The organism is Citrobacter sp. Cb028 (assembly GCF_030336705.1).
In the GTDB taxonomy this organism is placed as follows: Bacteria; Pseudomonadota; Gammaproteobacteria; order Enterobacterales; family Enterobacteriaceae; genus Citrobacter; species Citrobacter braakii.
The window spans coordinates 1-57671 of the sequence record NZ_JAOWCZ010000027.1 but is presented as its reverse complement, the minus strand read 5'-3'; the positions used below and the strand labels follow the sequence as shown (position 1 = coordinate 57671).

The 57671-nt window shown below is 53.0% G+C and carries 45 protein-coding genes, 1 rRNA gene and 1 riboswitch (1 of these 47 running past the window's edge); of the genes, 24 read left to right on the top strand and 22 right to left on the bottom strand.

What is annotated here, in order from left to right; all coding sequences use genetic code 11:
* The 3 genes from glpX to OGV75_RS04530 all read right to left on the bottom strand — a co-directional run.
* Positions 1-984, bottom strand: partial view of a class II fructose-bisphosphatase gene (glpX, locus tag OGV75_RS04540; protein ID WP_103928813.1) — the 5' portion only. The gene continues 27 nt to the left of window position 1, outside the view; 984 of the gene's 1011 nt are visible here — the first part of the coding sequence; it begins with the start codon at positions 982-984; the stop codon falls past the left edge of the window.
* A 135-nt stretch (positions 985-1119) separates the two neighbouring features.
* A complete protein-coding gene (gene glpK, locus OGV75_RS04535) occupies positions 1120-2628 on the bottom strand; it encodes a glycerol kinase GlpK (RefSeq protein WP_016155254.1) in 1509 nt (502 codons plus the stop codon).
* A gap of 22 nt (positions 2629-2650) precedes the next feature.
* Positions 2651-3496: an MIP/aquaporin family protein gene (locus OGV75_RS04530; RefSeq protein ID WP_016155255.1), complete on the bottom strand. Its 846-nt coding sequence runs from the start codon at positions 3494-3496 to the stop codon at positions 2651-2653.
* 428 nt (positions 3497-3924) lie between these two features.
* Between OGV75_RS04530 and zapB the strand changes: the two genes are divergently transcribed.
* Entirely contained in the window at positions 3925-4170 is a 246-nt protein-coding gene (gene zapB, locus OGV75_RS04525) for a septal ring assembly protein ZapB (protein WP_019077914.1), read from the top strand.
* A gap of 221 nt (positions 4171-4391) precedes the next feature.
* Here the strand turns inward: zapB and rraA are convergent, their stop codons facing one another.
* From rraA to priA, 7 genes are all read right to left on the bottom strand, one after another.
* Positions 4392-4877 carry a ribonuclease E activity regulator RraA gene (gene rraA, locus OGV75_RS04520; protein WP_008787034.1) on the bottom strand — a complete coding sequence of 162 codons (486 nt, stop codon included), beginning with the start codon at positions 4875-4877 and terminating at the stop codon, positions 4392-4394.
* A 92-nt stretch (positions 4878-4969) separates the two neighbouring features.
* Positions 4970-5899 (bottom strand): 1,4-dihydroxy-2-naphthoate polyprenyltransferase, encoded by a 930-nt coding sequence (gene menA / locus OGV75_RS04515; RefSeq protein ID WP_016157915.1) that lies wholly within the window; start codon positions 5897-5899, stop codon positions 4970-4972.
* 67 nt (positions 5900-5966) lie between these two features.
* A complete protein-coding gene (hslU, locus tag OGV75_RS04510) occupies positions 5967-7298 on the bottom strand; it encodes an ATP-dependent protease ATPase subunit HslU (protein ID WP_003028803.1) in 1332 nt (443 codons plus the stop codon).
* Positions 7299-7307: 9 nt separating this feature from the next.
* Positions 7308-7838, bottom strand: a complete 531-nt coding sequence (gene hslV, locus OGV75_RS04505; protein WP_003028805.1) for an ATP-dependent protease subunit HslV — start codon at positions 7836-7838, stop codon at positions 7308-7310.
* Positions 7839-7929: 91 nt separating this feature from the next.
* The gene (gene ftsN, locus OGV75_RS04500; protein WP_072034356.1) at positions 7930-8904 is read right to left on the bottom strand and encodes a cell division protein FtsN; all 975 of its coding nucleotides are present in this window, start codon (positions 8902-8904) and stop codon (positions 7930-7932) included.
* A 93-nt stretch (positions 8905-8997) separates the two neighbouring features.
* Entirely contained in the window at positions 8998-10023 is a 1026-nt protein-coding gene (cytR, locus tag OGV75_RS04495; protein WP_016157916.1) for a DNA-binding transcriptional regulator CytR, read from the bottom strand.
* 156 nt (positions 10024-10179) lie between these two features.
* Entirely contained in the window at positions 10180-12378 is a 2199-nt protein-coding gene (gene priA / locus OGV75_RS04490) for a primosomal protein N' (RefSeq protein WP_049269708.1), read from the bottom strand.
* 257 nt (positions 12379-12635) lie between these two features.
* Here priA and rpmE point away from each other — a divergent pair, with 257 nt between their 5' ends.
* The 3 genes from rpmE to OGV75_RS04475 all read left to right on the top strand — a co-directional run bounded on the left by rpmE (position 12636) and on the right by OGV75_RS04475 (position 15380).
* A complete protein-coding gene (gene rpmE / locus OGV75_RS04485; RefSeq protein WP_008787040.1) occupies positions 12636-12848 on the top strand; it encodes a 50S ribosomal protein L31 in 213 nt (70 codons plus the stop codon).
* A gap of 339 nt (positions 12849-13187) precedes the next feature.
* The gene (locus tag OGV75_RS04480; RefSeq protein WP_047415573.1) at positions 13188-13868 is read left to right on the top strand and encodes an oligogalacturonate-specific porin KdgM family protein; all 681 of its coding nucleotides are present in this window, start codon (positions 13188-13190) and stop codon (positions 13866-13868) included.
* 87 nt (positions 13869-13955) lie between these two features.
* On the top strand, positions 13956-15380 hold the full coding sequence (locus tag OGV75_RS04475; protein ID WP_016155266.1) for an MFS transporter: 1425 nt from the start codon (positions 13956-13958) through the stop codon (positions 15378-15380).
* 53 nt (positions 15381-15433) lie between these two features.
* Here the strand turns inward: OGV75_RS04475 and metJ are convergent, their stop codons facing one another.
* Positions 15434-15751 (bottom strand): met regulon transcriptional regulator MetJ, encoded by a 318-nt coding sequence (gene metJ, locus OGV75_RS04470; protein ID WP_003825168.1) that lies wholly within the window; start codon positions 15749-15751, stop codon positions 15434-15436.
* A 265-nt stretch (positions 15752-16016) separates the two neighbouring features.
* Between metJ and metB the strand changes: the two genes are divergently transcribed.
* Together metB and metL are read left to right on the top strand one after the other, a co-directional pair.
* A complete protein-coding gene (gene metB, locus OGV75_RS04465; protein ID WP_016155267.1) occupies positions 16017-17177 on the top strand; it encodes a cystathionine gamma-synthase in 1161 nt (386 codons plus the stop codon).
* Positions 17178-17179: 2 nt separating this feature from the next.
* Positions 17180-19612: a bifunctional aspartate kinase/homoserine dehydrogenase II gene (metL, locus tag OGV75_RS04460; protein ID WP_016155268.1), complete on the top strand. Its 2433-nt coding sequence runs from the start codon at positions 17180-17182 to the stop codon at positions 19610-19612.
* Here the strand turns inward: metL and OGV75_RS04455 are convergent.
* On the bottom strand, positions 19587-20762 hold the full coding sequence (locus OGV75_RS04455) for a cytoplasmic protein (RefSeq protein WP_286480389.1): 1176 nt from the start codon (positions 20760-20762) through the stop codon (positions 19587-19589). The two genes, metL and OGV75_RS04455, sit on opposite strands and share 26 nt — an antisense overlap.
* Positions 20763-20895: 133 nt before the next feature.
* Between OGV75_RS04455 and OGV75_RS04450 the strand changes: the two genes are divergently transcribed.
* The 4 genes from OGV75_RS04450 (at position 20896) to katG (ending at position 26284) form a co-directional block, all read left to right on the top strand.
* Entirely contained in the window at positions 20896-22452 is a 1557-nt protein-coding gene (locus tag OGV75_RS04450) for a bifunctional metallophosphatase/5'-nucleotidase (protein WP_286480388.1), read from the top strand.
* A gap of 66 nt (positions 22453-22518) precedes the next feature.
* A complete protein-coding gene (locus tag OGV75_RS04445) occupies positions 22519-22890 on the top strand; it encodes a LysR substrate-binding domain-containing protein (protein ID WP_353622577.1) in 372 nt (123 codons plus the stop codon).
* A gap of 157 nt (positions 22891-23047) precedes the next feature.
* Positions 23048-23935, top strand: a complete 888-nt coding sequence (gene metF, locus OGV75_RS04440; RefSeq protein WP_016155273.1) for a methylenetetrahydrofolate reductase — start codon at positions 23048-23050, stop codon at positions 23933-23935.
* 168 nt (positions 23936-24103) lie between these two features.
* Complete coding sequence (gene katG, locus OGV75_RS04435; protein WP_016155274.1) at positions 24104-26284, top strand: catalase/peroxidase HPI; 2181 nt, start codon at positions 24104-24106, stop codon at positions 26282-26284.
* An 84-nt stretch (positions 26285-26368) separates the two neighbouring features.
* Here the strand turns inward: katG and gldA are convergent, their stop codons facing one another.
* Genes gldA through ptsP form a run of 3 tightly spaced genes read right to left on the bottom strand, consistent with a single transcriptional unit; the run spans position 26369 to position 30664 of the window.
* Positions 26369-27472, bottom strand: a complete 1104-nt coding sequence (gene gldA / locus OGV75_RS04430) for a bifunctional L-1,2-propanediol dehydrogenase/glycerol dehydrogenase (RefSeq protein WP_016155275.1) — start codon at positions 27470-27472, stop codon at positions 26369-26371.
* 12 nt (positions 27473-27484) lie between these two features.
* Positions 27485-28147 carry a fructose-6-phosphate aldolase gene (fsa, locus tag OGV75_RS04425; protein WP_131347355.1) on the bottom strand — a complete coding sequence of 221 codons (663 nt, stop codon included), beginning with the start codon at positions 28145-28147 and terminating at the stop codon, positions 27485-27487.
* A gap of 15 nt (positions 28148-28162) precedes the next feature.
* Entirely contained in the window at positions 28163-30664 is a 2502-nt protein-coding gene (ptsP, locus tag OGV75_RS04420) for a phosphoenolpyruvate--protein phosphotransferase (RefSeq protein ID WP_286480406.1), read from the bottom strand.
* Between the two features lie 308 nt (positions 30665-30972).
* On the opposite strand from ptsP, the gene OGV75_RS04415 reads away from it, so the two are divergent.
* The 5 genes from OGV75_RS04415 (at position 30973) to OGV75_RS04395 (ending at position 35988) form a co-directional block, all read left to right on the top strand.
* Positions 30973-32052 carry a PTS fructose transporter subunit EIIC gene (locus OGV75_RS04415; protein WP_003825153.1) on the top strand — a complete coding sequence of 360 codons (1080 nt, stop codon included), beginning with the start codon at positions 30973-30975 and terminating at the stop codon, positions 32050-32052.
* Positions 32053-32066: 14 nt separating this feature from the next.
* The gene (locus tag OGV75_RS04410) at positions 32067-32387 is read left to right on the top strand and encodes a PTS fructose-like transporter subunit IIB (protein WP_016155279.1); all 321 of its coding nucleotides are present in this window, start codon (positions 32067-32069) and stop codon (positions 32385-32387) included.
* Between the two features lie 101 nt (positions 32388-32488).
* On the top strand, positions 32489-34786 hold the full coding sequence (locus OGV75_RS04405) for a formate C-acetyltransferase (RefSeq protein WP_200014336.1): 2298 nt from the start codon (positions 32489-32491) through the stop codon (positions 34784-34786).
* Positions 34752-35630, top strand: coding sequence for a [formate-C-acetyltransferase]-activating enzyme (locus tag OGV75_RS04400; RefSeq protein ID WP_046276410.1), 879 nt, complete (start codon positions 34752-34754; stop codon positions 35628-35630). The genes OGV75_RS04405 and OGV75_RS04400 overlap by 35 nt, the downstream gene beginning before the upstream one ends.
* A gap of 1 nt (position 35631) precedes the next feature.
* Complete coding sequence (locus OGV75_RS04395) at positions 35632-35988, top strand: PTS fructose-like transporter subunit IIB (RefSeq protein ID WP_016155282.1); 357 nt, start codon at positions 35632-35634, stop codon at positions 35986-35988.
* On the opposite strand, the gene OGV75_RS04390 is transcribed toward OGV75_RS04395, so the two are convergent.
* The 4 genes from OGV75_RS04390 to argE form a co-directional block, all read right to left on the bottom strand.
* Positions 35975-36835 (bottom strand): helix-turn-helix transcriptional regulator, encoded by an 861-nt coding sequence (locus OGV75_RS04390; protein ID WP_286480405.1) that lies wholly within the window; start codon positions 36833-36835, stop codon positions 35975-35977. The two genes, OGV75_RS04395 and OGV75_RS04390, sit on opposite strands and share 14 nt — an antisense overlap.
* A gap of 86 nt (positions 36836-36921) precedes the next feature.
* Positions 36922-38655, bottom strand: a complete 1734-nt coding sequence (locus OGV75_RS04385; RefSeq protein ID WP_080859914.1) for a phosphoethanolamine transferase CptA — start codon at positions 38653-38655, stop codon at positions 36922-36924.
* 219 nt (positions 38656-38874) lie between these two features.
* On the bottom strand, positions 38875-41526 hold the full coding sequence (gene ppc, locus OGV75_RS04380) for a phosphoenolpyruvate carboxylase (protein ID WP_016157932.1): 2652 nt from the start codon (positions 41524-41526) through the stop codon (positions 38875-38877).
* Positions 41527-41869: 343 nt separating this feature from the next.
* Positions 41870-43021 (bottom strand): acetylornithine deacetylase, encoded by a 1152-nt coding sequence (gene argE, locus OGV75_RS04375; RefSeq protein WP_016155286.1) that lies wholly within the window; start codon positions 43019-43021, stop codon positions 41870-41872.
* Between the two features lie 155 nt (positions 43022-43176).
* Between argE and argC the strand changes: the two genes are divergently transcribed.
* From argC to argH, 3 genes are all read left to right on the top strand, one after another.
* A complete protein-coding gene (argC, locus tag OGV75_RS04370) occupies positions 43177-44181 on the top strand; it encodes an N-acetyl-gamma-glutamyl-phosphate reductase (protein ID WP_016155287.1) in 1005 nt (334 codons plus the stop codon).
* Between the two features lie 10 nt (positions 44182-44191).
* Positions 44192-44965 (top strand): acetylglutamate kinase, encoded by a 774-nt coding sequence (gene argB, locus OGV75_RS04365; protein WP_016155288.1) that lies wholly within the window; start codon positions 44192-44194, stop codon positions 44963-44965.
* A 116-nt stretch (positions 44966-45081) separates the two neighbouring features.
* Positions 45082-46455 (top strand): argininosuccinate lyase, encoded by a 1374-nt coding sequence (argH, locus tag OGV75_RS04360; RefSeq protein ID WP_046276416.1) that lies wholly within the window; start codon positions 45082-45084, stop codon positions 46453-46455.
* Between the two features lie 64 nt (positions 46456-46519).
* On the opposite strand, the gene OGV75_RS04355 is transcribed toward argH, so the two are convergent.
* The gene (locus tag OGV75_RS04355) at positions 46520-48691 is read right to left on the bottom strand and encodes a ricin-type beta-trefoil lectin domain protein (RefSeq protein ID WP_286480386.1); all 2172 of its coding nucleotides are present in this window, start codon (positions 48689-48691) and stop codon (positions 46520-46522) included.
* Positions 48692-49173: 482 nt separating this feature from the next.
* Between OGV75_RS04355 and oxyR the strand changes: the two genes are divergently transcribed.
* On the top strand, positions 49174-50091 hold the full coding sequence (oxyR, locus tag OGV75_RS04350; protein ID WP_095715371.1) for a DNA-binding transcriptional regulator OxyR: 918 nt from the start codon (positions 49174-49176) through the stop codon (positions 50089-50091).
* Here the strand turns inward: oxyR and sthA are convergent.
* Positions 50074-51474 (bottom strand): Si-specific NAD(P)(+) transhydrogenase, encoded by a 1401-nt coding sequence (gene sthA / locus OGV75_RS04345; protein WP_016155291.1) that lies wholly within the window; start codon positions 51472-51474, stop codon positions 50074-50076. The genes oxyR and sthA overlap by 18 nt on opposite strands.
* Before the next feature lie 191 nt (positions 51475-51665).
* On the opposite strand from sthA, the gene fabR reads away from it, so the two are divergent.
* Together fabR and OGV75_RS04335 are read left to right on the top strand one after the other, a co-directional pair.
* Positions 51666-52301, top strand: a complete 636-nt coding sequence (fabR, locus tag OGV75_RS04340; RefSeq protein ID WP_003028862.1) for an HTH-type transcriptional repressor FabR — start codon at positions 51666-51668, stop codon at positions 52299-52301.
* A 15-nt stretch (positions 52302-52316) separates the two neighbouring features.
* Positions 52317-52676, top strand: coding sequence for a YijD family membrane protein (locus OGV75_RS04335; protein WP_016155292.1), 360 nt, complete (start codon positions 52317-52319; stop codon positions 52674-52676).
* 45 nt (positions 52677-52721) lie between these two features.
* On the opposite strand, the gene trmA is transcribed toward OGV75_RS04335, so the two are convergent.
* Positions 52722-53822, bottom strand: coding sequence for a tRNA (uridine(54)-C5)-methyltransferase TrmA (trmA, locus tag OGV75_RS04330; RefSeq protein ID WP_019077891.1), 1101 nt, complete (start codon positions 53820-53822; stop codon positions 52722-52724).
* Between the two features lie 115 nt (positions 53823-53937).
* Positions 53938-54124: riboswitch (cobalamin riboswitch) on the top strand.
* A 65-nt stretch (positions 54125-54189) separates the two neighbouring features.
* Here trmA and btuB point away from each other — a divergent pair.
* The 3 genes from btuB to OGV75_RS04315 form a co-directional block, all read left to right on the top strand.
* The gene (gene btuB / locus OGV75_RS04325) at positions 54190-56046 is read left to right on the top strand and encodes a TonB-dependent vitamin B12 receptor BtuB (protein WP_046276417.1); all 1857 of its coding nucleotides are present in this window, start codon (positions 54190-54192) and stop codon (positions 56044-56046) included.
* Positions 55991-56842: a glutamate racemase gene (gene murI / locus OGV75_RS04320; RefSeq protein ID WP_016157938.1), complete on the top strand. Its 852-nt coding sequence runs from the start codon at positions 55991-55993 to the stop codon at positions 56840-56842. Before btuB ends, murI begins: the two co-directional genes overlap by 56 nt.
* A gap of 375 nt (positions 56843-57217) precedes the next feature.
* A 16S ribosomal RNA gene (locus OGV75_RS04315) occupies positions 57218-57671 on the top strand; the annotation flags it as partial.

Below are 57671 nucleotides of genomic sequence, written 5' to 3'. Positions count from 1 at the left end.
ATCTTTGCGATCGAGGTAGTGAATCGACTGAATGCGGCGGATCGTGCGTGATTTGCCGCGGATCAACAGCGTTTCGGTGGTTGCGATATTGCCTTTACGGCTAATCCCTTCCAGCAGATCGCCTTTGGTGATGCCGGTAGCGGAGAAAATGACGTTGTCGCTGCGCGCCATTTCATCCAGACGCAGCGCTTTGCCCGCTTCAATGCCCATCGCGGTGCAGCGGGCCAGTTCCTGTTCGCCAATACAACGGTTCTCTTCGCTGTCGCCTTTGACGTCATGGCGCGCCAGCAGGCGGCCCTGCATGTCGCCGTCCAGCGCGCGGATGACGGCCGCGGAAACCACGCCTTCCGGAGCGCCGCCAATACCGTACAACACGTCAACTTCGCTGTCTGGCATACAGGTCAGAATCGAGGCCGCAACGTCGCCGTCAGGAATGGCGAAGACGCGCACGCCCAGTTTCGCCATCTCTGCAATAACCTCGTCATGGCGTGGTTTTGCCAGGATGGTGACGGTCAGGTCACTCAGTGGTTTGTTCAGCGCGGCTGCAATGTTTCGCAGGTTGGTTTCCAGCGACAGGTTCAGGTCGATGGACCCTTTTGCGCCAGGGCCGACAATCAGCTTTTCCATGTACATGTCTGGCGCGTTCAGGAAACAGCCTTTATCGCCTACAGCCAGCACCGCCAGCGCATTCGCCTGGCCCATTGCCGTCATACGCGTGCCTTCGATAGGATCGACGGCGATGTCGACCGCATCACCGTGGCCGGTTCCGACTTTCTCGCCGATAAACAGCATCGGCGCTTCATCAATCTCACCCTCGCCAATCACGATGGTGCCGTCGATGTTGACCTGGTTGAGCATAATACGCATGGCGTTCACCGCCGCGCCATCAGCGGTATTTTTATCGCCGCGGCCCAGCCATTTATAGCCAGCCAGCGCGGCCGCTTCGGTCACGCGTGAAAATTCAATGGCAAGTTCTCGTCTCATTGCAAACTCGTAGCTGAAAGGAATGGCGCGAAGTGTAGCACAGGGGAGGGGACTAGATTATTGATGTGTGTGCGGGGTTGCCCCCGCACGAAGATATTGCCGGACAAGGTAACGTCGCCATCCGGCAATGACGAATTACTCGTCGTGATCTTCCCACGCCATGGCGCGTTTGACCGCTTTTTTCCAGCCGCTGTAACGGAAATTACGCTCGGTGGTTTCAATGCCAGGGCGGAATTCACGCTCGATGACCGCTTTCTCCTGCAGTTCATCCAGATTCTGCCAGAAACCTACTGCCAGACCGGCAAGGTACGCCGCACCCAATGCGGTGACTTCGCGGACTTCAGGGCGCTCAACGCGCGTGCCGAGAATATCGGACTGGAACTGCATCAGGAAGTTGTTGGCGACCGCACCGCCATCGACGCGCAGGGCGTGCAGGCGAATACCGGAGTCAGCCTGCATCGCTTCCAGTACGTCACGGGTCTGGTAAGCGATAGACTCAAGCGTTGCGCGGATGATGTGGTTGGAGTTTACGCCACGGGTCAGGCCGAAGATGGCTCCGCGTGCATACGGGTCCCAGTACGGTGCGCCAAGGCCTGTAAATGCCGGAACGACGTACACGCCGTTGGTATCTTTCACTTTGGTGGCGAAATATTCAGAGTCGAATGCATCGCTGATGAGTTTCATTTCATCGCGCAGCCACTGGATGGATGCGCCAGCCATAAATACCGCACCTTCCAGCGCGTAGTTCACTTCCCCGGTCGGTCCACAGGCGATGGTGGTCAGTAGTCCATTTTCGGACTTAACGGCTTTCTCGCCAGTGTTCATCAGCATGAAGCAGCCGGTACCGTAAGTGTTTTTCGCCATCCCTTCCTTCACGCACAGCTGGCCAAACAGAGCGGCCTGCTGGTCACCGGCAATACCGGAGATAGGAATACGAATGCCGCCTTTACCACCGATGTTGGTCTGGCCGTACACTTCAGAAGAACGACGCACTTCTGGCAGCATTGCACGCGGAATATCCAGCGCATCCAGCATCGTGTCATCCCAGTCCAGGGAGTGGATGTTGAACAGCATGGTACGAGAGGCGTTGGTGTAATCCGTTACGTGTACGCGTCCCTGCGTCATTTTCCAGATAAGCCAGGTGTCTACCGTACCGAACAGCAGTTCGCCGCGGCGAGCGCGCTCACGTGAGCCTTCTACGTGGTCGAGGATCCACTTCACTTTAGTGCCGGAAAAGTACGGGTCAATTACCAGACCCGTGTTATTACGGATGTACTCTTCCATTCCGTCGCGCTTGAGCTTTTCGCAGATATCCGCGGTACGACGACACTGCCACACAATTGCGTTATAGATAGGCTTACCGGTCTCACGCTCCCAGACGATGGTGGTTTCACGCTGGTTGGTAATACCGATCGCTGCAATTTCATCGGAACTGATATCGGCTTTCGCCAGAACTTCTACCAGCGTGGAGCTTTGGGTCGCCCAAATTTCCATTGGGTCATGTTCTACCCAACCTGCTTTCGGGTAGATTTGCTCGAATTCGCGCTGTGAAACGCTAACGATATTCGCATCGTGGTCCATTACGACCGCGCGGGAGCTGGTGGTGCCCTGGTCGAGCGCAACGATATATTTTTTTTCAGTCATGATTATTTGTCCCGTAGTCACATTACTGCGAAGCTTTTTGTTGAGTGTTGGTCGCAACGTCTTTCTCTTCAATCGCGCAGACATCGCACGGTAAATGGCGACCAATCAGTTTGCGATATGCCCATGCGCCTAAAATCGCGCCGGTAATCGGGCCAAACACCGGGACCAGGAAGTAAGGGATATCACGACCACCCGTGAAGGCAATCTCACCCCATCCGGCCATCCAGGCGAAGAGTTTCGGTCCGAAGTCACGTGCCGGGTTCATCGCAAAACCTGTTAGCGGACCCATGGAAGCACCAATAACGGCGATCAACAAGCCGATCAGCAGTGGTGCCAGCGGACCACGAGGTACACCGTTACCATCGTCGGTCAGAGCCAGAATCAGCCCCATTAGAATAGCGGTAATGACCATTTCAACCGCGAAGGCCTGCACAAAATTGATATGCGGGTTCGGATAGGTCGAGAAAGTACCTGCCAGACCCAGGCTTTCGGTACTGCCGCGCACGATATGGTTAGTTTGTTCGAAATCGATGAAAAGATTGTAATAAAGCCCGTAAACCAGTGCCGCTGCGCAAAAGGCGCCGGCAATTTGCGAAATAATAAAAGGAGCAACTTTGCGTTTATCAAAACAGGCGAACAGCCAGAGTGCGATGGTTACCGCTGGATTCAGGTGTGCACCAGAAACGCCTGCAGTCAGATAGATAGCCATCGCTACCCCCAGACCCCAGATGATACTGATTTCCCACTGACCAAAAGTAGCCCCAGCAACTTTGAGTGCAGCGACACATCCCACACCGAAGAAAATCAACAACCCGGTACCGAGGAATTCAGCAATGCACTGGCCTTTTAAGGTTGATGTTTGACTCATAATCGGATCCTGAAGAGAGTTTAATGTTTATTGTATGCGAGAAGGTCACTGACATCCCCGGAGCCGGTAGGCACACTGTTAATTTATCGTTAACGCTCAAAAACGAGAAATATCGAAATTGAAATGTGTGTACTCCATCAACAAAATGAGCGTTATCGCGCCATTTCGCGGTATTTGTTATACAAAAATAGTGTGAGCTGAATCATTTCAATGATCAATTCGTTAACACTTAAGAGTTATGATAGTAATGTCACCAGGAGAAAGACGAAAAGTGTTGCAAACCGCAATCTGCGCGGGATGCCGCTGGACAGGGATGACGCGGCTTCATACAATCGGTGTTAAGTAGAGTGCGCTCGTTTTTATTAAGGCGTCGCCGGTTATCGGGACGAGGATTTTTATCCATCAACGCCTTGCAATTCAGGAGAGGTATGACGATGTCATTAGAAGTGTTTGAGAAACTGGAAGCAAAAGTACAGCAGGCGATTGATACCATCACGCTGTTGCAGATGGAAATCGAAGAGCTGAAAGAAAAGAACAACTCACTGTCGCAGGAAGTTCAGTCTGCACAGCAGCAGCGTGAAGAGCTGGAGCGTGAGAACAACAACCTGAAAGAACAGCAGAACGGCTGGCAGGATCGTCTGCATGCCCTGTTGGGGCGTATGGAAGAAGTCTAATCCTCGTCATATTTCACGTTATGGCGGCGTTGGCTGCGTACATTCACCCCAGTCACATAGTGGCCTATGCTCCTGGGGATTCACTTACTTGCCGCCTTGCCCTGACGCGAAATCTATAGAGGATGTAGACTGCGAGTGCCTGTAGGCCGGATAAGGCGTAAGCCGCCAACCGGCAATCAGTGACAACGCATAAAAAAGGCACCTTGCGGTGCCTTTTTCACTTACTCGATATCGAGCGGGTCTTCGGAGAGGATTATCCCGGTGTTGTCGGCGTACAGGTGGTCGCCGGAGAAGAATGTCACGCCGCCAAAGTTGACGCGCACATCGCTTTCCCCAATACCTTCTCCTGAAGCACCTACCGGAATTGCGGCAATCGCCTGAATGCCGATATCCAGTTCTTCCAGATCGTCTACCTGGCGGACTGAGCCGTAGATGACCAGACCTTCCCATTCATTCTGTACGGCCAGTCGTGCCAGTTCGGCATCGACCAGCGCACGACGGACAGAACCGCCGCCATCGACCAGCAGAATGCGACCACGGCCATTTTGTTCGAGCAGATCGTACAGCAACCCGTTGTCCTCGAAACATTTTACCGTGATGATTTGTCCGCCAAACGACGACCGTCCTCCAAAGTTAGAGAACAGCGGTTCCACGACGTTGACATCTTCCTGATAGATGTCACAAAGCTCGGATGTATCGTATTTCATAGGCTTAACGTTCAGTTGCTGCGAGAATTTTTAGTATATCGCGCTATGTGTACTGTTGGCAAAATCATCAATTGTTAATTGATATTTGTCAGTTAAAGAGACCACTGACTTAAGAAAATTCCAACGACAAACAGCAAGTTAGTTAATAGCGCCGCTTTTACGGTGCGTTCCAGCATCGGACGCATTGCCGCAGGATCCATTTCGCGCATCACGTAACGCGCCTGTTTGAAAAGCAGCGGAGCGGCAAGGATAAACAGCCATCCCCACAGACTTTGTAGCGAAAACAGGTTAAACAGCGCCAGGCAGACCAGCGTACCCATCAGCAGGCAGGCATGGTAGCGGCGGGCATTGACGGCACCTAAACGTACTACCAGCGTGTTCTTGCCGTTCTCTCTGTCGCTGTTGATATCGCGCAGGTTGTTGACGTTGAGCACGGCAGTTGCCAGCAGGCCACAGGCGGTGGCAGGCAGAATCAGCGCCGGAATCAGCGTATGCGCCTGCAGATACCAGCTTCCCATCACGCTAAGCCAGCCAAAGAATACCAGCACGGAAATATCGCCCAGACCGATATATCCGTAAGGGCGATTACCCACGGTGTAGGTGATCGCCGCGATAATCGACAGGCCCCCAAGTACCAGGAAACCGACAAAATCCGCCAGCGTGTGACAGGCCACAGCAACCAGGGCCAGACCCGACAGACAGATCAACACCACGGTGACGATCAGCGCACGCTTCATCTGCTGTTGGGTGATAACCCCTTTTTGCATACCGCGCAGCGGTCCAATGCGGTCGGGCTTGTCGCTGCCTTTGACGGCATCGCCATAGTCGTTAGCGAGGTTGGACAGAATTTGCAGCAGTCCTGCTGTAATCAATGCCAACAGAGCAACCAGCGGATCGAAGTATCCTTGCCACCATGCTAATGCCGTACCGACGATGATCGCCGCGAAGGCGAGCGGCAAGGTCTTAGGTCGTAAACTTTCCAGCCAGGCTTGTGAGCGGCTAATTTTTTGTTGTTCAGTCATATTTAGCGCCAATAAAAATGGGGCTTTATCAGCCCCATCAACAGTGATGAAAATGCATTGAACGCGATTATAGGATAAAACGGCTCAGATCTTCATCTGCGACCAGCGCATCCAGATGTTTGCTCACATATTCGGCATCAATTGTGATGCTTTGGCCGTTTAAATCGCTCGCATCATAGGAAATATCTTCCATCAGACGCTCGAGAACGGTATGCAGACGACGTGCACCGATGTTTTCGGTGGTTTCATTGACCTGCCAGGCCGCTTCGGCAATGCGTTTAATGCCCGATTCGGTGAAGTTGATGTCCACACCTTCGGTCGCCATCAGCGCTTTGTACTGGACGGTGATGGAGGCATTCGGTTCGGTAAGGATACGCTCAAAATCGCTGGTGGTCAGCGCCTGCAGCTCGACACGAATCGGCAGACGCCCCTGCAGTTCCGGGATCAGGTCAGACGGTTTCGCTACCTGGAATGCGCCAGAGGCGATAAACAGAATGTGGTCTGTTTTCACCATACCGTGTTTAGTGGAGACCGTGCAGCCTTCAACCAGCGGCAGCAGGTCGCGCTGTACGCCTTCACGGGACACGTCCGGGCCGGAGGATTCGCCGCGCTTACAGATTTTGTCGATTTCGTCGATAAACACGATTCCGTGTTGCTCAACGGCGTCGATAGCTTCCTGTTTCAGCTCTTCCGGATTCACCAGTTTGGCCGCTTCTTCTTCAATCAGCAGCTTCATCGCGTCTTTGATTTTCAGCTTACGCGGTTTTTGCTTCTGACCGCCCAGGTTCTGGAACATGGACTGTAGCTGGCTGGTCATCTCTTCCATTCCCGGAGGCGCCATGATTTCAACGCCCATCGGTGCGGCCGCGAGATCGATTTCGATCTCTTTATCATCCAGCTGGCCTTCACGCAGTTTTTTACGGAACGCCTGACGCGCTGCAGAAGGTTCCTGCGGCTGCTCTGACTGTCCCCAGTTATTTTTAGCCGGTGGGATCAGCACGTCGAGAATGCGCTCTTCCGCCATCTCTTCGGCACGGAAGCGGTTTTTCTCGATGGCCTGAACGCGGACCATTTTGATGGCAGCATCGGTCAGATCGCGGATGATAGAGTCAACTTCTTTACCAACATAGCCGACTTCGGTGAATTTTGTTGCTTCAACTTTGATGAACGGCGCGTTGGCCAGTTTTGCCAGACGACGGGCGATTTCGGTTTTACCGACGCCGGTTGGGCCAATCATCAGAATGTTTTTCGGCGTAACTTCATGGCGCAGCTCTTCGTTGAGCTGCATGCGGCGCCAGCGGTTACGCAGGGCAATCGCCACGGAACGCTTAGCGTTATCCTGGCCGATGATGTGTTTGTTCAGTTCGCTGACAATTTCGCGTGGGGTCATTTCAGACATGGGGGATCCTTACGCTTTGGAGTTCAATTCTTCGATGGTATGGAAGTGGTTGGTATAAATGCAGATATCCCCTGCAATATCCAACGCTTTCTCAGCAATCTCGCGTGCGCCAAGCTCGGTGTTTTCCAGCAGAGCGCGTGCAGCAGCCTGGGCGTAGGGACCGCCGGAGCCGATGGCAATCAGATCGTTTTCTGGCTGGATGACGTCGCCGTTACCGGTGATGATGAGTGATGCAGTTTCATCCGCAACGGCCAGCAGCGCTTCGAGTTTGCGCAGCATACGGTCGGTACGCCAGTCTTTTGCCAGTTCAACGGCAGCTTTCACCAGGTGACCCTGGTGCATTTCCAGCTTGCGTTCAAACAGTTCAAACAGCGTGAATGCATCCGCAGTACCGCCCGCAAAGCCCGCGATGACTTTGTCGTTGTACAGACGGCGGACTTTCTTCACGTTGCCTTTCATTACGGTGTTACCCAGTGTGGCCTGACCATCACCGGCGATTACCACATGGCCGTTACGGCGTACGCTTACTATTGTTGTCACGAGCAGACCCCTTGGTTACAAATGCAAAACACAGGCCCCGCGCAGTATGCGGGGCGTAATGCAAGTATAGATGGGGGGGATTTTGGGGGTTTCAACCCCCAGTGGCGAGTCGAATGCAGTTTGTGTGACCAGCAACTTTCAGGCGGCTGATGGTGTTGTCGGCATTCTCTTTGCCTTTGACCGGACCAATGACCACGCGATTCCAGCCGTTATTGGTGGTAATACGTGAGTTGAAGCCTTCAAAGGCCAACTGCGCGCGCACGGTTTCTGCCTGCTCAGCGCCTTTAAATGAGCCGCACTGTACCATCCAGCGGCGTTCATCTTTTTTCTCCGCCGTCTGTTTTGGCGGCTGCGTTTCATTTGTTATCGGCGCGGCCGGCTGCGTTTTCGGCTGAGCGGCGGTGGTATGCGCAGGTGTTTGCAGTAGATCCTGATACGGCTGTTGGGCCGCCGGTTTTGGCTGCGCCTTCGGCTGCTGTACCGGTGCGGCTTGCGCAGTACGCGTTTGCTGCTGCTGGTACGGCTGTTCTGTTACCCGTTGGCGCGGCTGTTGAGCCTGCTGTTGGGTGTTATTCCACTGCTGCTGTTGCACCTGACGTTGACGCTGCAGCGTTTGCTGGCGTTGTTCAGCAGTTTGTTCGTTCCACGGTACTTCGTTGAGCTGCGTTGGCTGTTGGCGCATATCGGCCTGCATTTGCGCCAACAACTGGCGCTGCTCATTGGTAAGCTGATCGGCGTTCAGTACCTCGCCGCCTGCAGACGGTTCGGTAGGCGCACGTACGCCAGGCTGACGGCTTTCCAGCTCTTTGATGTATCGCCAGCGCTCTTCCGGTTTTGGCGGGATGCCATTACCGGTGACTTTCTGGTTTTGCAGCGTTTCGGACTCTTCTTTCTTGTGATGCGTAATGAAGTACAGACCACCGATAAAGGTCACGAGTACGGCTGCAGCAATAGCAACCATAGCGGGCGATACCGCAGGCGTATTGCGTTGTTTTTTCCGTGATGTGCTCTTCTTGCGCCGCGAAGGTGCCGGTTGGCCGCGACGTACATAATCTCGTTGTGCCACTATCGTTTCGCTGTATTTATTCGTTCGTCAGCCCGCCATGTTACTTAAGCGGCGGGCCTTTGACCAGACAGGGGAGTCCGAAAGCACTTTACTTTACGTCAGTGCCCGGGTAGTGCCCCGAATAATAAGCTCGCAGTCCAGTAAACGTGAGCCACTGCTGACGTTCTGACCTTGTAATTGATCGAGCAGTAACAGCATAGCTTCACGTCCGATATCGAAACGCGGCTGTGCGACGGTTGTCAGGGGTGGATCACAAAATTCCGTGAGCGAAATATTATCAAAGCCAATGATGGATAAATCGTCAGGTACCTTCAGACCCTGACGTTTGGCGTAAGAGAGTGCCCCCAGCGCCATGACATCGCTGTGGCAAAAGACCGCAGTAGGTGGCTGTGGAAGCTCAAGGAGTTGCTTAAGCGCATTGGCTCCCGCTTCATAGGTAAAGTCACCACGCGCGATGAAATGCGGATCGACCGTAATTCCACTGCGGCGCAATGCCTGAACGTAACCTTGCAGACGGTAATGGCACAGCGGCATATCCTCTGGTCCGGCGATACAGCCAATGCGTTTATGCCCCAGTTCCAGCAGATAGTTCATCGCGTTGAAGGCGGCGGTGAGATTATCAATGTGCACGGTGGGGAGTTCCAGCTCTGGCGCGAACTCGTTGGACATGACCATCGGCGGCAAGTTGCGCTGCTCTTCCACGCTGGCATCAAACGGCAGTCGCGAACTGAGCAGCACCATGCCATCGATCTGCTTGGTGATAATGAGGTTGAGGAAGGTCTTTTCCTGCTGATTCTGGTGGGCGCAGTCGCCGATAAGCACCAGATATCCCTGCTCAGCGGCGGTCACTTCTATGCCGCGAATCACTTCGCTAAAAAACGGATCGCAGATATCCGGCACAATCACCAGAATGGTACGTGATTCATTACGCTTAACGTTGCGTCCCATTGATTGGGGTAAATATCCCACTTCCAGCGCAGCCTGTTCAACCTTGTTACGGGTTGACTGCGAGACTTTGTCCGGGTTCATTAATGCGCGGGATACGGTTGCCGTTGAGACTTTCGCCTTCAGAGCAACATCTTTCATCGTAGCGGCGGCAACCTGCTTATTCGGTTTCACTCTTTCTCCTCGCCAGAGAGCTGCTGGCACAGACTCGTCCTTGAATAGCCTTCATCTGAAACATTTTTATCAGATAGTTAATGGAAGCGGTTACAGAATTTTCATAAAAAGTGTGATGGATCTTTAATTTTACGATCCGCCTCGCATCGTGAGGGATTATCCCTCGATGGGATCGACATCCAGCACCCATTTAACCTTACGTGCATCGGGTAACGTATTGATCAGCGCCAGTGTGCCGCTGACGATATGCTGCAGGCGAATTCGCGACGGATGTTGCAACAAAATTTGCCAGCGATAGCGACCGCCGCGCTTGGGGGCCAGGGCGGGAACCGGGCCGAGCACCCACAGTTTGTCATCGGCAAGCGGACTGGCCTGGATCAGATTTCGCAACTGTTGTAAGAACATAGGCGCATGCTGGTTGTTATGATCTTCTGCCCGCACGATCACATGGCTGGTCCACGGTGGAAGCTGGAGCGTTTGTCGCTCGGCCAGCGCCTGCTCGGCAAACGCGTCATAACCTTTGTACAGCAAAGTTTGCAGCAGCGGATGCTCAGGATGGTGCGTTTGTAGCACCACTTCGCCCTGTTTCCCGGCGCGTCCTGCTCGCCCGGAGACCTGCGTGTAAAGCTGGGCGAAGCGTTCTGCCGACCGGAAATCTGCAGAGAATAGTGCGCCGTCAACGTCCAGAAGCGCCACCAGGGTGACGTCCGGGAAGTGGTGGCCTTTGGCCAGCATTTGCGTGCCGATCAGAATTCGTGCGCCGCCGCGATGTACTTCCGCCAGATGCTGCTCCAGCGACCCTTTACGGCTGGTGGTGTCGCGATCGATGCGTGAGATTGGCACACCGGGGAAAAAAGGGGTCAGAGCCTGCTCAAGCTGTTCGGTGCCGAGTCCAACCGGAACCATATGTGTTGAGCCGCAGGAAGGGCACTGACGTGGTATTGGGCGCTGGCTGTCGCAGTGGTGGCAGCGTAAATGGTGCTGTGCCTGATGCAGCGTGTAGTAGTGATCGCAGCGCGGACATTCGGCAATCCAGCCGCAGTCATGACACAGCAGCGCAGGAGCAAAGCCCCGGCGGTTCAAAAACAGAATCACCTGGTTATCCGCCTGCAGGTGCTGACGCATACGGGTGATAAGCGCAGGGGCGAGTCCGGCCTGCACCTGCTGACCTTTGAGATCCAGCACGTGCTGAGTGGCGGGGCGCGCATTTCCGGCACGGCGCGTCAGGCGCAGCATGCGATATTTTTTCTGTCGCACGTTGCACAGCGTTTCCAGAGCCGGAGTGGCTGAGCCGAGAATAATCGGGATTTGCTCGCTGTGGGCGCGATAAACCGCGAGATCGCGCGCATGATAGCGCCAGCCTTCCTGCTGTTTATAAGAGCTGTCGTGCTCTTCGTCGATGACAATCACGCCGAGATTTTTAAACGGTGTAAACAGCGACGAGCGCGTGCCGATAACAATCGCCGCTTCGCCATTTTTTGCTTTCAGCCAGGCCGAAAGACGTTCGCTGTCGTTCAAACCGGAGTGCAGGACTTCGACCGGCGCATTGAAGCGTTCGCGAAAACGGGCAATAGTTTGCGGCGTCAGGCCAATCTCCGGCACCATCACCAGCGCCTGTTTGCCCTGGGCCAGGACATTTTCCAGTACGCTTAGATAGACCTCTGTTTTGCCTGAGCCCGTCACGCCCGCTAATAGCCAGGCGCTAAAACTGTCCGCGGCGCTGTGAATTGCTCCGACGGCGGTGGCTTGCTCAGTGTTCAGTCGAAGACGCTCACCTGAAACCGCGTAGTGGGTACGCCAGTCGCTAAAGCCTGGTGTTTCGCTCGCCAGATCGCACAGCCCTTTTTTCCGCAGCGCCTGTAATGCGGCGTCATTAAATTCGAGCTCAGCCACCTGGTCGCGCCAGATTTTTCCCTGGCGTAGCGCAGCCAGCGCCTGCTGTTGCTTGGGAGAGCGCTTCAGGCTGTTGAGATCAATAACCTGACCTTCTTCAGTGGCAAACCAGTACCATATGGGCGCGTTTGTCGCCGGGCGTCCCTGGCGCAGCAGAATCGGCAGGGCGTGAAACAGTACGTCGCCGATAGGATGGTGATAATAGTCAGCCGCCCACAGCAGCAGACGCCAGACGGAGGTCGAATAAACCGGCTCGCTGTCCAGCACTTCGAGAACGGCTTTCAATTCGCTCAGCGGCAGTTCGCTGTGCTCGCTGACGGATAGAACGATGCCCACGCGCTCCTGTTGCTTGCCAAAGGGCACGCGTACACGACACCCAGCTTTGGCGCTCATGCCTTCTGGCAGAAGGTAGTCAAAGGTGCGAGGTAGCGGAACGGGTAAGGCAACGTGCGCAACGGGCATTGAATCATCCTGACTTGAAATCTGGCGGGTTAGTATACACATTAGTGAAGGGTAGAATGCGGATCAGTTTGCATGAGCAGGTTAATTTCTGTATGATTCGCCGCCTTTGATGCAAATTGATTGCGTCAAACAATGACCATTACCCGAGAGTTTCAGGCTGTTGATGCAGCGTGAAAGGTGACGGGGAATAATTAACATCGCGTGGTGTCTGGCGTTAGGGCTGGAAGAGCGACGCGGCCTTAAACCGAGGTTTTCCCATGAAAAAAGATATTCACCCGAAATACGAAGAAATTACTGCAAACTGCTCTTGCGGTAACGTCATGAAAATCCGCTCTACCGTCGGTCACGATCTGAACCTGGACGTGTGCGGTCAGTGCCACCCGTTCTATACTGGCAAGCAGCGTGATGTTGCTACCGGTGGCCGTGTTGATCGCTTCAACAAGCGTTTCAGCATCCCAGGCAGCAAGTAAGTTTCAGCTGTCAGAAAAAAGCGCCTTAAGGCGCTTTTTTTGTATCTGCGCCTGCAGACTGAAATTCGTATTGACGTATTGAATAATGTCTTTTATTTAATAAATAAAACGGTGTTTTTATTTTTACGATAAAATGTTTCAACTGGTGATCTGCGTCCTTTTTATCTTCTTGTTTTTGCCACTTATGCCAATCTTTGGCAAAATACCAAAGGTTTCTTCCTTCTTTATAAAATACACTTTCGTGGAAATATAAAATTATTCTTATTCCTTCATCGTTTCTTCATTTATGGACGGAGCGAGATGGGCAATTTCCTAGATTTAGTGTGAAGAGGGATGGTCATGAAATTTAAATCCGCGTTATTACTGATTTCATTATTCTCTGCGGCCGCGCAAGCGGGTTATGTTGATTATCGACATGAATATTATGATGATGGTCGTAATTACGACCGTGTTTATATGTCGCATCGTTTTGCTACGGGTTTTGGTGTGGCAGTCGAGGCCATTTCACGTTCCGAAAATACGCAATCTAATGATGCGTGGAATAATATGGAAAGTAATGGCAACGAGTATACGGCGAGCTACCAGTTCACCTGGAATGACCTTGTCTGGCAGCCGGGTATTGCGATCGAAACGGGCGATAACATCGCGATTTATAAGCCTTATATTCGCGTGCAGTATAACATCAATGACCATTGGTGGACTGCGTTCCGCTATCGTCAGGAGTACATGCGCAGAAACACTGACGGCAAGGATGACCGCATGGTCTATCGTCCGGAAGCATGGCTCGGTTACAACATCAATGACTGGATGTTTGAGCTAAATGGCATTTATAAAATTGCCGATAGCGAAGATTTATATAACAACCGAAAAGACGATTACGAATATAACTTCCGTGTGGCATATAAAATAGGCTCATGGGTTCCATTTGTTGAGGTAGGTAACGTTTCCTCGGGGTATAACACCACAACCACAGACGATCGTCAGACCCGCTATCGCGTTGGTCTCGGTTATAACTTCTGACCGTTAATACACTTCGTATCGATTTATTACGCTGAGCATCGGTATACGCATAGTTTGCGTGAATAATGTGTCTAAGGAGTTAACATCATGTCTAATGATGGAACAATGATTGGAAGCAATCAAAATATTGCCGTCAGGCCTTTCGGATTAAGAGATAAATTCGGTTATTTATGTGGTGACCTCGGAACCTGTTTTATTCTTGGGCTGGTAAATAGTTTTTTAATGATTTATTACACCAACGTACTCGGTATTTCCGGTGTTATTGTTGGTTCACTCTATTTTGTGACCAAACTCTTTGATGCGTTTGTCGACGTTGGCGTAGGGCGCTTATGTGATACCTCTAAACTGACGGTTCATGGACGATTTAACCCCTGGGTGCGCCGCATGAAGTACCCGTTTTGCATCATTGCGGTCGTTCTGTTCCTGCCGTTTGTGCATGATTTTTCTTATACGGCGAAAATTATCTACATCTGCTGTTCCTATTTTATTTACGGTTCGCTGTTATCGACAGTGAGTATTCCGTATGGCGCCATGTCTGCGGCGATTAGCTCGAATCCGGAAGATCGCGTATCGCTGTCAACCTGGCGCAGCGTTGGGTCCGCCATCGGTGGCGGGACAACCGGCTTTTTTATTCCGATCCTGATGTACACCACTCTGGTGGACGGAAGCCAGGTGATCTCTGGGCAGCATTTCTTCTGGATTGCCATTGGTTGTTCTGTGCTGGGGTTTATCTTTTTAACGTTGACCTGTCAGTTAACGACGGAACGCGTGCGGGTGGAAAGAAAAGAGAGCATGCCGGTTTCTGTGCTGCTGAAGGGGTTGATACGCAATAAAGCGCTAATTGTTTTAGTGGTTGTGGATCTGCTGATTGTGATTAATCAGGGGTTGTCTGGTACCAACATGACTTACCTGTTTAATGACTATTTCCATAACAAAGAGGCCATGTCCGTTGCATTGCTCTTCACCTTTGGCTCTCTGGTTTTGCTGGCACCCTCAGCATCCTGGCTCACGAAGCGCTTTGGTAAGAAAGAAGCCAGCGTAGGCGCGCTGCTCTTTGCGGTAGCCATGTATGTGATTATGTACTTCACTCACATTACCGACGCGAAGGTTTATTTGGTTTTCCTGTTCCTGGCGACGCTGGGGGCCGGGTTATTCAACCTGATGATTTGGGCGTTTATGACCGATGTGTGTGATTATCACCAGTATGTCACCGGCGATCGTGAAGATGGGACCGTCTATGGCGTGAACTTCTTCGCCCGCAAGGTTGGCCAGGCGTGCGCAGGGGCTATTGGCGGCTTTATGCTGGCCATCATTGGTTATCAATCTTCGTCAACGGGCGGCGCTGTGCAAACCAGCATTGTGCAGGAAAACATCTATACGATGGCAAATCTGTTACCGGCTTTATGCCTGTTCTTGGCAGCGGTCATTCTGATTTATTTCTATCCATTGAACCGTAAAGAGACGCTCAAAATGGAAGAAACATTGAATAAGATTAATGGTATCAGTAAGTAACGTAGTGAGAAGCGGCGGGAGTAATCCCGCCTTTTCTCATCTGTCTTGAAAAATCAGTATTCCCACGTTTCCGGGTTGATACCCAGTTCGCGCATGATTACCTTTGCTTCTTCCGGGATTTCATCGCTGCGCTCTTTACGCAGGTCGTCATCGTTGGGTAATGGTTGCCCGGTAAAAGCATGCAGAAACGCTTCACACAGCAGTTCGCTGTTGGTGGCGTGACGCAGGTTGTTAACCTGACGACGCGTGCGTTCATCGGTAAGGATTTTTAACACCTTCAGAGGAATGGAAACCGTAATTTTTTTGACTTGCTCACTCTTCTTACCGTGCTCAGCGTATGGGCTGATATATTCGCCGCTCCATTCAGCCATGAGATACCTAATCCTCTTTGTCATTAATATTGAGGCCAGAACCTGAGCCCGGACCATAATTGCGCGTAGTTTATCGTAGTGGCGTGGCCCTGACACGAAGTAAGCCGACGCAGATGTACGCTAATGCATATAATTTTAACGGCTATTTCCGGTTTGCTCAATCTATACGCAAAGAAGTTTAGATGTCCAGATGTATTGACGGCTATCGTAACTATGATTACTCTGGTGTCTGACTTTTCACCGACTCAGCCAGGATCTCCTCAATATGACGCGTAAACAGGCCACCATCGCAGTGCGTAGCGGGTTAAATGACGACGAACAGTACGGTTGCGTTGTCCCGCCGATCCACCTCTCCAGCACCTATAACTTTACCGGTTTTAATGAGCCTCGCGCCCATGACTATTCGCGCCGCGGTAACCCAACGCGTGATGTCGTTCAGCGTGCGCTGGCGGAACTGGAAGGTGGGGCGGGGGCAGTACTGACCAATACCGGCATGTCGGCGATTCATCTGGTGACCACGGTATTCCTCAAGCCTGGCGATCTGCTGGTCGCGCCGCACGACTGCTACGGCGGGAGCTATCGTCTGTTTGACAGCCTGGCAAAGCGTGGCTGTTATCGCGTACTGTTTGTCGATCAAGGAGATGAGCAGGCGTTGCAGGCGGCACTGGCGGAAAAACCGAAGCTGGTGCTGGTAGAAAGCCCAAGCAACCCGCTGTTGCGCGTGGTGGATATCGCGAAAATCTGCCAGCTGGCGCGCGAGGCTGGTGCGGTCAGCGTGGTGGACAACACTTTTTTAAGCCCGGCACTGCAAAATCCACTGGCATTAGGTGCCGATCTGGTGTTGCATTCATGCACGAAATATTTAAACGGTCACTCCGACGTAGTGGCTGGTGTGGTGATAGCAAAAGATCCGGAAATGGTCACTGAACTGGCATGGTGGGCGAATAATATTGGTGTGACCGGCGGCGCGTTTGATAGTTATCTGTTGTTGCGCGGCCTGCGTACTCTGTCACCTCGTATGGAGGTGGCGCAACGTAATGCTCAGGCGATTGTGGATTATCTGCAAACTCAGCCGCTGGTGAAAAAATTGTATCACCCGTCATTGCCGGATAATCAGGGCCATGAGATTGCCGCGCGTCAGCAAAAAGGGTTTGGCGCGATGTTGAGTTTTGAGCTGGATGGCGATGAGCAAACGCTGCGTCGCTTCCTCGGCGGGTTGTCATTGTTTACGCTGGCGGAATCGTTAGGGGGCGTTGAAAGTCTGATCTCCCATGCCGCAACCATGACACACGCGGGAATGGCGCCAGAAGCGCGTGCTGCTGCCGGAATTTCGGAAACGCTGTTGCGTATCTCCACCGGTATTGAAGATGGCGAAGATTTAATTGCCGACCTGGAAAATGGCTTCCGGGCTGCAAACAAGGGGTAAACATGAGTGTGATTGCGCAGGCAGGGACGAAGGGTCGTCAACTGCACAAATTTGGTGGTAGTAGTCTGGCTGATGTGAAATGTTATCTGCGTGTCGCAGGCATTATGGCGGAGTACTCGCAGCCTGATGACATGATGGTTGTTTCAGCCGCAGGCAGTACCACTAACCAGTTGATTAGCTGGCTAAAATTAAGCCAGACCGATCGTCTTTCTGCGCATCAGGTTCAACAGGCGTTACGTCGCTATCAGAGTGAGCTTATCAGCGGTTTGTTACCTCCTGAGGTGGCGGATGGGCTGATCGGCGCGTTTATTCACGATCTGGAGCGTCTGGCCGGGTTACTCGACAGCGGCGTGAATGATGCCGTCTATGCTGAAGTCGTCGGGCATGGCGAGGTGTGGTCGGCGCGTTTGATGTCTGCCGTCCTTAACCAACAGGGGCTGGAGTCAGCCTGGCTGGATGCGCGCGATTTTTTACGTGCCGAGCGCGGCGCTCAGCCGCAGGTGGATGAAGGTCTTTCTTACCCATTGCTGCAACAACTGCTGGCGCAGCATCCGGGCAAACGCCTGGTCGTTACCGGTTTCATTAGCCGCAGCAACGCCGGTGAGACGGTACTGCTGGGGCGTAACGGCTCCGACTACTCGGCGACGCAGGTTGGCGCGTTGGCGGGGGTTTCCCGCGTAACCATCTGGAGCGATGTTGCCGGGGTTTACAGCGCGGATCCGCGTAAAGTAAAAGATGCCTGTCTGCTGCCGCTGCTGCGTCTGGATGAAGCCAGCGAGCTGGCGCGTCTGGCGGCTCCGGTTCTCCATGCCCGCACCCTCCAGCCGGTTTCCGGCAGCGATATCGATCTCCAGTTGCGTTGTAGCTATACGCCGGAGCAGGGATCAACGCGTATTGAACGCGTGCTGGCTTCCGGTACCGGGGCACGTATTGTGACCAGCCATGACGACGTTTGCCTGATTGAGTTTCAGGTTCCCACTGGCCAGGACTTTAAACTGGCCTATAAAGAGATTGATCAGATCTTAAAACGCACCCAGGTGCGTCCGCTGGCAGTGGGTGTACATCCTGACCGCCAGTTGCTGCAATTTTGCTATACCTCCGAAGTCGCTGATGGCGCACTGAAAATTCTGGATGAAGCTGGCCTGCCGGGCGAGCTGCGTCTGCGCCAGGGGCTGGCGCTGGTGGCGATGGTTGGGGCGGGCGTCACCCGTAACCCGCTGCACTGCCATCGCTTTTGGCAACAGCTGAAAGGTCAGCCGGTCGAATTCACCTGGCAGTCGGAAGAGGGCATTAGCCTGGTCGCCGTATTGCGTACCGGGCCAACGGAGAGCCTGATTCAGGGTCTGCACCAGTCAATCTTCCGCGCGGAAAAACGCATTGGTCTGGTGCTGTTCGGCAAAGGTAACATTGGGTCGCGCTGGCTGGAGCTGTTTGCCCGCGAGCAGAGCACGCTCTCGGCGCGTACCGGATTAGAGTTCGTGCTGGCAGGAGTGGTTGATAGTCGCCGTAGCCTGCTGAATTACGAAGGGCTGGATGCCAGTCGCGCATTGGCCTTCTTCGATGACGAGGCGGTAGAACAGGATGAAGAGTCATTGTTCCTGTGGATGCGTGCCCACCCGTATGATGATTTAGTGGTGCTGGACGTCACTGCCAGCGAGCAGTTGGCGGAGCAGTATCTGGATTTCGCCAGTCATGGCTTCCACGTTATCAGCGCCAACAAGCTGGCGGGGGCGAGCAGCAGTAATAATTACCGCCAGATTCATGACGCCTTTGAAAAAACCGGTCGCCACTGGCTGTATAACGCCACCGTCGGCGCAGGTTTGCCGATCAACCATACCGTGCGCGATCTGATTGATAGCGGAGATACTATTCTGTCGATCAGCGGGATCTTCTCCGGCACGTTGTCGTGGTTGTTCCTGCAATTTGATGGCACGGTCCCGTTCACCGATCTGGTGGATCAGGCGTGGCAGCAGGGTCTGACTGAACCTGATCCGCGCGTGGATCTGTCCGGCAAAGATGTGATGCGCAAGCTGGTGATTCTGGCGCGTGAAGCGGGTTACGACATTGAACCGGACCAGGTGCGCGTAGAATCGCTGGTGCCTGCGCACTGTGAAGCAGGTTCTATTGACCATTTCTTTGAAAATGGCGATGAGCTGAACGAGCAGATGGTGCAACGCCTGGAAGCGGCACGTGAAATGGGACTGGTGCTACGCTATGTGGCGCGTTTTGACGCTAACGGTAAGGCACGCGTTGGCGTTGAAGCGGTACGCCCTGAGCACCCGCTGGCGGCACTACTGCCGTGCGATAACGTCTTCGCCATTGAAAGCCGTTGGTATCGTGATAACCCGCTGGTCATTCGCGGACCGGGGGCGGGCCGCGATGTGACCGCCGGGGCGATTCAGTCTGATATCAACCGCCTGGCGCAACTGCTGTAGTTTTTGTTGCCGGAAAACATGTGTAAACATCGCCCTCAATGAGGGCGTTGTATTTATCTGCCAGCGACCTTATCGCCTGAAACACCGAATGGGCAGAGTAACGGGTACTTTGCTCAAATTCCGTCTGTTGCCGCAACCAGGCGAGAAAATGATGGCTTGCCGCCAGGGTTATTGACGCGCTTTCTTCAACCCGCCCCTGCGTTAATAAACACACCATTTTACGCATATCGCCTCGTTGCCAGATTTGCCACTGATTTCGCCACCATCCCTGATACGTTTTACCCAGCAATTGCCAGGGCAGCGTGCGCTGATCGCTATTCATTTCTTCATCAATAAACCACAGCGAGGCGCGATGATGGCGAAACTGTTCCGCCCATGCGGTAATCGCTGCGCCGCGCAGGAAGCATTCGTGGGCAATAATATGGGTTTTTACCTCTGGCCATAGATGGCTCAGTAGGCGGAAATGCCCATGGGCAGTAATGACCGGGCGTAAAATCGCGCCGCTGGCGTTCCGTTTAAGTATGGCGCTGCCGTACTGGATTTCATCAAACTGGCTGCGGCGTAAAAACTGGGTTTCCCGCTGACTCACTCGCTCAATGATATCGTCGTGAATGACTGTTGGCTCAGCACTGCCACGCCAGCGGTAAAGCAATGATATGCCGGCAGTGTGCGGCGTGAAGTTGCTGGAAATATGCAGAACATTGCCGCGAATAGCGTCAAAAGAGAGTAATACATAGAGTTGCTGGTCTGCACTAACGCCCTGAAAAGGGACGAGCAAGGGAATCGTCGCTATTTGTTCTGGCAAAACGATGCTGGTGGGAGGCGCCTGCTTTGGTGTCCACACTTTTTTGCAGTTTCGGCACTGGACGCGCTGGCTGCCCTGGGGATTATGCCCATAGCGGATGATTTCTCGTTGGTAGCAACATGGGCAAAACTGACCACGATTAGCGGCAAAATCCGCTAAATATGCCGACAACCAGCAACGGAACTGTTCCTCATCAAACAGCGGTGGAAGGCTGCCGCATGCCCGACAATGCAGTGCGGCATAACCCAGCCGATATTCTGGCCAGCTGTAATCAGCTGAACTCGCCAGCCCCAGATTTTTGCAGCCAAAGGATTTGCAGCAATTGATAGTGAACAGTGACGTCATCCTGTTACCAACGATTTTTAATGGTCGTTGATTTTGGCCTGCAACTATCACCGATGGATGTGAGTTTTCTCACATAAAAAAACCTTTCAGAACGTAACGTAGCGAATCTTTATATGACTGAAAGGGATTGGTTATGAAGCTAAAAATGCTTGCTGTCGGTGTTCTGGTATCTTTACCGCTCTGGGCGAGTGCCAAAGATGTCACGATTATTTATACCAACGATCTCCATGCCCATGTCGAACCTTATAAAGTGCCATGGATTGCCAATGGCACACGAGATATTGGCGGTTGGGCCAATATCTCGGCGATGGTGAAGCAGGAGAAAGCGAAAAATAGTGCCACCTGGTTTTTGGATGCTGGCGACTATTTCACCGGGCCATATATCAGCAGCCTGACCAAGGGGAAGGCGATTATCGATATCATGAACACCATGAATTTTGACGCTGTCACCATGGGTAATCATGAATTCGATCACGGTTGGGACAATACGCTGCTGCAGCTGAGCCAGGCAAAGTTTCCGATCGTGCAGGGCAACATCTTTTACCAAAACAGCAGCAAAATGTTCTGGGATAAGCCTTACACCATTATTGAAAAAGATGGCGTGAAGATTGGCGTGATTGGCCTGCACGGCGTGTTTGCTTTTGATGATACGGTTTCCGCTGCGACACGTGTCGGGATCGAGGCGCGGGATGAAGTGAAGTGGTTGCAACGCTATATCGATGAGCTGAAAGGCAAAGTCGATCTCACCGTGGCGCTGATCCATGAAGGCACGCCAGCGCGTCAGTCCAGTCTGGGGGGCACCGATGTACGCCGTGCGCTGGATAAAGACATCCAGACCGCAGGCCAGGTGCAGGGGCTGGACATCCTGATCACCGGTCATGCGCATGTGGGCACGCCGGAGCCGATTAAAGTAGGTAACACCCTGATTCTGTCTACCGACAGCGGCGGCATTGATGTGGGTAAACTGGTGCTGGATTACCAGCAAAAACCGCATCAATTTACCGTGAAGAACTTCGAGCTGAAAACCATTTTTGCTGATGAGTGGCAGCCAGACCCGCAGACGAAACAGGTCATTGATGGCTGGAATAAAAAGCTCGATAAAGTGGTGCAGCAGACGGTTGCCAACGCGCCGGTTGAGCTGACGCGTGCTTACGGTGAATCTTCTTCGCTGGGAAATCTGGCGGCAGATGCGTTGCTGGTTGCGGCGGGTAAAGATACCCAGTTAGCGCTCACTAACTCGGGCGGCATCCGGAATGAAATCCCTGCTGGAGTCATCACCATGGGCGCAGTCATTAGCACCTTCCCGTTCCCGAATGAGCTGGCAACCATGGATCTCACCGGGAAGCAGTTACGTAGCCTGATGGAGCACGGCGCGGGTTTAAGCAACGGTGTATTGCAGGTGTCCAAAGGACTGGAGATGAAGTATGACAGCAGTAAACCGGTTGGTCAGCGGGTTAGCGTATTGACGTTAAACGGCAAACCCATTGAGGATGCCACGGTTTATCACATTGCCACCAATAGCTTCCTGGCGGACGGCGGTGATGGTTTCACGACATTTACTGAAGGTAAAGCGCGTAACACATCCGGCGGTTACTATGTCTCTAATGCGGTCGTTGATTATTTCAAAGCGAGAAATACGCTGACGGATGAGCAACTCAAAGGCATGCGTGTGGAAGATGTGAAACCGTAGTGAGGTCAGGCCAGCAGATATTCCGCTGGCCTTTGTTTTAACCTCTGGGGGAGGCAAACACCTCTTTTGCGGCGAACAGGCCGTTTAGTGCTGCCGTTAACGTCGCTGAACCACCGACCGCTGTTCTGGTTCAAACGTGAACGTAACCCTGCTTTTTTTGATTACACTCGACACATTTTTCGTCGTGCCGGTTACTCTCCTGCCCTTATTGAGGAGCCGATGGAACATGACGTGTTGCTGGCACGGATCGCTCAGGGTGACGGTCTGAGCCTGGTTCCGGCCTCCTTTTCCGCTATCCAGCGTCAGGGCGTGATCTTCCTTCCGCTTACTGATACAGAATTGCGTCTTAGCATGGGGTTAGCGACACTGCCTGAGAACGTAACAAAAGTAGAGTGGCTACAGACGGTCGTGACGCAATCCCTCACCATTTCAAGCTGATGTGAATTTTTTTCACGTTGGCTGAGTATTCCTCACCTTTAACGATGATTTTTGTGTTGACGCCAGCATGCTTTTCCGTCATTTTTACATCTAGACGTCTAAACGTATAGCAGTTCACAACACAACATATAACGACAAAAGATTGATGAGGTAAGGTATGAGCTTTTTTCACGCCAACCAGCGGGAAGCCCTGAATCAGAGCCTGGCAGAAGTGCAGGGTCAGATTAACGTTTCGTTTGAGTTTTTCCCGCCGCGCACCAGTGAAATGGAGCAAACCCTGTGGAACTCCATCGATCGCCTGAGCAGCCTGAAGCCGAAGTTTGTTTCAGTGACTTACGGTGCAAACTCTGGTGAGCGCGACCGTACGCATAGCATTATTAAAGGCATTAAGGATCGCACAGGTCTTGAAGCGGTCCCGCACCTGACATGCATTGATGCGACCCGTGATGAGCTGCGTACCATTGCTCAGGACTACTGGCATAACGGTATTCGTCATATTGTTGCCCTGCGCGGCGACCTGCCGCCGGGAAGCGGTAAACCGGATATGTATGCTTCCGACCTGGTGACTCTGCTGAAAGACGTTGCAGACTTCGATATCTCCGTTGCGGCTTACCCGGAAGTGCACCCGGAAGCCAAAAGCGCTCAGGCCGATTTGCTGAACCTGAAGCGTAAGGTTGATGCCGGTGCAAACCGCGCGATCACCCAGTTTTTCTTCGATGTAGAAAGCTATCTGCGCTTTCGCGATCGCTGTGTGTCTGCGGGAATCGATGTGGAAATTATTCCGGGCATCCTGCCGGTTTCTAACTTTAAGCAGGCGAAAAAATTTGCTGACATGACCAACGTCCGCATTCCTGCGTGGATGTCGACCATGTTTGATGGTCTTGATGATGACGCGGAAACCCGCAAGCTGGTGGGCGCAAATATCGCCATGGATATGGTGAAAATTCTCAGTCGCGAAGGGGTGAAGGATTTTCACTTCTATACCCTCAACCGTGCCGAGATGAGCTACGCTATTTGTCACACACTGGGTGTAAGACCTAACTAAACAGATGCCCCAGCCCTCTACGGAGGGCTTTTTGTTGATCATTTTGATCTACATCTCTGCAACTTAAAATATAAAAGGAATTAGCTATCGAATCTGTGGGTTATTTCGACTATATCTTATCTCTGGTGGTGTATATCGTAGTCAGAACACTGTAAAGGGAGCATATAGATGAGCATGTCCGACGATAGCCAAAACGCATCAACTGCCGGTAAGTGTCCTTTTCATCAAGGCGGTCACGATCAGAGCGCGGGAGCAGGAACGAATAACCGCGACTGGTGGCCAAATCAACTCCGCGTTGATCTTTTAAACCAACATTCCAACCGTTCGAACCCGCTGGGTGAGGACTTCGACTACCGCAAAGAGTTTAGTAAACTCGACTATTCTGCCCTGAAAGGGGATCTCAGAGCCCTTCTGTCCGAATCTCAACCGTGGTGGCCCGCTGACTGGGGAACCTATGCCGGATTGTTTATCCGCATGGCATGGCACGGCGCGGGAACCTATCGCTCTATCGATGGACGCGGTGGAGCGGGTCGCGGACAGCAGCGTTTTGCACCACTGAACTCCTGGCCGGACAACGTCAGCCTTGATAAAGCACGTCGTCTGCTGTGGCCAATCAAGCAGAAATATGGTCAGAAAATTTCCTGGGCCGACCTGTTTATCCTCGCGGGTAACGTGGCGCTGGAAAACTCAGGTTTCCGTACCTTTGGCTTTGGTGCCGGTCGTGAAGATGTCTGGGAACCGGATCTCGACGTAAACTGGGGTGATGAAAAAGCCTGGCTGACTCACCGTCACCCGGAAGAGCTGGCAAAAGCGCCGCTGGGCGCCACCGAAATGGGCCTTATTTATGTCAACCCGGAAGGGCCGGACCATAGCGGCGAACCGCTTTCTGCGGCAGCGGCTATTCGCGCGACCTTCGGTAACATGGGAATGAACGACGAAGAAACCGTGGCGCTGATTGGCGGCGGTCATACGTTGGGCAAAACCCACGGCGCAGCAGCGGCATCGCACGTTGGCGCCGATCCAGAATCCGCACCGATTGAAGCGCAGGGCCTGGGTTGGGCCAGCAGCTACGGTAGTGGCGCGGGCGCGGATGCAATTACTTCCGGTCTGGAAGTGGTGTGGACGCAGACGCCTACCCAATGGAGCAACTATTTCTTCGAGAACCTGTTCAAATATGAGTGGGTGCAGACTCGCAGTCCGGCAGGCGCGATTCAGTTTGAAGCGGTTGACGCGCCAGAAATTATTCCCGATCCGTTTGATCCGTCGAAAAAACGCAAGCCGACGATGCTGGTTACCGACCTGACGCTGCGTTTCGATCCTGAGTTCGAAAAGATCTCTCGCCGTTTCCTGAACGATCCGCAAGCGTTCAACGAAGCGTTTGCCCGTGCGTGGTTTAAACTGACGCACCGCGATATGGGGCCAAAATCGCGTTACATTGGCCCGGAAGTGCCAAAAGAAGATCTGATCTGGCAAGATCCGCTGCCGCATGCGTTCTTCAACCCAAGCGAAGAAGATATCCTGAAGCTGAAGGCGACCATCGCTGCTTCCGGACTGTCCGTGGGCGAACTGGTATCGGTAGCGTGGGCTTCGGCATCGACTTTCCGTGGCGGGGATAAACGTGGCGGCGCTAACGGTGCGCGTCTGGCGCTGGACCCACAACGCGGCTGGGATGTGAATGCCACCGCGGCACGCGTTCTGCCTGTGCTGGAAGGTATTTATAAGTCTGCCCATACTGCCTCGTTGGCCGATATTATCGTGCTGGCCGGTGTTGTCGGTATCGAGCAGGCGGCTAGCGCTGCGGGTGTCAGCATCAAGGTACCTTTTGCGCCGGGTCGTGTGGATGCGCGTCAGGATCAAACGGATATTGAGATGTTTGAACTGCTTGAGCCGATTGCCGATGGTTTCCGTAACTACCGCGCTCGTCCTGACGTGTCGACCACCGAGTCGTTGCTGATCGACAAAGCGCAGCAGTTGACGCTAACCGCACCGGAAATGACCGTGCTGGTGGGCGGTATGCGCGTACTGGGCACCAACTTTGATGGTAGCCAGCACGGCGTCTTTACCGATCGCCCTGGCGTACTCAGCACTGACTTCTTCGTCAATCTGCTGGATATGCGTCATGAGTGGAAGGCGGTTGATGAGTCACAAGAGCTGTTTGAAGGTCGTGACCGTTCGAGCGGCGAAGTAAAATACACCGCAACTCGCGCCGATCTGGTGTTTGGTTCTAACTCTGTACTGCGCGCAGTGGCTGAAGTTTATGCCTGCAGCGATGCTCACGAGAAGTTCGTGAGAGATTTCGTTGCCGCATGGGTGAAAGTGATGAACCTGGATCGTTTCGATCTGCTGTAACAGACCATGCCGGAAGTCGCTTGCGCGGGTCCGGCATAGTATGAACAAAAAATCCCCGCAATTGCGGGGATTTTTATTGGCCGGTTATTCCCACTCTTGCAGGTAACGTTGACCGTACTGGTCAGCCACCAGCAGGGCGGCATACACCTGGTCCGGCGTTGCGCCGCCAGGCATGTTGTGGATGGTTTCGCCTTCGGCACAGGCAGCTTCAGCCACAATGCGCATTTTCGCCGGAATATCCTGTTTGATGTCCAGTTGCGCCAGGGTAATCGGCAGGCCAACGGAATGACACAGCGCCGCAACGGTTTCAATTTCATCGACCGGCGCGTTTTCCAGTACCAGTTGCGTCAGCGTGCCGAAAGCCACTTTCTCGCCGTGGTAATAGTGATGCGCATCCGGGATTGCCGTCAGACCGTTATGGATGGCGTGCGCCGCCGCCAGACCGCCGCTTTCAAAACCGACGCCGCTCAGATAGGTGTTGGCTTCAATAACGCGCTCCAGCGCAGGCGTTACCACGTGCTGCTCGGCAGCCAGCATCGCTTTTTCACCTTCTTCTATCAGCGTATTAAAGCACAGCTCAGCCAGCGCCAGCGCCGCCTGAGTGCACTGACCGCCCGCCATGGTGGTTGCGCCGCTGCGTGAACAGGCGCGCGCTTCGAACCAGGTCGCTAACGCATCGCCGATGCCCGCGGCTAACAGACGCGCCGGTGCGCCCGCGACAATTTTGGTATCAACAATGACCCTGTCCGGGTTATTGGGCAGCAGCAAATAGCGATCGAATTCACCGGCATCGGTGTAAATAACGGACAGCGCGCTGCACGGTGCATCGGTAGAGGCGATGGTTGGCGCAATGGCGACAGGCACGCCCATAAAGTGCGCCAGCGCTTTGGCAGTATCCAGTGTTTTACCGCCGCCAATACCAAGTACTGCGCCACATTGCGCTTTTTCTGCCACGCCACGCAGACGGTCGATTTCGTTTTGTGAACACTCGCCGCCAAACGGTGCAATCTCCAGCGCCAGTCCGGCATCCTGGAAGCTTTTTTCCAGTGCGCCCTGGGCAAAGCCTAAGACAAACTTGTCCCCAACGACCAGCCAGCGCTCTGCCAGTGGTTTGAGGTAGTTGCCAAGACGGGTAATAACATCGGCACCCTGGATGTACTTACCAGGTGATTGAATAATGCGATCCATACTTTATTTCCCTCACAGGTTGATGTGACCAAATGTATTGTTCCAGTCATGTTCAAACTTCTCTATTGCTGACTCTACCGCAGGGGTATTGAGCATTTGTTGCGCTACGTCTAATGGCAGGGTGATTGCTTCGCATCCTGCCAGTAAGCAATCCAGCGCCTGACGAGGGGTTTTAAAGCTGGCTGCCAGTACCATGCTGTTTGGCGCATGCAGTTCCAGTAACGTTTGCAGTTCTTGTACCGTGCGAATTCCGTCGCCGCCCTGCGCGTCAATACGGTTAACGTAAGGCGCGATATATTTCGCCCCCGCCAGCGCTGCCAGCAGCCCCTGAGAGGCACTGTACACGGCGGTTCCCAGCGTGGTGATGCCCTCTTTTTTCAGCATCTTGATCGCGGCCAGACCTTCGGATGTCACCGGGATTTTTACCACCAGACCGTGGACCGTGTTGCTCAGACGTTTGGCTTCCTCCACCATGCCTTGTGCGTCGCGGCTCATGGTTTGGGCAAACAGAATGCCCTCTTCGCCAATGGCGTTTTGCAGGCGCGGCAGCACATCCCAGATGGATTCTTTGCTTGCTGCCACAATGCTTGGGTTGGTGGTGACACCCGCGATAGGGAAGATGCGTGCCAGACGTTCGACTTCCGCGACGTTGGCGGTATCAAGGTAAAGTTCCATACAAAAACACCCTCTTTAAAGTTCAAGTTCATGTTGCAGCAGGCTGGCGATAGCGTCGGCAGAGGCGGCGTTAACCAGCGCGTTACGGAATTCTTCATGCATAATGCGCCGTGCCAGACGCGAGAAAATACGCATATGCTGGTCGCCCGCGGCGTGTTTGTTGAGCGTCAGCATAATAATGAACTGCGCATCATCATCACCCCAACGTACCGGCGCTTGCAGGCGCGCTACGCTGATAGTGGACTGCTCAATATGTTCTGATTTGCTGTGTGGAATGGCGAAGCTAAAACCTAATCCGGTAGAGAAGACCGCTTCGCGCGCCCACAGATCGGCTTCCAGTTTACGCGGATAGCGGCAACGACCTGCCAGCAGGAGGTTGTCGGTCATCCCTTTGATGACCTCCTCTTTACTACGCCAGTCGCTATCCAGCGTGATGCACTCGGCGGTAACCAGAGGGGTATCCTGTTGAGTCATGCGGAACTGAGCCAGCAGATGTTCGACCTCCAGCGACGTTCGACACGCCATTGCTTGATTCAGCAACTGACGGCAGGCGCGGCTGTCAAGTTGCGCCATCCGCGCTTTGGCGGCGGGAATGGAGGGAGCGCTCATGCTGATCTCGTCCAGACCCAGTCCCACAAGCAGCGGTAGCACTGAACCTTTAGCGCCAAGTTCGCCGCACAGGCCAATCCATTTTCCCTGACGATGTACCGCCTGTACGGCGTAATCCAGTGCGCGCAAGAAGGCTGGATTCAGGCTGTTGTAATGGCGGGTAACTTTGGCGTTGTCGCGGTCGACCGCCAGCAGATATTGCGTCAGGTCATTACTGCCAATACTAAAGAAATCAATTTCTTCGCAGCATTGATCGATGATGAACATCACTGACGGAACCTCCAGCATGATACCGAGCGGGATCTTCTCATCAAACGGGATGTGTTCAGTACGCAGTTGCTGTTTAGCTTCGGCCAGCTTCTCTTTGACCCACAGGATCTCTTCCATAGAGGAGATCATTGGGATCATGATTTTCAGGCTACCGTGCGCTGATGCGCGCAGGATCGATCGCAGTTGTGTGGTAAACAAAGCGGCGTATTCTTCATAGATACGCACCGCGCGATAACCGAGGAACGGGTTGGCTTCGGCAGGAATATTCAGGTAATCAACGGGTTTATCACCACCGATATCCATGGTGCGCACAATGATGCTGCGTCCCTGCGCGGGCTCCAGCGCCTGGCAGAAAATGTTGTATAGCTCGTTCTCATCCGGGGCGCAGGTGCGGTCCATATACAGCATTTCCGTGCGGAACAGGCCAACCGCTTCCGCACCGTTGCCAAAGGCTGCTTGCGCTTCCACGGAATGGGCGATGTTGGCGGCGACTTCCATGCGGATGCCATCACCCGTGCGCGCCTCCTGGGTCAGCCAGATACGTTGTTGTTCTCGAATGGCATCCTGGATACGGGCTTCCTGCTGGTAGTAACGTACGACGGATTCATCAGGGGCAACAATGACCGCTCCTGCGTTACCATCGATATAAACCGTTTGCTGCAGCCATGGCATTAAGGGTTCAATATCCACGCCAACCAGCGTAGGAATGTTGAATGACCGGGCGAGAATCACCGTGTGTGAAGTGGTACCGCCGCTTTTTAACAGCAAGCCTTTCAGCAATGTTTTGTCCAGTTCGAGGAACTGGCTCGGTGTGAGCTCGTCCGCCATACAGACCGTAGGCTGGGTTAGTTTTCCCGGCGCAGGGAAACGCTGCTCTCCATAAATTTGCTGCAGAAGCTGGAAGCAGACATCGCGCACATCCAGCGCACGTTCCTGTAAATAACTGCTGCTGGAGCGGGCGAATTCATCACAAAAATGTCCGGCACTTTCGACAATCGCCTGGGCGCAGCTTAACCCGCGAGATACTCCAGCGAGCAGGTGCTGACGCAGTGAGAGGTCGCTTGCTAGCGAGCGGTGTGCTTCCAGAATCGCACTGGTTGCGCCGTCGCTGTCGAGTAACCGAAACGCAATATTCTTCATCAGCAGCGTTAAGCCGTTATCCAGTGCCGCCTGCTCGGTTTCAATATCTTTAGCGGATGGGAGATTGTTAAGGGCGTTGAGATCCAGCGAAGAGAGCAGACTCAGAACGCCTCCCGCACTGCCGCTGCAGACGGTGCGAGCGCGAAAAAGCTGTGGGTTTAGATTGGTGAGGGATGCAGGAAGTGGCTCCAGCTCGTTGCTTTTGGCTTCCGCTAGTGGTGCATCGCAGTGTGGAAATTCATTACGTAACCATTGGGTTAAATGCTGGTGGGCTGCCTGTTCATCTGCACCGGAAATCAGCAACTGGCAGCTATCACCCGCCAGAGTATCGGTGCCAATCAGCGCCAATGCGCTCTTGGCGTTACCCCTACGTTCGGTACGCAGGTTGTGCCACTCAATGTTTGAAGTAAAGGTGTTGCACTGCGTTTCTATGTGACTTGCCGGGCGCGCATGTACGCCATTGGGCAGCTCACAGGTAAATTCCACAATCAGGGCCATAGCCTCATCTCCCATAACGATTTCTCGCTACAGGATAAAAGGGCAACGCCTGAACCTGCCATCTGACAAATCTGCCAAAAACTGGATAAATGTAATGTAACCATCAAAGTGAGATATCCCTCACAAGTCAGCATTTCCTCTATAAATTCCGAGAAACTACAAGTTATGAGGCGGATCGCATTTTTGCGCTGACATTACAAAAGTCCAGCAAATGGCCTTTTTATCCACTGTTTGCGCCGCGTCGGATTGCCTATTGTTTTCCGCAACAAGTTTATGGATATGGGCTTTAGGCAGCCTGGGAGCGACTTATGAAAGAGTTGGTACAAATCCTGAAAAATACCCGTCAGCACCTGATGACAGGTGTTTCGCATATGATCCCCTTCGTAGTCGCGGGTGGAATTTTGCTGGCGGTCTCCGTCATGTTGTATGGCAAGGGCGCGGTACCGGATGCAGCGACCGATCCTAATCTCAAGAAACTGTTTGATATTGGCGTCGCAGGGCTGACGTTGATGGTGCCATTCCTTGCCGCTTATATTGGTTATTCCATTGCTGAACGTTCTGCTCTCGCTCCTTGTGCGATTGGCGCATGGGTGGGAAACAGCTTCGGCGCAGGTTTTTTCGGCGCGCTAATTGCCGGGATTATTGGCGGTATCGTCGTCCATTATCTGAAGAAGATCCCCGTACATAAGGTGTTGCGATCGGTAATGCCTATCTTCGTTATTCCTATTGTCGGCACCTTTATCACCGCAGGCATCATGATGTGGGGCCTGGGAGAACCCGTTGGCGCGTTAACCACTAGCCTGACCGAGTGGCTGCAGGGTATGCAGCAGGGCAGCATCGTGCTGCTGGCGGTAATTATGGGACTGATGTTGGCCTTCGATATGGGTGGGCCGATTAACAAAGTTGCCTACGCCTTCATGCTGATTTGCGTGGCGCAGGGTGTTTATACCGTGGTGGCAATCGCCGCGGTAGGGATCTGCGTGCCGCCGCTGGGCTTAGGTTTGGCGACGCTGATTGGTCGTAAGAATTTCTCTTCTGAAGAACGTGAAGCCGGTAAAGCCGCGCTGGTGATGGGCTGCGTTGGCGTAACGGAAGGCGCAATTCCTTTTGCTGCCGCCGATCCGCTGCGCGTTATCCCATCCATTATGGTGGGTTCCGCCTGCGGCACGGTAACCGCCGCGCTGTTTGGTGCGCAGTGTTATGCCGGCTGGGGCGGGTTGATTGTTCTGCCGGTCGTTGAAGGAAAATTGGGTTATATCGCGGCGGTTGCCGTGGGGGCTGTAGTGACCGCTGTGTGCGTTAACGTACTGAAAAGTCTGGCGCGGAAAAAAGTGTCTCAGGTCGACCAGAAAGAAGACGACCTGGATTTAGATTTTGAAATGAATTAAGCGAGGAATGAGTCATGACCAAGATTATCGCAGTAACTGCATGTCCTTCTGGCGTTGCCCACACCTATATGGCCGCCGAAGCGCTGGAAAGCGCCGCTAAAGCCAAGGGGTGGGAAGTAAAGGTTGAGACTCAGGGGTCGATCGGTCTGGAAAACGAACTGACCGCGGCGGATGTGGCAGAAGCCGACATGGTGATTCTGACCAAAGACATTGGTATTAAGTTTGAAGAGCGTTTTGCGGGCAAAACTATCGTTCGTGTCAACATCAGCGATGCAGTGAAACGTGCCGACGCCATCATGAACAAGATTGGCGCACACCTTGCGCAAACCGCATAACGGTTTGTTTGCCGGAGGGGGGGCGACTTATCCGGCCTACTGATACGTAGGCCAGATAAGCACAGCGCCATCTGGCATCAGTTTTTCTACAGGAGTTCCTCATGACTAACCGTATCCAACGTTTAAAAAACGCTCTGTTTCAGAATAACCGCGAAATTTCGCTTGAGCGTGCGCTGCTATATACCGCCAGCCACCAGCAGACGGAGGGAGAGCCGGTTATTCTGCGGCGGGCGAAAGCCACCGCATATATTCTTGAGCACGTTGAAATATCGATTCGTGATGAGGAACTGATAGCTGGGAACCGTACCGTTAAACCGCGGGCGGGCATAATGTCACCGGAAATGGATCCTTACTGGCTGCTCAACGAGCTGGAGCAGTTTCCAACCCGTCCGCAGGACCGTTTTGACATCAGCGAAGAGGATAAACATCTTTATCGCGATGTGCTGTATCCGTACTGGGAAAAGCGGTCGATGAAAGATTTCATCAACGGTCAGATGACCGATGAGGTAAAAGCCGCTGTCCGTACGCAGATTTTTAGCGTTAACCAGACGGATAAAGGTCAGGGGCATATCATTATTGATTATCCACGCCTGTTGAATCTCGGGCTTGGCGAACTGGTAGCGCAGATGCGGGCGCATTGTCTGCAGCAGCCGGATAACCACTTTTATCAGGCTGCTCTGTTGCTGCTTGAGGCTTCGCAAAGCCACATTCTGCGTTACGCCCTGCTGGCAGAAAAAATGGCGGAAAACTGCCCGGATGCGCAGCGACGTCAGGAATTGCTGACGATTGCAGAAAACTCCCGCCATAACGCCCAGCATAAGCCACAAACCTTCTGGCAAGCATGTCAGCTGTTCTGGTACATGAACATTATTTTGCAATATGAGTCCAACGCCAGTTCGCTCTCACTCGGACGCTTCGACCAGTATATGCTGCCGTTTTATCAGACCTCGCTGACGCAGGGAGAAGATCCTGCATTCTTAAAAGAAATCCTTGAATCGCTATGGGTGAAATGCAATGACATTGTACTGCTGCGATCCACCAGCAGCGCGCGTTATTTCGCTGGCTTCCCAACGGGTTACACCGCACTGCTTGGGGGATTGACGGAAAATGGTCGTAGTGCGGTAAACGTACTGTCGTTTCTCTGTCTTGATGCTTATCAGAGCGTACAACTGCCGCAACCAAATCTCGGTGTGCGCACGAACGCGTTGATCGATACGCCGTTCCTGATGAAAACGGCACAGACCATTCGCCTCGGGACCGGCATCCCGCAAATCTTTAATGATGAAGTGGTGGTGCCTGCATTTCTTAACCGTGGCGTCTCGCTGGAAGATGCGCGAGATTACGCGGTAGTCGGCTGTGTCGAGCTGTCTATTCCAGGCAGAACATACGGTTTGCACGACATCGCCATGTTTAATCTGCTGAAAGTAATGGAAATCTGCCTGCATGAGAACGAAGGCAATCGCGCGCTGACGTACGAAGACCTGTTGAAGCATATTCGTGCCAAAATCAGCCACTACATTACGTTGATGGTCGAAGGCAGTAATATCTGCGATATCGGTCATCGCGACTGGGCGCCGGTGCCGCTGCTCTCCTCGTTTATTAGCGATTGCCTGGATAAAGGGTGTGATATTACCGACGGCGGCGCGCGTTATAACTTCTCCGGCGTACAGGGGATCGGCATTGCGAACCTGAGCGATTCGATGCATGCGCTCAATGGACTGGTATTTGAACAACAGCGCTTAACTTTTGACGAACTTTTGTCGGTGCTAAAAGACAACTTTGCTACCGCGGAAGGCGAGAAAATTCGCGCCAGGCTGATTAACCGCTTCGAAAAATACGGCAACGATATTGATGATGTAGATAACATCAGCGCCGAACTGCTGCGTCATTACTGCAAAGAGGTAGAGAAATACCAGAATCCACGCGGCGGGCAATTTACGCCGGGTTCATATACTGTCTCTGCGCACGTGCCGCTGGGTTCGGTCGTTGGAGCTACACCGGATGGTCGCTTCGCCGGGGAACAGTTGGCGGACGGGGGGCTGTCGCCGATGCTGGGGCAGGATATGCAAGGGCCGACAGCGGTATTGAAATCGGTCAGCAAGCTGGATAACACATTGCTTTCCAATGGGACTTTGCTGAACGTGAAGTTTACGCCAGCCACACTGGAAGGTGAGGCTGGTTTACGCAAGCTGGCGGATTTTCTGCGGGCATTTACCCAGCTCAAGCTCCAGCACATTCAGTTTAACGTGGTGAATGCCGACACATTGCGAGAAGCGCAGCTGCGCCCACAAGATTTCGCCGGGCTGGTGGTGCGCGTGGCGGGTTACAGCGCCTTCTTTGTCGAGCTGTCGAAGGAGATCCAGGATGACATCATTCGCCGCACCGCGCATCAGCTGTGAGGTTATTGACCCACGTGGCGAGGACGTCGCGCGTATATTTAATATTCAGCGTTACTCACTGAATGATGGACAAGGTATTCGTACGGTAGTCTTTTTTAAAGGTTGTCCGCATACCTGCCCGTGGTGCGCCAACCCTGAATCTCTCTCCCCACGTATTGAAACAGTACGGCGGGAGAGTAAATGCCTGCACTGTACACCCTGTCTACGTGATGCTGATGAGTGTCCCTCCGGTGCGTTTGAACGTATTGGTCGTGATATCTCACTGGATGAGCTGGAACGTGAAGTGATGAAAGATGATATTTTCTTTCGCACCTCTGGCGGGGGAGTGACGCTTTCCGGTGGTGAAGTGCTGATGCAAGCGCCCTTTGCCGTACGATTCCTGCAACGTCTGCGGCGATGGGATGTTCGCTGCGCGATTGAAACGGCTGGCGATGCGCCAGCCAGTCGTTTGTTATCGCTGGCAAGAGAGTGCGATGAGGTGCTGTTTGACCTCAAAATTATGGATGTCCATTTGGCGCGTGAGACCATTAATATGAACCTGCCGCGCGTGCTGGCGAATTTACGACTAATGGTCGCTGAAGGGGTTAATGTCATTCCTCGCCTGCCGCTGATTCCGGGCTTTACGATGAATGTAGAGAACACGCAGCAGGCGTTGACGCTGTTGTCATCATTAGGCATAAAGCAGGTACACCTGCTACCGTTTCATCAATATGGCGAACCGAAATACAACCTGCTCGGATTACCCTGGTCGATGAAAGAAGTGCCCGTCCCGTCGGCGCAAGAGATAGGTTTTATACGTAAGATGGCAGAATGCGCCGGATTCCAGGTAACAGTAGGAGGATAGTATGGCCATCGCACCTGTACGATATCTGGTTGCTGTCACCGCGTGCGTAAGCGGCGTGGCCCATACTTATATGGCCGCTGAACGGCTGGAGAAACTCTGCCAGCAGGAGAAATGGAGCATCAAGATTGAAACTCAGGGCGCGTTGGGTACCGAAAATCGCCTGACGGAAGAGGATATTAACCGTGCTGATGCGGTGTTGCTCATTACCGATATTGAACTGGCAGGAGCAGAGCGATTTACGCAGAGCCGATACGTCCAGTCGGGCATTAGCGCATTTCTGCGTGAGCCGCAGCGGGTGATGAGCGCCGTGCGAAAGCTGCTTTCTGCGCCACAGCACACACATCTTACTTTGGATTAGCTTTTATCTCCGTCAGCTGGCTGTGGTATTGCCGACGATATTCTGACGGCGAACGTTCGGTATTTTTGCGAAACAGGCGGCAGAAATAGTTGCTGTCAACAAACCCACAGGTGTGCGCCACTTCTTTGATCTTCAGCTCATAACCCTTCAGCAGCGTTTTCGCGTGTTCCAGTCGCGTGTGATTCAGGTATTCGTTAAACCCGATAGAGCCCGTTTTTTGAAACAGGTGGGAGAGGTAATTAGGTGAGATGTAAAACGCCTGCGCGACGGATTCTCGGGTGAGCGGCGAAGCGTAGCGTTCATCAATATAGTCGCGAATGGCTTCGAAAAGCGCCTGACTGCGTGATGCGGTCTGGATCTGGCTGCCCAGCAGATCGCGGCAGTGGCTCAGTAAGCTCGCAACGATTAGCCTGGCGGTTTGTTGCTCCTGCGGTTGCATCTGCATTTCATTGAGCGTTTGCAGCAAGAAAGAGCCAATTCGTGGCCCACGCCGCGCGACGTGCTGGCGGGTAAGATTTTGATACTGCTTGCCGTCCCACTGGACGATGCTGAAACCCAGTTGCTGTTTGCCGAACAGAATGCTGAGCGTGGTGACCGGTGTGAGCCACTGCGGAAAGTTCCAGCCGCCAGCCGGAACGAATAGCACATCGCAAGGCAGTAACGTCGCGGATGCGCCAGTAACTCCGTTATCGGTGAACTCACCTTCCAGCACAATTTCCAGCCGGGGAAAATCGACCTGATACGCCAGCTCCGGCGTTGAGCTACTGGTGCTGGCAAAATAAACCTGTCGCAGCGGCGTGGGGCCGTTAATCAGGCGGGAGAGAAGATGGCTGACGTCGTGATACATGTTAATCCCTTGCAGGCAGCAGACAGGGGAAACAGTAACCGCCATCATAAAAAAAGGCCACTCTTTAAGAGTGGCCGATACGAGTATTACTGATTACCGATTTGATCGCCGTACGGCAGGCTATCGTAATCAATCAGGGCATTCTTTTTGTACGGATTGCCAATCCAGCGGGTCGTCTCTTTGAACTGCGGGCTGGTAATGGATCGGGTCGGATCGAAACCGTCGTAGGTGAATCCCGCTAAATCAGACCAGGTGTGGATAAGCTCTGAGCTGCTGTATTTACGATTCACATCCTGTGAGAAGTCACGCGGGTGTGCAGCCTGCCATTTTTCAGAGGTCCACAGCAGGAACGGTACCGTATACATATGGCGCGTCGGGTTGTCTTCATTACGACCCTGCGTTTTATGCGGTGGCGTATCGTATACCTCCTCCCCGTGATCGGAGAAGTAGAGCAGGAAGCCGTTCGGATCGGTCGCTTTATAGTCTTTGATCAGAGTGGCAATGATATGGTCATTGTAGACATTCGCGCTGTCGTAATCGTTGTATGCTTCCAGCTGATCATCATCCAGGCCGGGGGGAACGTTGTCGACATTGTTATCGAATTTACCCTGACCATCCGGATAGCGGAATTTGTACTTAATATGCGTACCCAGCAGGTGCACGATGATGAACTTTTTCGGTGCCGGGTCGGCCAGTACTTCTTTAAATGGCGCCAGCACATTGCTGTCATATTCGCGCGCACTTTGCGTACGCTGCTGATTCATATAGAACTGCTTATCCGTCTGCTTAGAGAACACGGTCAGCATGGTGTTGCGAGCCGTCATCGTCTGCTGATTGGTGATCCAGAAGGTTTTATAACCTGCCTGTTTCATCATATTCATCAGAGACGGTTGAGTCAGGTACAGGTCCGGATTCTTCTCGTTGGCGAAGGTCAGCGCCTGCTGCAGGATTTCAATGGTGTACGGACGTGAGGTCACGACATTATTGAATACGGTGAAGTTAGGATCGGATTTATGCAAGGCATCCAGTTCTGGCGTCGTTTCGCGCGGGTAACCATACAGGCTCATGCGACCACGCTGCGTTGACTCGCCAATGACCAGCACCAGCGTACGTGGAGCATCGCCGGAGTTATCTTTAAAGTTAGCCAGTGGCGGCAGGGCATTGTTCTCATTCAGCAGGCTATTGAGTGAGGTCAACTGCTGACGGTACTGATAATACCCGGAGATGAATTGCCACGGTGCGGCGGGCTCCATACGTGAGGCGAGACCATCCAACGTTTTTTCAAACGGCTTGTGTTTGATGAAAGTGTTAACGGCTATCGGATGCAGAATCAAACCGTACAACAACGCAAACGACACCAGATAGCGCCAGGGCGATGGAATATGAACAGGGCGCAGACGCGTCCACAGCAGAATAGCGATAGCTGTATAGGCCAGGGCGATAAGAACAATTTTTAGGCTGAAATACTGGCTGAGATATTCGCTGGCTTCGTTCGCATTGGTTTCAAACATCACGTACAGAACGCTTTGCGAGAACTCTTGTCCGTAGATGACGTAATAGCTCAGAGCAGCCAGCGAGGCTGCCCATAGCACCACGCCAATGACGGCAGCAATAATGCGGATACGGTTTGGAAATAAAAATACCGGGATCAACCACAGCGAACTGAATAGCAAGGAGTCGCGTAAACCTGTAGAACCGCTGTAGCCGCTAAAATAGATAACGCCCTGCAGTAATGAGGAAAAAAACCAAAAATAGAGGAGCGCCCAACCCAGGGCTTTCCAGCTAAATTTAGGTTTAGACTGGAGTTGTAAGGATTGCATAATGTGAGCCTGTCTTTAATCGTAGCGCCAAGAGTAGCGACTTAATATTAAGAGGAACTTAAGCATCAAGATCTTAGGATCGTGTTTTGCTGTTGATATATTCACAATGTGAATATATTCAGGCGGGAATATATTGAAAAAGAAGCGGTTATGACAGCAGTTTTTGTTGTCGCCTTCGTACAATAGCACGAAGGCGACGAGGGGGGACGAGGGGGGACGTTAGCCTGTATTACGCATGCCGGCTGCGACACCAGCGATTGTCACCATCAGCGCTTGTTCAACGCGCGGATCCGGTGCATTGCCTTGCTCTTCCGCCAGGCGTGAGCGGTGTAACAGCTCAGCCTGTAAGACATTCAGCGGGTCAGTATAAATATTTCTTAACTGAATGGACTCGGCAATCCACGGCAGGTCGGCCATCAAATGTGAGTCGTTGGCAATCGCCAGCACGACATCGATATCGGCTTCCAGGCGCTGACGCAGCTCTTCACCCAGCGGCCACAGCTCTTTTTTGACCAGGCGCTGATCGTAGTATTCTGCCAGCCACAGATCTGCTTTGGCGAAAACCATTTCCAGCATGCCAAGACGTGTGGAGAAGAATGGCCAGTCGCGGCACATTGCTTCGAGTTCGCTTTGCTTACCGTCTTCAACCACTTTTTGCAGTGCGGTGCCTGCACCCAGCCATGCCGGGAGCATCAGGCGGTTCTGCGTCCAGGCAAAAATCCACGGAATGGCGCGCAGAGACTCTACCCCGCCGGTTGGGCGACGTTTTGCCGGACGTGAGCCGAGCGGTAATTTACCCAGTTCCTGCTCTGGCGTTGCGGAGCGGAAGTAAGGGACGAAGTCTTTGTTTTCACGTACATATCCACGATAGAGCTCACAGGAAATATCGGAAAGCTCATCCATGATATGACGCCAGTTATCTTTCGGCTCTGGCGGCGGTAACAGGTTGGCCTCCAGAATTGCTGCGGTATACAGCGACAGGCTGCTGATGGTCACTTCCGGCAGGCCGTACTTAAAGCGGATCATCTCCCCTTGTTCTGTCACGCGCAGACCGCCTTTCAGGCTGCCTGGTGGTTGAGAAAGCAGCGCCGCATGCGCAGGCGCGCCGCCGCGACCAATGGAGCCACCGCGACCGTGGAACAGCGTCAGTTCGATACCGGCTTTTTCGCAGGTTTTGATCAACGCGTCCTGCGCCTGATATTGCGCCCAGGAGGCCGCCATCACGCCTGCATCTTTTGCGGAGTCAGAGTAGCCAATCATGACCATCTGTTTGCCCTGAATAAAGCCACGGTACCAGTCAATGTTCAGGAGCTGGGACATGACGTCATCGGCGTTGTTGAGGTCGTCCAGCGTTTCAAACAGCGGGGCAACCGGCATAGCAAAACCGATACCGGCTTCTTTCAGTAGCAGATGTACGGCCAGTACATCCGATGGTGTTTTCGCCATTGAGATAACATAGGCGGCAATAGAGCCATACGGGGCTTCGGCAATGACCCGGCAGGTGTCGAGCACTTCGCGGGTGTCGTTGCTCGGCTCCCAGTTACGTGGGAGCAGCGGACGCTTGGAGTTCAGCTCGCGGATCAGGAAAGCCTGTTTATCCGCTTCCGACCAGTTTTCGTAGTCGCCAATGCCCAGATAACGGGTCAGTTCGCCAAGGGCTTCAGTGTGACGGGTGCTTTCCTGACGAATATCAATACGTACCAGCGGTACGCCGAAACATTTCACGCGGCGTAGGGTGTCGAGCAATTCGCCATTGGCGATAATGCCCATGCCACAGGCCTGCAGAGACTGATAGCACGCATATAGCGGGTCCCAGAGCTGTTCGTTTTGGGTGAGAAGTCCCGCAGGTTTCGGTAATTTCTCGCCTTTCAGACGGGCTTCCAGCCAGGCCTGGGTTGCCATCAGACGTGAACGCAGGGTTTTCATCAGATAACGGTAAGGTTCTGCTGCGCCTTCTTCGCCCACCAGCGCCAACAGTTCCGGTGTGGCATCCACCATCGACAGCTCAGAAATCAGAAACTGAATGTCTTTCAGGAACAGATCGGTCGCTTTCCAGCGGCTGAGTAGCAGCACGTGACGGGTGATATCCGCCGTTACGTTCGGGTTGCCATCGCGGTCGCCGCCCATCCAGGAGGTAAAGCGAACCGGGACAAAATCAACGGGCAGCTTATAGCCCAGATGCTCTTCCAGTTGTTCGTTCAGCTCGCGCAGATAATTTGGTACGCCTTCCCACAGGCTATTTTCAACCACCGCGAAGCCCCATTTGGCTTCATCAACCGGGCTTGGGCGCAGCTTGCGGATTTCATCCGTATGCCAGGACTGGGCAATCAACTGGCGCAGACGGCGCATCAGCTGATGGCGCTCGTAATCGACGAGGTCTTTGTTATCAAGTTGCTTGAGACAGGCGTTCACTTCACCCATTTTATGGATCAGAGTACGGCGGGTGATCTCGGTTGGGTGGGCGGTGAGAACCAGCTCCAGGGAGAGAGATTCGACGGCTTTTTTGATGGTGGCTTCATCGAGGTTGGGCTGCTCTTTCAGTTTACGCAGAGTGCGAGCAATCACTTCCGGGTTGCTGGCTGCTTCGCCTTTTGGCGAAATGCTGTGGTACTGCTCGGCGGTGTTGGCCAGGTTCAGAAACTGGCTAAACGCGCGGGCAACCGGCAGCAGCTCGTCGTTAGACAGGTTTTGCAGCGTAGTGAGCAGCTCCTGGCGATTGACTTCATTGCCGGCGCGGGATGATTTGGACAACTTACGGATTGTTTCTACGCGGTCAAGAATGTTCTCTCCCAGCGCATCCTTGATGGTCTCCCCCAGCACTTTGCCGAGCATACTGACATTACTACGCAACGCGGAATATTGTTCGTTCATATTAACCCAGACACCCCATCTTTAATTTATGCGTCCTGTATCTTTCGCGCGACATCGGCGTTGGCTGCGCTTGCCCACCCGGTCACTTACTTATGTAAGCTCCTGGTATGAGCTCGCTTGCCGCCTTGCTGTGACACGAAATCTCTCGGACTTTGTTTGTTAGCCGTCTTTTATAAAGCCACGTAAAAGTCGTGACGTCAATTGCTGCGAAATCGGTTCAGCAAACGAAAAAATGACGGGAATTTACGTTATTTAATTCACATCGAATCAAATAAGCTTTGCTTATGGAAATGTTAATAAATTACCTCGCTTACCACTAAAGGGTTAGCGAGGCGATAAGCGGTTAATGCCAGCAGAAATGATGCACAACCTGGGTGATCAATTCGCGGGTTGGCTTAATAAAACGAGTTTCCAGATACTCATCCGGCTGATGCGCCTGATTAATGGAGCCAGGCCCTAACACCAGCGTCGGGCAAAGCGTCTGGATAAACGGCGCTTCGGTGCAGTAGTTCACCACTTCTGTCTGTGCGCCCAGCAGTTTCTCAACCACTTGTACCAGTTGATGATCCGGTGGGCACTCATAGCCTGGAATTGGCGGGTGCAGCTCCGACACCGTCAGGCGACCCGGCCAGCGCTCGCTGACCGGGGCCAGCGCGTCGTTAAGTAAACCATTGAGATCGTTAAGCGTCATGCCGGGCAGTGGGCGAATATCCATATGCAGCTCGCAGCAGGCGCAGATTCGGTTAGCGGCGTCGCCGCCGTGGATGTGACCCAAATTTAACGTCGGATACGGGACGGTAAAAGCATCATGGTGATAGCGCTCTTTCAGGTCATCGCGCAGATTCATGATATGACCGATGGCATCATGCATCAGTTCAATGGCATTCACGCCACGAGCCGGATCGCTCGAGTGACCCGATTGTCCCAAAATGCGAATCGCATTAGAGATATGACCTTTGTGCGCGCGGACCGGTTGTAGAGAAGTGGGTTCGCCAATGATCGCGCAGTCCGGGCGTAAAGCGGTGGTTTCAGAGAAATAACGCGCTCCCGCCATGCTGGTCTCTTCATCGGCAGTGGCCAGAATGTACAGGGGCTTTTTCAGTTGAGTGACGTCGACGTCACGCAGCGCGTCGAGGATAAAGGCGAAGAAGCCTTTCATATCTGCCGTACCCAGACCATAGAGCTTATTGTCATGCTCGGTCAGGGTGAACGGATCGCGCGTCCAGCGTCCGTCGTCAAAGGGGACGGTATCGGTATGGCCCGCCAACAACAAACCACCGGCTCCCTGTCCAATGCTTGCCAGCATATTGAATTTATTGCGCGTGTCGGGAACCGGCTGGACCTCCACATTAAAGCCCAAATCTTTGAACCAGCCCGCCAGCAGAGTGATTAAACCTGCATTACTTTGGTCGAGCGCTTCTTCGGTGGCGCTAATCGACGGCATGGCAATCAGAGCGCGGTATATCTCGATAAATGGCGGTAAATTGTTTTTCATTGTTGACACACCTCGGGTCATGATAGTATCAATATTCATGCAGTATTTGTGAATAAAAATACATTAACGTTGAGCGTAATAAAACCCACCAAGTGTAAGGTGAGGTGATAAAGGCTTATATCTGGCAACAGAATCTAAGAAGGTGAGCAGCCCCGATGTTGAATACGCTGATTGTGGGCGCCAGTGGCTATGCCGGCGCAGAGCTTGTGACCTATGTAAATCGCCATCCTGATATGACCATAACCGCTTTGACCGTCTCAGCGCAAAGCAATGATGCAGGAAAATTAATCTCCGATTTGCATCCGCAGTTGAAAGGCATTGTCGATTTACCGTTACAGCCAATGTCAGATATCAGCGAGTTTAGCGCAGGGGTGGACGTTGTGTTCCTCGCAACGGCACATGAGGTGAGCCATGACCTGGCCCCGCAGTTTTTGCAGGCCGGATGCGTGGTGTTTGACCTCTCGGGCGCGTTTCGCGTAAACGACGGCGCGTTCTATGAAAAATATTACGGCTTTACCCATCAGCATCCCGACCTGCTGGAGCAGGCGGTTTATGGACTGGCGGAGTGGAGCGCAGACCAACTGAAAGACGCGAATCTGATTGCCGTGCCGGGTTGCTACCCGACGGCGGCGCAGCTGTCGCTGAAACCACTGATTGATGCCGGGCTGCTGGATCTCAGCCAGTGGCCGGTAATTAACGCCACCAGCGGCGTGAGCGGCGCGGGACGTAAGGCGGCTATTTCCAACAGCTTTTGTGAGGTGAGCCTGCAGCCGTATGGCGTGTTTACCCATCGCCATCAGCCGGAAATCGCTACTCACCTTGGTGCGGAGGTGATCTTCACCCCGCATCTGGGCAACTTCCCGCGCGGAATTCTGGAAACCATCACCTGCCGTTTGCAAGCGGGCGTAACCCATGCGCAGGTGGCTCAAACGTTGCAACAGGCGTATGGCGATAAGCCACTGGTGCGTCTGTATGACAAAGGCGTTCCGGCGCTGAAGAACGTGGTTGGCTTACCGTTCTGTGATATCGGGTTTGCCGTACAGGGTGAGCACCTGATCGTGGTGGCAACTGAAGACAACTTATTGAAAGGCGCGGCGGCACAGGCGATGCAGTGCGCAAATATTCGTTTTGGCTTTGCTGAAACGCAGTCTCTTATTTAAGGGTGCAACGATGAATCCATTAATTATCAAGCTGGGCGGCGTTTTACTGGATAGCGAAGAGGCGCTGGAGCGTCTGTTTACCGCACTGGTGAATTATCGTGAGTCACATCAGCGACCGCTGGTCATTGTGCACGGTGGCGGCTGCGTGGTTGACGATCTGATGAAGCAGCTGAACCTGCCGGTGAAAAAGAAAAATGGTCTGCGCGTCACGCCAGCCGATCAAATTGACATTATTACCGGCGCCCTGGCGGGAACAGCGAATAAAACCTTACTGGCCTGGGCGAAAAAGCATCACATCGCATCCGTGGGTCTGTATCTTGGTGATGGCGATAGCGTAAAAGTGACGCCGCTCGATAAAGCGCTGGGTCATGTTGGACTGGCGCAGCCGGGTTCGCCTAAGCTGATTAACACACTGCTGGAAGGCGGTTTTCTGCCGGTAGTTAGCTCTATTGGTGTTACTGAAGACGGACTGCTGATGAACGTTAATGCCGATCAGGCGGCAACGGCGCTGGCGGCAACGCTGGGTGCGGATCTGATCCTGCTCTCTGACGTAAGCGGTATTCTGGATGGTAAAGGCCAGCGTATTGCCGAAATGACCGCCGCGAAAGCGGAACAACTGATTGAACAAGGTATTATTACTGACGGCATGATCGTGAAGGTCAATGCGGCGCTGGATGCCGCGCGCACGCTGGGTCGCCCTGTGGATATTGCCTCCTGGCGTCATGCCGAGCAACTTCCGGCGCTGTTTAACGGCATGCCAATTGGCACGCGGATTTTAGCGTAAACTATTTTGTACCCGATGGCGGTTACGCCTTATCGGGCCTACGTGAACCGAACCTGTACGCCGGATAAGCTAAGCGCCATCCGGCGTTGAAATTCAAGATATTAAGGAAGCAAGTTATGGCACTTTGGGGTGGGCGTTTTACACAGGCAGCAGATCAGCGGTTCAAACAGTTCAACGACTCGTTGCGTTTTGACTACCGCCTGGCAGAACAGGATATTGTCGGCTCTGTGGCCTGGTCTAAAGCGCTGGTAACGGTCGGCGTACTGACTGCCGATGAACAACTGCAATTGGAAGAGGCGCTGAACACTCTGCTGGAAGAGGTTCGCGTTAATCCGCAGCAGATCCTGCAAAGCGATGCCGAAGATATTCATAGCTGGGTGGAAGGTAAGCTGATTGATAAAGTCGGCCAGCTTGGTAAAAAACTGCATACCGGACGTAGCCGTAATGACCAGGTCGCGACCGATCTTAAACTGTGGTGTAAAGACACGGTTATTGAATTACTGTCGGCCAACCGTCAGCTGCAAAGTGCGCTGGTGGTGACGGCAGAGAATAACCAGGACGCCGTCATGCCGGGTTACACCCACCTGCAACGTGCGCAGCCGGTGACGTTTGCTCATTGGTGTCTGGCCTATGTCGAAATGTTGGCGCGTGACGAGAGCCGTCTGCAGGATTCGCTCAAGCGTCTGGACGTCAGTCCACTGGGCTGCGGCGCGCTGGCGGGTACGGCGTATGAAATCGATCGCGAGCAGCTGGCCGGTTGGCTGGGCTTTGCCTCGGCGACGCGTAACAGTCTGGACAGTGTTTCTGACCGTGACCACGTGCTGGAGTTACTCTCCAACGCTTCTATCGGCATGGTGCACCTGTCGCGTTTTGCTGAAGACCTGATTTTCTTTAATACCGGCGAAGCGGGCTTTGTCGAGCTGTCCGATCGTGTAACTTCGGGTTCATCTCTGATGCCGCAGAAGAAAAACCCGGATGCGCTGGAGCTGATCCGTGGCAAATGCGGTCGCGTGCAGGGTGCGCTGACCGGCATGATGATGACCTTAAAAGGTCTCCCGTTGGCATACAATAAAGATATGCAGGAAGACAAAGAAGGGCTGTTCGATGCGCTCGACACCTGGCTGGACTGTCTGCATATGGCTGCGCTGGTGCTGGATGGCATTCAGGTGAAACGTCCGCGTTGTCAGGAAGCGGCGCAGCAGGGTTATGCTAACGCCACCGAGTTGGCGGATTATCTGGTAGCAAAAGGCGTCCCGTTCCGCGAAGCACACCATATTGTGGGTGAGACGGTGGTCGAGGCGATTCGTCAGGGCAAACCGCTGGAAGCGCTGTCGCTTGCTGACTTACAAAAGTTCAGTCAGGTGATTGGCGATGACGTTTATCCGATCCTCTCGTTGCAATCGTGCCTGGATAAACGTGCGGCGAAAGGCGGCGTGTCGCCACAGCAGGTGGCGCAGGCGATCGACTACGCGAAGGCGCGGCTGATTTAACGTCGGTAATAAAAGAGGCCATCCTGAGGGATGGCCTTGTCATGTTTCTATTCTGGATAGCAGTTTACGGACGATAAATCTCAAATTCCTGCGCGACGTTATTGTCGGTGCAGGTACTTAAGGTGACATAACCGTCGTTACCCACCGTCATACAACGTTGCGTGCCTTCCTTCTGTGAGACGAACTTGTTGTTTTGCCAGGTCCATGTCTGATTTTTGTTGGTATCAGTCGGGGTGTGGCAGGTGTAAGAAATAATATTTCTGCCTTCAACATTATAACCGTTTTGAATATCCAGGCAGCTCTGGCTATTGCCAATTACCAGACGTTCACGGGCATCAAATTTAAAGGTCTGGTTGTTGGAGCCGGAGCAAGCATAGGTGAACAAACGATCGCCATTCCGGATTTGACCGTTTTTGACATCCAGGCAGAGGTTGTTTTTCCGTGATTTATAAACACCGGTGACGACCTCTTTTTCATCTGCGTGAGTAAACGGCGCAAATACCTGGCTGTATGCGTACATCGGTGCCTGCTGTGCGGTCATACCGCTGTGCTCCGGGCTGACCTGCTTCGCCACGCTCGGCTGATCGCGTGCCATTGACCACGCGCCAATCATGCCGAGGTTGCGTTTTTTCGCGTCGTCCATCACCAGTTTCGCATCGGACAGATAGAACACTTCGCCCTGTACATCGTTGTAACCGATCATCGGGGTGGTGCCCATCATGGCGTTGATCTCTTTGTCAGATTTCTCTGGCCAGATTTTTTTCAACTGGGTGAACATGTTGTCGATGGCGGACGTGGCGCATTTACCGTGGATGTTCTGCCCTTCGGTACCGTCTGACTGGCAGACGGCATTACCGTAGTCCATGGTCATTACGTTAATACCAGCCAGCTCAACGCCGACATGGCGCGCATTTTCCAGCACATACAGACCTTCAGCCGTCAGACCGGTCGGCAGAATTGGCAGGGTGTACCAGATCCCGACTTTGCGACCTTCCTCTTTCCACTGAGCCTGAACCTCTTTTACTGCCTGGTTGCGGCGATCGATGGAATCCTGATCGGCCACCCATGTGCCTTCGATGTCAAAATCCAGCACGTTCAGGTTCAGGTTATCAACAATGTCGTAGTAGAGTTTTTGCAGATCTTTCACATTCTTACAGGCAGCCGCCAGCGGGGAGTTATTCGCTCCGCCAATGGAAACCATCACATCGCCACCGGCTTCACGCAGCGCTTTTATTTTGCTGTACTGTGAGTAATCCTGCAGATTATAGGCCGTACCCCAGGTTGGGATGCACTGCTCGCCGCTTTTCGCGACGACAAACGCCATGGTAAAGTGGGTAATGTTTTGCTCTTTCGCCAGTTTCGCCAGATCCGGAATGCTGTTCAGGCTAAAGTCGACGTATGGTGCATAAACGTGGGCAGGCCATGGATTCTTCGGCGTCCCTACGCGCTCTTTGGTGCCAGTCCAGTTGGTATAAATCGCCCATGGGTTTTTATCATACGGCATAACGCCTTTGACTTTCGTCTGAGCGACATAAGGTATCCCTTTGTACACCGCCAGTTTGCCAGGTTCGTAAAGCGCAATGGAGTTGATCTGTGGGGCATTATTAAATTGTTCCTGGGTGAATTCGACCGTTGGGCCTAACGGTTTCCACGGACGGCCATTGGTGCCGGTCGGGTTCTGGTTACCTGCAATAGAAGGGTTATCGCCAACGGTATAGTACAGTGCTTCATAAGACTGTCCGTCAACTTTGACCTCATCCCCTTTGTTGTAAACCTGGCTGGAACGCCAGTCGGATACTGGCGTATAGTGTTTCCACGGATTGTCGGCACCTGGGGTAAAGGAATAAGCCGGAATGGGCCTGGACGCTTCATATGTCACATCCTTATAAGCGACAATATCATCTTTGGCATAATCTTTTTCTGCGCTGAATGCGTCGTGGGCAACAGGCGTGGCGCTCCCGGATTCACAAGTGGTTGGGTTGCCATATTGATCGATTTCCGCTTTTGTGGCATCGCGCACGTAATTCCACGGATTATCCCAGTTTTCAGCTGACGCGCCCTGTGGGCAATTATCGGCATTTACATACCAGCGGTTACTATAAACTTTACTGTCAAAAATAACTTCAATGGTGTTTCCACCTGCCTGACCGTTCCAGGCTTCCAGGGCGAATGCGTTTGCGGCGCACGACATCAGGCCTGCCGCGAGAAAATATCGCGAAATAGTATTGAGTTTCATAAAAGATTCCATTCGATAAATATTAGAAAAATATGGGTGAATATACTCTAAATAATTAGAGTGGCGAAGAAACGAGTGTTCTTGCGATTTGCCATATATTGAATATCGCGCGGTTATTATTTATGAACCTGATAGGGCGTCAAATATATAAATGATACAAAATGTTTTTGATTATTTTAATTTAATATGGTTTTAATTTAAATAATCTGATGGGAATATGTAATTTATATTTTGTATATATTTTTTTGAATGTATTCGCGCCGGGCGCAAAAAAAATGCGGACTCAAGGTCCGCAAAAGTTCACGTTGGCTTTAGTTATTTCGAGTATGAGAGAAACTCTCAAAACGGACAGTAGCTTCAAGGGTTAAAGGGGTACCGTTCCGTTTCTGTGGTGCATTATTAAACAGAAAGCTTGATAGGGATAATCGTTCGTTGCTATTCTACCTATCGCTACGAACTATCGTGGCGATGGAGGATGAATAATGAATATTCGTGATCTTGAATACCTGGTGGCGCTAGCCGAACATCGTCACTTCCGACGAGCGGCAGACTCCTGTCACGTTAGTCAGCCAACGCTGAGCGGACAGATCCGCAAGCTGGAAGATGAGCTTGGTGTCATGCTGCTGGAGCGTACGAGTCGCAAAGTGCTGTTCACTCAGGCAGGTTTACTGCTGGTGGATCAGGCGCGCACCGTGCTGCGCGAGGTCAAAGTGCTCAAGGAGATGGCAAGCCAACAAGGCGAGACAATGTCTGGACCGCTGCATATTGGTTTGATCCCAACGGTGGGGCCATACCTGCTGCCGCATATTATTCCTATGTTGCACCAGACCTTCCCAAAACTGGAAATGTATCTCCATGAGGCGCAGACGCATCAGCTGTTGGCGCAACTGGATAGCGGTAAGCTCGACTGCGTCATTCTGGCGCTGGTGAAAGAGAGTGAGGCGTTCATCGAAGTACCGTTATTTGATGAGCCTATGCTGCTGGCGATCTATGAAGATCACCCATGGGCAAACCGCGACTGTGTGCCGATGTCCGATCTGGCGGGTGAGAAACTGCTGATGCTAGAGGATGGCCACTGCCTGCGCGATCAGGCGATGGGCTTCTGCTTTGAAGCGGGTGCCGATGAGGATACCCATTTCCGGGCGACCAGTCTGGAAACGCTGCGTAACATGGTGGCGGCAGGCAGCGGTATTACCTTACTGCCTGCGCTGGCCGTGCCGCCGGAGCGTAAGCGTGATGGCGTTGTCTATCTGCCCTGCATCAAGCCTGAACCGCGCCGTACGATTGGCCTGGTGTATCGTCCAGGTTCGCCGCTGCGCAGCCGTTATGAACAGCTGGCAGAGGCCATCCGTGGGTCAATGGATGGCCATTTCGACAGAGCGTTAAAACAGGCGGTTTAAGCCATTTAGCGCTGCTACCCGATAGGCTTCCGCCATGGTTGGATAGTTAAAGGTGGTGTTAACGAAGTATTCGATGGTGTTACCACCACCTTTTTGCTCCATTATCGCCTGACCGATGTGAATAATTTCGGCCGCGCGTTCCCCAAAGCAGTGGATCCCCAGAATCTCTTTCGTTTCGCGATGGAACAGGATCTTCAGCGTTCCGACACTCATACCCACGATTTGCGCACGTGCCAGATGTTTAAACTGGGCGCGGCCAACCTCGTATGGAACTTTCATGGCCGTGAGCTGCTGCTCGGTTTTCCCGACGGAGCTGATTTCCGGAATGGTATAAATTCCGGTCGGGATATCTTCGATCAGATGCGCGGTAGCTTCGCCTTTTACCAATGCCTGGGCGGCAATGCGTCCCTGATCGTAGGCCGCCGATGCCAGACTCGGATAGCCGATCACATCTCCTACGGCATACACGTGCGGCAGCGCCGTCTGGTACATGCTGTTGACCTTCAACTGTCCGCGGCTGTCGGTTTTCAGCCCAATATTTTCCAGCGCCAGCGAATCGGTATTCCCGGTACGGCCATTGGCGTACAACAGGCAGTCGGCTTTCAGTTTCTTACCGGATTTCAGATGCATGATGACGCCGTCATCGCAACCTTCAATCTTCTCGTACTCTTCGTTGTGGCGAATGACCACACCGCTGTTCCAGAAGTGGTAAGAGAGCGAGTCGGACATCTCTTGATCGAGGAACGCAAGCAGGCGATCGCGAGTGTTGATTAAATCGACTTTGACGTCCATTCCACGGAAGATCGACGCATATTCGCAGCCAATTACTCCCGCGCCATAAATCAAAACATGGCGGGGTTCATGGTGCAGGCTCAGGATAGAGTCGCTGTCATAAACCCGGGGATGGGAAAAGTCGACATCTACCGGATGATAGGGGCGTGAACCACAGGCGATGATGAACTTATCCGCGGTCAGCGTTTCCACCGTGCCGTCGTGGCATTCAAGGGCGAGTGTGTGTTCATCAACAAAACGGGCATTTCCCTGCAAAATTTCACAGTGGTTGCGCTCGTAAAATCCTTGCCGCATACGCGTTTGCTGATTAATAACGTTATCAGCGTGGTTGAGAATATCGGCGAAAGAAGAACGAAGGAGTCGGGAGTGGTCGCTGTAAAGTGGGTTCTGATTGAATTCAATAATACGGCTGACGGCGTGGCGGAGGGCTTTCGACGGGATGGTCCCCCAGTGGGTACAGCCTCCGCCGACGTTATGATAGCGCTCAATCACCGCGACGCGCGCTCCTTGCTTAACCAGACCCATTGCAGCGCCTTCGCCGCCGGGACCGGAACCTATTACTATTGCATCGTAATCGTAGGAATGTGACATGGTCAGGCTTACCTGTTCTTATACATAAAAGCAACAGAATAGTAACATCGTTGTCGGGATAACCCAATTATCGTTGTGCTTTTTTGCGAACTCGAAGCACAAACTGCGCGTAAACAATCATTCACAAAGCCATGCCAACCGCCTAATCTCTGGTATAGTGCCAGCAAGATATGTGGAAGGATTCAGACATCGTGATGGGCGTTAGAGCGCAACAAAAAGAAAAAACCCGGCGTTCGCTGGTAGAAGCCGCATTTAGTCAACTCAGCGCTGAGCGTAGTTTTGCCAGCCTCAGTTTACGCGAAGTCGCTCGTGAAGCGGGCATTGCGCCAACCTCGTTTTATCGCCATTTCCGCGATGTGGATGAACTCGGCCTGACGATGGTGGATGAGAGTGGTTTGATGCTGCGTCAGTTGATGCGTCAGGCGCGTCAGCGTATCGCGAAGGGCGGGAGTGTGATCCGCACCTCGGTCTCAACATTTATGGAGTTCATCGGCAACAATCCCAACGCCTTCCGTTTATTATTGCGCGAGCGTTCGGGAACCTCCGCGGCGTTTCGCGCAGCGGTCGCTCGTGAAATTCAGCACTTCATTGCGGAACTTGCGGACTATCTCGAACTCGAAAACCATATGCCTCGTGCGTTTACTGAAGCGCAGGCCGAAGCCATGGTCACCATTGTGTTCAGCGCCGGGGCAGAAGCACTGGATGTTGGCGCCGAGCAGCGTCGACAGCTGGAAGAACGGCTGGTATTGCAACTGCGCATGATCGCGAAGGGCGCATTTTATTGGTACCGCCGTGAACAAGAGAAGATGACGCATCACTCCGAGTAACGAGAAGGACGAGCAATGAAACAGTCAGGTCAAGATAAAGGTACGCTGCTGCTGGCGCTGGTTGCTGGCTTATCGATCAATGGCACATTTGCGGCGCTGTTTAGCTCCATTGTGCCATTCTCAGTATTCCCAATTATTTCGCTGGTGCTGACGGTTTATTGTCTGCATCAACGCTATCAAAATCGTACGATGCCTGTGGGGTTACCGGGCCTGGCCGCCGCCTGTTTTATTCTCGGCGTTCTGTTGTACAGCACTGTGGTGCGCGCTGAATATCCGGATATTGGCTCAAACTTCTTCCCAGCGGTTCTGTCTGTGATTCTGGTGTTCTGGATCGGCTTTAAAGTGCGTAACCGTAGACAGGAAATCGTGGAGTAATATTTGTAGGCCGGGCAAGCGAAGCGCCCCCGGCCAGGACATCATTTACTTGGCGGTCAGTAATACTCCGCACTCCATATGGTGCGTATACGGGAACTGATCGAACAGAGCCAGGCGTGAAACATTGTGCGTCTGGCTTAACGTTTCCAGGTTCTTACACAATGTCTCCGGGTTACAGGAGATGTACAGAATTCGCGGGTACGCCTGCACCATTTTCTCTGTTTCGCTGTCCAGACCGCTGCGCGGTGGGTCAACGAAAATGGTTTCACACTGGTAACTCTTCAGATCGATTCCCTGCAAACGGTTGAACTCGCGAACCCCGTTCATCGCCTGAGTAAACTCTTCGGCCGCCATGCGGATAATTTGTACGTTATCAATATGGTTAGCCGCAATGTTGTATTGCGCAGCAGCCACGGACGGTTTAGCGATTTCAGTGGCCAGCACGCGGTTGAAGTTTTGTGCGAGGGCTAACGAGAAATTGCCATTGCCGCAGTACAGCTCAAGCAGGTCGCCTTTTGATCCCCTGGTGACATCAATCGCCCATTCCAGCATCTGAATATTCATGGCGGCATTCGGCTGGGTGAAGCTGTTCTCAACCTGGCGGTAGATAATCTCTTTACCCGCAACCGGCAAGCGTTCGTCAATGTAATCCTGGTCCAGCTCGATTTTGGTTTTGGTTGCCCGGCCAATCAGATGCACGTTCAGGTTTTGCGCCCGTAACGCATCCCGCAGCGCTTCAGCTTCCTGACGCCATTCATCATCCAGCTTTTTATGGTACAGCATCGATACCACCGCCTGATCGCTCAGGGTAGTGAGGTAATCAATCTGGAACAGTTTGTGGCGCAGGACGTGGTTGTTGCGAACACCGTCGATCATTGCCGTCATCAGCGTGTTGATAAGCTCGCTGGCCGCCGGGAAACTGTCGACGCGGATACGGCTTTTGGTCTGGCTGTCGAACATGATGTGGTACAGATCATCCCCGTCATGCCACAGACGAAATTCCGCGCGCATACGGTAGTGGCTGACCGGCGAGCGAAACACTTCCGGAGCCTGTGCATAAAATGGCGTCATTAAGCTCTGCAGACGCACTACTTTTTCAGCTAACTGGGCGTCGTACTGTTCTGTCGGAAGGTGTTCGGGGGTCATGATGCGTCCTGAAAAATAAAAGTACGCGGGGATTGTAGGGATTGCTCAACAGATGTCCAGTCATTGATGATTTCCGATATTGTGATGCGCGGTCTGGACACCAGGTTGTAACAAACTGTAGCATCCGTTTTCCGGTCCTGTGAGTTAAAAGGGAATCCAGTGTGAATCTGGAGCTGACGCGCAGCGGTAAGGAAGGTAGGGGATGAGCGCACCTGGTGCAGACACTGCGGCTTGCCGTGGGAAGTCATCATCTCTTTAAGTTGCCTCCAAGCCCGAAGACCTGCCGGCTAACGTCGCATCTGGTTTTCATCATCGCGTACTATCGGTGGGACCTGCGGCATCCTTCTTATATTGTGGATGCTTTACAATGATTAAAAAAGCTTCGCTGCTGACGGCGCTCTCCGTCACGGCATTTTCTGGTTGGGCGCAGGATTCAGGCCCGGATACCCTTGTCGTTACCGCTAACCGTTTTCAACAACCGGTAAATACCGTGCTTGCGCCAACGGATATTGTTACCCGCGAAGATATTCAGCGCTGGCAGTCAAAAGATCTTAATGACGTGATGCGCCGTCTTCCTGGGGTAGATATCTCACAGAGCGGCGGAATGGGAAAAAGTTCCTCTCTGTATGTTCGCGGCACCGAAGCGCGGCATGTCCTGGTACTGATTGATGGTGTGCCGATGGCACGGGCGGGCATTAGTAACGCTATTGATATTGGCCAGCTCCCGGTATCGTTGGTGCAGCGCATTGAATACATTCGCGGACCGCGTTCAGCGGTGTACGGCTCCGGCGCGATTGGCGGCGTCGTCAATATCATTACGATGAGCAATGACGATAAATCGCAGATCAATGCCGGTATGGGAACGGATGGTTACCAGACCTATGATGGCATCATAAATAAAAGGTTTGGCGATACGATCGTAACGGCTGCCGGGGCATATGAGACGACCAGGGGCTTTAACATTCAGCCTGACTCTCCCTATCGCGGTGACAGTGACCGGGACGGCTACCGCAACAAGCTGTTCTGGGGAGGCGTACAGCATAAGTTTAACGATAACGTCTCTGGGTTCTTTCGCGGCTATGGCTATACGGCGAATAGCGATTACGATCAGGGTTCATATGGCTATGTTGGCGGCAATGATGAAGCTCAGAATTACACTCAATCCTGGGATACTGGCCTGCAATACAGTTCTGGCATCTATTCTTCTCAGCTGATCGCCAATTATCAGCACCTGAAAGATTACAACTACAGCAACGAGCTCGGTCGGTATGCGGGGGATGCCTCGCTGGATAACATGGAGCAACGTTATATTCAGTGGGGTAATAGTGTTGAAGTTGGGCACGGGGCGGTTAACGGCGGGGTTGACTGGAAACAGGAAAAGCTGACCTCCAGCAGTACAACGAAGGCCGATACTTACAAACGTGATACCACCGGACTCTACCTGACCGGGCAGCAGCAAATCGATAGCGTCACGCTGGAAGCTTCTGGCCGTGAAGATCATGATGAGCAGTTCGGCTGGCATGGGACATGGCAGACCGCTGCGGGCTGGGAGTTTGTTGATGGCTATCGGGCGACTCTCTCCTATGGCACGGGTTTCCTGGCGCCGTCCCTTGGGCAGCAATATGGCGCGACGCGTTTTGCATCGTCTTATGGGCCTGGCATTGCCGCCAACCCAAATCTGAAGCCGGAAGAATCCAGGCAGTGGGAGGCCGGTATTGATGGACTGACCGGGCCGCTGGATTGGCGTCTTTCTGCATATCATTATAAAGTTCAAAACCTGATCGATTATAAAGATAACCAGTACGTCAATCTGAAGTCAGCCACCATTAAAGGTCTGGAGTGGACTGGAAATATCACCACTGGTCCGGTAGATCACCACCTGACGCTGCAATATGTCGATCCGCGTGATGATGAAACTAATAAGGTTCTCTATCGCCGTGCTAAGCAGCAGGTAAAGTATGAGCTGACCGGGCAAATCTTTGAACTCGGCTGGAATGTAATGTATCAGTACCTCGGCGAGCGTTACGATAACGACTACGACAATAAGAGAGATGTAAAAATGGGTGGGGTTAGCCTGTGGGATCTTGGTGTGTCATATCCAATCACCTCACAGCTGACAGTTCGTGGTAAAATCGCCAACCTGTTCGATAAAGATTACGAGACAGTTTATGGCTACGCAACTGCAGGACGGGAATACACCTTGTCTGGCAGCTACACTTTCTGATCCGCGCCCCACTGTGCTGGTGTTTGATTCCGGCGTCGGTGGGTTGTCGGTCTATGACGAGATCCGGCGTCTTCTGCCGGATCTCCACTATATATACGCTTTCGACAACGTCGCCTTTCCTTATGGAGAGAAGAGCGAGGAGTTTATCGTCGAACGTGTTGTTGAGATTGTGACTGCGGTCCAGCAGCGCTATCCCCTCTCTCTTGCGGTCATCGCGTGTAATACAGCAAGCACGGTATCGCTCCCTGCATTACGTGAGAAATTTGCCTTTCCGGTTGTGGGCGTGGTGCCTGCTATTAAACCGGCGGCGCGACTCACGGCGAATGGTGTGGTGGGACTGCTGGCTACGCGTGCAACGGTGAAGCGTTCATATACCCATGAGTTGATTGCACGGTTTGCTAACGAATGTCAGATAGCGATGCTGGGTTCCGCTGAACTGGTGGAACTGGCGGAAGCGAAGCTGCACGGTGAAACCGTTTCTCTGGAAGAACTGCGTCGTGTCCTGCGCCCTTGGCTGCGGATGTCGGAACCACCTGACACGGTGGTGCTCGGATGCACCCATTTCCCTCTATTACGGGAAGAACTTTTACAGGTCCTGCCTGAGGGGACGCGGCTAGTAGATTCTGGTGCCGCGATTGCGCGTCGTACGGCCTGGTTATTAGAACATGAAGCGCCAGACGCGAAATCAACTGATGAGAATGTCGCATTCTGCATGGCAATGACGGCAGAAGCCGAACAATTATTGCCCGTGCTGCAGCGTTATGGCTTTAAGACGCTCGAAAAACTGGCTGTTTAGGCTGTTTTGGTGGAAAAGTAGGCACTCGGAAGATTATTTTAAATTTCCCCTTGTCAGCCTGAAATAACTCCCTATAATGCGCCTCCACTGACACGGAACAACGGATTACACGCCGCCGGGTCAGCGGGGTTCCACTGAGGATCTCGCAGAGAAAAGCAAAAATAAATGCTTGACTCTGAATGAGGAAAACGTAATATACGGAACCTCGCGACAGAGCGCTAAAGCGCGTCGCAACCGCTCTTTAACAATTTATCAGACAATCTGTGTGGGCACTCGAAGATACGGATTCTTAACGTCGCAAGACGAAAAATGAATACCAAGTCTCTGAGTGAACACGTAATTCATTACGAAGTTTAATTCACGAGCATCAAACTTAAATTGAAGAGTTTGATCATGGCTCAGATTGAACGCTGGCGGCAGGCCTAACACATGCAAGTCGAACGGTAGCACAGAGGAGCTTGCTCCTTGGGTGACGAGTGGCGGACGGGTGAGTAATGTCTGGGAAACTGCCCGATGGAGGGGGATAACTACTGGAAACGGTAGCTAATACCGCATAACGTCGCAAGACCAAAGAGGGGGACCTTCGGGCCTCTTGCCATCGGATGTGCCCAGATGGGATTAGCTAGTAGGTGGGGTAACGGCTCACCTAGGCGACGATCCCTAGCTGGTCTGAGAGGATGACCAGCCACACTGGAACTGAGACACGGTCCAGACTCCTACGGGAGGCAGCAGTGGGGAATATTGCACAATGGGCGCAAGCCTGATGCAGCCATGCCGCGTGTATGAAGAAGGCCTTCGGGTTGTAAAGTACTTTCAGCGAGGAGGAAGG

Coding starts and splice junctions, on each gene's coding strand:
- glpK (WP_016155254.1), bottom strand. CDS start 2,628: ATGACTGAAAAAAAATATATCGTTGCGCTCGACCAGGGCACCACCAGC.
- OGV75_RS04530 (WP_016155255.1), bottom strand. CDS start 3,496: ATGAGTCAAACATCAACCTTAAAAGGCCAGTGCATTGCTGAATTCCTC.
- zapB (WP_019077914.1), top strand. CDS start 3,925: ATGACGATGTCATTAGAAGTGTTTGAGAAACTGGAAGCAAAAGTACAG.
- rraA (WP_008787034.1), bottom strand. CDS start 4,877: ATGAAATACGATACATCCGAGCTTTGTGACATCTATCAGGAAGATGTC.
- menA (WP_016157915.1), bottom strand. CDS start 5,899: ATGACTGAACAACAAAAAATTAGCCGCTCACAAGCCTGGCTGGAAAGT.
- hslU (WP_003028803.1), bottom strand. CDS start 7,298: ATGTCTGAAATGACCCCACGCGAAATTGTCAGCGAACTGAACAAACAC.
- priA (WP_049269708.1), bottom strand. CDS start 12,378: ATGCCCGTTGCGCACGTTGCCTTACCCGTTCCGCTACCTCGCACCTTT.
- rpmE (WP_008787040.1), top strand. CDS start 12,636: ATGAAAAAAGATATTCACCCGAAATACGAAGAAATTACTGCAAACTGC.
- OGV75_RS04480 (WP_047415573.1), top strand. CDS start 13,188: ATGAAATTTAAATCCGCGTTATTACTGATTTCATTATTCTCTGCGGCC.
- OGV75_RS04475 (WP_016155266.1), top strand. CDS start 13,956: ATGTCTAATGATGGAACAATGATTGGAAGCAATCAAAATATTGCCGTC.
- metJ (WP_003825168.1), bottom strand. CDS start 15,751: ATGGCTGAATGGAGCGGCGAATATATCAGCCCATACGCTGAGCACGGT.
- metB (WP_016155267.1), top strand. CDS start 16,017: ATGACGCGTAAACAGGCCACCATCGCAGTGCGTAGCGGGTTAAATGAC.
- metL (WP_016155268.1), top strand. CDS start 17,180: ATGAGTGTGATTGCGCAGGCAGGGACGAAGGGTCGTCAACTGCACAAA.
- OGV75_RS04455 (WP_286480389.1), bottom strand. CDS start 20,762: ATGACGTCACTGTTCACTATCAATTGCTGCAAATCCTTTGGCTGCAAA.
- OGV75_RS04450 (WP_286480388.1), top strand. CDS start 20,896: ATGAAGCTAAAAATGCTTGCTGTCGGTGTTCTGGTATCTTTACCGCTC.
- metF (WP_016155273.1), top strand. CDS start 23,048: ATGAGCTTTTTTCACGCCAACCAGCGGGAAGCCCTGAATCAGAGCCTG.
- katG (WP_016155274.1), top strand. CDS start 24,104: ATGAGCATGTCCGACGATAGCCAAAACGCATCAACTGCCGGTAAGTGT.
- gldA (WP_016155275.1), bottom strand. CDS start 27,472: ATGGATCGCATTATTCAATCACCTGGTAAGTACATCCAGGGTGCCGAT.
- fsa (WP_131347355.1), bottom strand. CDS start 28,147: ATGGAACTTTACCTTGATACCGCCAACGTCGCGGAAGTCGAACGTCTG.
- ptsP (WP_286480406.1), bottom strand. CDS start 30,664: ATGGCCCTGATTGTGGAATTTACCTGTGAGCTGCCCAATGGCGTACAT.
- OGV75_RS04415 (WP_003825153.1), top strand. CDS start 30,973: ATGAAAGAGTTGGTACAAATCCTGAAAAATACCCGTCAGCACCTGATG.
- OGV75_RS04410 (WP_016155279.1), top strand. CDS start 32,067: ATGACCAAGATTATCGCAGTAACTGCATGTCCTTCTGGCGTTGCCCAC.
- OGV75_RS04405 (WP_200014336.1), top strand. CDS start 32,489: ATGACTAACCGTATCCAACGTTTAAAAAACGCTCTGTTTCAGAATAAC.
- OGV75_RS04400 (WP_046276410.1), top strand. CDS start 34,752: ATGACATCATTCGCCGCACCGCGCATCAGCTGTGAGGTTATTGACCCA.
- OGV75_RS04395 (WP_016155282.1), top strand. CDS start 35,632: ATGGCCATCGCACCTGTACGATATCTGGTTGCTGTCACCGCGTGCGTA.
- OGV75_RS04390 (WP_286480405.1), bottom strand. CDS start 36,835: ATGTATCACGACGTCAGCCATCTTCTCTCCCGCCTGATTAACGGCCCC.
- OGV75_RS04385 (WP_080859914.1), bottom strand. CDS start 38,655: ATGCAATCCTTACAACTCCAGTCTAAACCTAAATTTAGCTGGAAAGCC.
- ppc (WP_016157932.1), bottom strand. CDS start 41,526: ATGAACGAACAATATTCCGCGTTGCGTAGTAATGTCAGTATGCTCGGC.
- argE (WP_016155286.1), bottom strand. CDS start 43,021: ATGAAAAACAATTTACCGCCATTTATCGAGATATACCGCGCTCTGATT.
- argC (WP_016155287.1), top strand. CDS start 43,177: ATGTTGAATACGCTGATTGTGGGCGCCAGTGGCTATGCCGGCGCAGAG.
- argB (WP_016155288.1), top strand. CDS start 44,192: ATGAATCCATTAATTATCAAGCTGGGCGGCGTTTTACTGGATAGCGAA.
- argH (WP_046276416.1), top strand. CDS start 45,082: ATGGCACTTTGGGGTGGGCGTTTTACACAGGCAGCAGATCAGCGGTTC.
- OGV75_RS04355 (WP_286480386.1), bottom strand. CDS start 48,691: ATGAAACTCAATACTATTTCGCGATATTTTCTCGCGGCAGGCCTGATG.
- oxyR (WP_095715371.1), top strand. CDS start 49,174: ATGAATATTCGTGATCTTGAATACCTGGTGGCGCTAGCCGAACATCGT.
- sthA (WP_016155291.1), bottom strand. CDS start 51,474: ATGTCACATTCCTACGATTACGATGCAATAGTAATAGGTTCCGGTCCC.
- OGV75_RS04335 (WP_016155292.1), top strand. CDS start 52,317: ATGAAACAGTCAGGTCAAGATAAAGGTACGCTGCTGCTGGCGCTGGTT.
- trmA (WP_019077891.1), bottom strand. CDS start 53,822: ATGACCCCCGAACACCTTCCGACAGAACAGTACGACGCCCAGTTAGCT.
- btuB (WP_046276417.1), top strand. CDS start 54,190: ATGATTAAAAAAGCTTCGCTGCTGACGGCGCTCTCCGTCACGGCATTT.
- murI (WP_016157938.1), top strand. CDS start 55,991: ATGGCTACGCAACTGCAGGACGGGAATACACCTTGTCTGGCAGCTACA.